At 60.0% G+C, this 41,748-nt stretch carries 36 protein-coding genes and 1 tRNA gene (1 of these 37 running past the window's edge); 30 read left to right on the top strand and 7 right to left on the bottom strand.

Annotation, left to right across the window (positions count from 1 at the left end; translation table 11 throughout):
- Positions 1–146: 146 nt before the first annotated feature.
- From OJ996_RS15445 to OJ996_RS15435, 3 genes are read left to right on the top strand one after another with little or no spacing between them, the layout of a single operon-like run.
- On the top strand, positions 147–1,301 hold the full coding sequence (locus OJ996_RS15445) for a three-Cys-motif partner protein TcmP (RefSeq protein WP_264514521.1): 1,155 nt from the start codon (positions 147–149) through the stop codon (positions 1,299–1,301).
- A gap of 48 nt (positions 1,302–1,349) precedes the next feature.
- Positions 1,350–2,084 carry a DUF5131 family protein gene (locus OJ996_RS15440; RefSeq protein WP_264514520.1) on the top strand — a complete coding sequence of 245 codons (735 nt, stop codon included), beginning with the start codon at positions 1,350–1,352 and terminating at the stop codon, positions 2,082–2,084.
- A 55-nt stretch (positions 2,085–2,139) separates the two neighbouring features.
- On the top strand, positions 2,140–3,198 hold the full coding sequence (locus tag OJ996_RS15435) for a hypothetical protein (RefSeq protein WP_264514519.1): 1,059 nt from the start codon (positions 2,140–2,142) through the stop codon (positions 3,196–3,198).
- 116 nt (positions 3,199–3,314) lie between these two features.
- Here OJ996_RS15435 and tkt read toward each other — a convergent pair whose 3' ends face one another.
- Entirely contained in the window at positions 3,315–5,288 is a 1,974-nt protein-coding gene (gene tkt / locus OJ996_RS15430; protein WP_264514518.1) for a transketolase, read from the bottom strand.
- Positions 5,289–5,482: 194 nt separating this feature from the next.
- On the opposite strand from tkt, the gene OJ996_RS15425 reads away from it, so the two are divergent.
- Positions 5,483–5,557 (top strand) — tRNA-Glu (locus OJ996_RS15425).
- Between the two features lie 60 nt (positions 5,558–5,617).
- On the opposite strand, the gene OJ996_RS15420 is transcribed toward OJ996_RS15425, so the two are convergent.
- On the bottom strand, positions 5,618–6,499 hold the full coding sequence (locus tag OJ996_RS15420) for a LysR family transcriptional regulator (protein ID WP_264514517.1): 882 nt from the start codon (positions 6,497–6,499) through the stop codon (positions 5,618–5,620).
- Positions 6,500–6,575: 76 nt separating this feature from the next.
- On the opposite strand from OJ996_RS15420, the gene OJ996_RS15415 reads away from it, so the two are divergent.
- Entirely contained in the window at positions 6,576–7,607 is a 1,032-nt protein-coding gene (locus tag OJ996_RS15415) for an NAD(P)/FAD-dependent oxidoreductase (RefSeq protein WP_264514516.1), read from the top strand.
- Between the two features lie 68 nt (positions 7,608–7,675).
- Here the strand turns inward: OJ996_RS15415 and OJ996_RS15410 are convergent, their stop codons facing one another.
- Positions 7,676–8,104, bottom strand: coding sequence for an RNA recognition motif domain-containing protein (locus OJ996_RS15410; protein WP_264514515.1), 429 nt, complete (start codon positions 8,102–8,104; stop codon positions 7,676–7,678).
- A 319-nt stretch (positions 8,105–8,423) separates the two neighbouring features.
- Here OJ996_RS15410 and OJ996_RS15405 point away from each other — a divergent pair, with 319 nt between their 5' ends.
- The 11 genes from OJ996_RS15405 (at position 8,424) to OJ996_RS15355 (ending at position 24,079) form a co-directional block, all read left to right on the top strand.
- A complete protein-coding gene (locus OJ996_RS15405) occupies positions 8,424–9,545 on the top strand; it encodes an acyl-CoA desaturase (protein ID WP_264514514.1) in 1,122 nt (373 codons plus the stop codon).
- Positions 9,546–9,811: 266 nt separating this feature from the next.
- Positions 9,812–11,182: a sigma-54-dependent transcriptional regulator gene (locus OJ996_RS15400; RefSeq protein ID WP_264514513.1), complete on the top strand. Its 1,371-nt coding sequence runs from the start codon at positions 9,812–9,814 to the stop codon at positions 11,180–11,182.
- Between the two features lie 18 nt (positions 11,183–11,200).
- The gene (locus OJ996_RS15395; protein ID WP_264514512.1) at positions 11,201–13,006 is read left to right on the top strand and encodes a sensor histidine kinase; all 1,806 of its coding nucleotides are present in this window, start codon (positions 11,201–11,203) and stop codon (positions 13,004–13,006) included.
- A complete protein-coding gene (locus OJ996_RS15390) occupies positions 12,990–13,601 on the top strand; it encodes a response regulator (RefSeq protein ID WP_264514511.1) in 612 nt (203 codons plus the stop codon). The genes OJ996_RS15395 and OJ996_RS15390 overlap by 17 nt, the downstream gene beginning before the upstream one ends.
- Before the next feature lie 465 nt (positions 13,602–14,066).
- A complete protein-coding gene (locus OJ996_RS15385) occupies positions 14,067–15,155 on the top strand; it encodes a ribonucleotide-diphosphate reductase subunit beta (protein ID WP_264514510.1) in 1,089 nt (362 codons plus the stop codon).
- A gap of 66 nt (positions 15,156–15,221) precedes the next feature.
- A complete protein-coding gene (locus OJ996_RS15380; protein WP_425605565.1) occupies positions 15,222–15,596 on the top strand; it encodes a four helix bundle protein in 375 nt (124 codons plus the stop codon).
- A gap of 99 nt (positions 15,597–15,695) precedes the next feature.
- The gene (locus tag OJ996_RS15375; RefSeq protein WP_264514508.1) at positions 15,696–18,980 is read left to right on the top strand and encodes a ribonucleoside-diphosphate reductase subunit alpha; all 3,285 of its coding nucleotides are present in this window, start codon (positions 15,696–15,698) and stop codon (positions 18,978–18,980) included.
- A gap of 170 nt (positions 18,981–19,150) precedes the next feature.
- Positions 19,151–20,200 carry a DNA cytosine methyltransferase gene (locus tag OJ996_RS15370; protein ID WP_319800694.1) on the top strand — a complete coding sequence of 350 codons (1,050 nt, stop codon included), beginning with the start codon at positions 19,151–19,153 and terminating at the stop codon, positions 20,198–20,200.
- Entirely contained in the window at positions 20,200–21,264 is a 1,065-nt protein-coding gene (locus OJ996_RS15365) for an HD domain-containing protein (protein WP_264514507.1), read from the top strand. The genes OJ996_RS15370 and OJ996_RS15365 overlap by 1 nt, the downstream gene beginning before the upstream one ends.
- 3 nt (positions 21,265–21,267) lie before the next feature.
- Entirely contained in the window at positions 21,268–23,016 is a 1,749-nt protein-coding gene (locus OJ996_RS15360; protein ID WP_425605564.1) for an ORC-CDC6 family AAA ATPase, read from the top strand.
- Positions 23,003–24,079: a hypothetical protein gene (locus OJ996_RS15355; protein WP_264514505.1), complete on the top strand. Its 1,077-nt coding sequence runs from the start codon at positions 23,003–23,005 to the stop codon at positions 24,077–24,079. Before OJ996_RS15360 ends, OJ996_RS15355 begins: the two co-directional genes overlap by 14 nt.
- A 45-nt stretch (positions 24,080–24,124) precedes the next feature.
- Here OJ996_RS15355 and OJ996_RS15350 read toward each other — a convergent pair whose 3' ends face one another.
- Positions 24,125–25,324, bottom strand: coding sequence for a hypothetical protein (locus OJ996_RS15350; RefSeq protein WP_264514504.1), 1,200 nt, complete (start codon positions 25,322–25,324; stop codon positions 24,125–24,127).
- 441 nt (positions 25,325–25,765) lie between these two features.
- Between OJ996_RS15350 and OJ996_RS15345 the strand changes: the two genes are divergently transcribed.
- The 11 genes from OJ996_RS15345 to OJ996_RS15295 all read left to right on the top strand — a co-directional run bounded on the left by OJ996_RS15345 (position 25,766) and on the right by OJ996_RS15295 (position 36,936).
- On the top strand, positions 25,766–27,121 hold the full coding sequence (locus tag OJ996_RS15345; protein ID WP_264514503.1) for an SGNH/GDSL hydrolase family protein: 1,356 nt from the start codon (positions 25,766–25,768) through the stop codon (positions 27,119–27,121).
- Between the two features lie 90 nt (positions 27,122–27,211).
- Positions 27,212–27,610 carry a hypothetical protein gene (locus OJ996_RS15340; protein ID WP_264514502.1) on the top strand — a complete coding sequence of 133 codons (399 nt, stop codon included), beginning with the start codon at positions 27,212–27,214 and terminating at the stop codon, positions 27,608–27,610.
- Between the two features lie 170 nt (positions 27,611–27,780).
- A complete protein-coding gene (locus OJ996_RS15335; protein WP_264514500.1) occupies positions 27,781–29,271 on the top strand; it encodes an RlpA-like double-psi beta-barrel domain-containing protein in 1,491 nt (496 codons plus the stop codon).
- A gap of 115 nt (positions 29,272–29,386) precedes the next feature.
- Positions 29,387–30,481: a serine hydrolase domain-containing protein gene (locus OJ996_RS15330; RefSeq protein WP_264514499.1), complete on the top strand. Its 1,095-nt coding sequence runs from the start codon at positions 29,387–29,389 to the stop codon at positions 30,479–30,481.
- Between the two features lie 50 nt (positions 30,482–30,531).
- A complete protein-coding gene (locus OJ996_RS15325) occupies positions 30,532–31,005 on the top strand; it encodes a hypothetical protein (protein ID WP_264514498.1) in 474 nt (157 codons plus the stop codon).
- A gap of 205 nt (positions 31,006–31,210) precedes the next feature.
- The gene (locus OJ996_RS15320; RefSeq protein WP_264514497.1) at positions 31,211–32,728 is read left to right on the top strand and encodes an aldehyde dehydrogenase family protein; all 1,518 of its coding nucleotides are present in this window, start codon (positions 31,211–31,213) and stop codon (positions 32,726–32,728) included.
- 220 nt (positions 32,729–32,948) lie between these two features.
- Positions 32,949–33,848 (top strand): phosphotransferase enzyme family protein, encoded by a 900-nt coding sequence (locus OJ996_RS15315; protein WP_264514496.1) that lies wholly within the window; start codon positions 32,949–32,951, stop codon positions 33,846–33,848.
- A 98-nt stretch (positions 33,849–33,946) separates the two neighbouring features.
- On the top strand, positions 33,947–34,705 hold the full coding sequence (locus tag OJ996_RS15310; protein WP_264514495.1) for a polyamine aminopropyltransferase: 759 nt from the start codon (positions 33,947–33,949) through the stop codon (positions 34,703–34,705).
- A 93-nt stretch (positions 34,706–34,798) separates the two neighbouring features.
- Positions 34,799–35,689 carry a hypothetical protein gene (locus OJ996_RS15305; RefSeq protein ID WP_264514494.1) on the top strand — a complete coding sequence of 297 codons (891 nt, stop codon included), beginning with the start codon at positions 34,799–34,801 and terminating at the stop codon, positions 35,687–35,689.
- Positions 35,690–35,719: 30 nt separating this feature from the next.
- Complete coding sequence (tssD, locus tag OJ996_RS15300) at positions 35,720–36,259, top strand: type VI secretion system tube protein TssD (RefSeq protein WP_264514493.1); 540 nt, start codon at positions 35,720–35,722, stop codon at positions 36,257–36,259.
- Positions 36,260–36,288: 29 nt separating this feature from the next.
- On the top strand, positions 36,289–36,936 hold the full coding sequence (locus tag OJ996_RS15295) for a tetratricopeptide repeat protein (protein WP_264514492.1): 648 nt from the start codon (positions 36,289–36,291) through the stop codon (positions 36,934–36,936).
- A gap of 349 nt (positions 36,937–37,285) precedes the next feature.
- On the opposite strand, the gene OJ996_RS15290 is transcribed toward OJ996_RS15295, so the two are convergent.
- Positions 37,286–38,398 (bottom strand): DEAD/DEAH box helicase, encoded by a 1,113-nt coding sequence (locus tag OJ996_RS15290; RefSeq protein ID WP_264514491.1) that lies wholly within the window; start codon positions 38,396–38,398, stop codon positions 37,286–37,288.
- A 187-nt stretch (positions 38,399–38,585) separates the two neighbouring features.
- On the opposite strand from OJ996_RS15290, the gene OJ996_RS15285 reads away from it, so the two are divergent.
- Both OJ996_RS15285 and OJ996_RS15280 read left to right on the top strand, forming a co-directional pair.
- On the top strand, positions 38,586–39,050 hold the full coding sequence (locus tag OJ996_RS15285) for a DUF5069 domain-containing protein (RefSeq protein WP_264514490.1): 465 nt from the start codon (positions 38,586–38,588) through the stop codon (positions 39,048–39,050).
- A gap of 44 nt (positions 39,051–39,094) precedes the next feature.
- Positions 39,095–39,367: a GNAT family N-acetyltransferase gene (locus tag OJ996_RS15280; protein ID WP_264514489.1), complete on the top strand. Its 273-nt coding sequence runs from the start codon at positions 39,095–39,097 to the stop codon at positions 39,365–39,367.
- Positions 39,368–39,382: 15 nt separating this feature from the next.
- On the opposite strand, the gene OJ996_RS15275 is transcribed toward OJ996_RS15280, so the two are convergent.
- Both OJ996_RS15275 and truA read right to left on the bottom strand, forming a co-directional pair.
- The gene (locus OJ996_RS15275) at positions 39,383–39,871 is read right to left on the bottom strand and encodes a hypothetical protein (RefSeq protein WP_264514488.1); all 489 of its coding nucleotides are present in this window, start codon (positions 39,869–39,871) and stop codon (positions 39,383–39,385) included.
- Positions 39,872–39,941: 70 nt separating this feature from the next.
- A complete protein-coding gene (gene truA, locus OJ996_RS15270; RefSeq protein WP_264514487.1) occupies positions 39,942–40,679 on the bottom strand; it encodes a tRNA pseudouridine(38-40) synthase TruA in 738 nt (245 codons plus the stop codon).
- 176 nt (positions 40,680–40,855) lie between these two features.
- Between truA and OJ996_RS15265 the strand changes: the two genes are divergently transcribed.
- Positions 40,856–41,748, top strand: partial view of a hypothetical protein gene (locus tag OJ996_RS15265; protein WP_264514485.1) — the 5' portion only. Its footprint extends 667 nt past the window's final position; only the first 893 of its 1,560 coding nucleotides appear in the window; the start codon lies at positions 40,856–40,858; the stop codon falls past the right edge of the window.

Raw genomic sequence — 41,748 nt, 5'->3', positions numbered from 1 at the left:
TCCAATCCCGTCGTTTGATCCGCGACCACGAGGTAAGGATCGAACATTCGGAAGCGCTGATCTATCTCTCCATGACCAAGCGCATGCTCGCAAGAATCGACGCCTGACCATTTTTCAGACAGCTTCTAAATGAATTCTACTCACCGATGGCTCAGAATAATTCCTTATTGTGGCAGGCCGCACCTCACACAATTGCAAAAATCGAGATTCTAAAAGGTTATCTGAATGCTTGGTTTCCCATTGTCGGATCGAAGTTCAAGAAGCTGGTGTATATTGATGGATTTGCGGGTCCCGGAAGCTACGAAAATCATCCCGAGGGCTCGCCTTTGGCCGCTCTCGATGTTTTCAATTCTTGGATCACGAAAAAGCCCGAGCGGATTGTTGTTGAGGACATCAGTTGTTTCTTTATCGAATCAGATCGCAATACCTTGGATTACTTGGCTGAGAAGCTGAGCCAGATGAGCTTAGCCAAGCGCATTCACCCCAAACCCTGCCACGGAGATTTTGAGACGGTTTTTGGCGAGTTGATACAGATGCCGAGTATTGCTGACAATGTGACCGGAGCATTGCCTCTTCTAATCTTCGCGGATCCCTTCGGGGGCACAGGAGTACCGTTCCATCTTTTTCAACGATGCCTAGAAAGCCAGGGAAGCGAGTTGCTACTGAATTTCGATGCTGACGGGATTGCGCGAATTCATTTTGGCAAGAATCCTGGCTGGGAGAAACAACTCAACGAAGTTTTCGGATGTGACGAATGGCAGACAGCTTTGGAGCCTCACAACGATTCGCTGGCACGCAAATCCGAGAAGGCCCTAGCTCTCTACAAGCAGAAGCTACTCGCTATCGACGGGGTCAAGTTCGTATGGAGCTTTGAGATGCGAGGTAAGACCGACCGGTTGAACTACTACTTGGTTTTCGCTTCAAGAAATCGGTTGGGAATGGAGAAAATGAAGGAAGCTATGCGCTCGATCGATGGTAGTGGGAACTACTGTTTTTCGGACGCCTACCGTGATCATCACATTCTTTTTAAGAACGACGACGCAGAGTTCTTCGCCAAGATCATGCATGAAAAGTATCTAGGTCAAAATGTAACCTACGCGGACCTAGACATTTACGCGCTTTGCGAAACTCCGTTCATCAATCCCAAAGGGATGCTGGATTGGCTAAGTCGGAGTCACTTGATTAGAGTGCAAGCCAAGCCGGGTTGTGCACCTCGAGCTCATTCCTTTCCAGAAGAGCAGATCGATTATGTCACATTCTTGAATCCGCCCAAGAGGGAGGTCCAACGCGAGCTGTTTTAGATGCCTCAGGAGGCTTGAAATTCAGCAAATACTGAATATTATTCTGCCATGGCTTCAAGCTCGATCGAGTGGACTGAACTCACGTGGAATCCCACAACCGGCTGCGACAAAATTTCGTCGGGCTGTAAGTTTTGCTATGCTGAGATCATGTCTCGAAGGCTCCAAGCGATGGGGGTGGAAAAATACCGGGACGGGTTCAAGATCCGCGAGCACGAAGCAGCCCTCGCCATTCCTTTTAGTTGGCGTAAGCCCGCGATGGTTTTCGTGAATTCAATGAGCGATCTTTTCCACAAGGATGTGAGCCTCGAATTCATTCAGCGGGTTTTTGGTGTGATGAACGCAAATCCTCATCTGGTTTTCCAAGTTCTGACCAAGCGTGCCGACCGGTTGGCGAAGGTTTGGAGCGATTTAACTTGGAGCCAAAACATTTGGATTGGTGTGAGCGTGGAGGACGAACGAGTCACTCACCGTATTGACGATTTGCGCGGCATTCCAGCTGCCGTTCGATTTCTCTCTTGCGAGCCGTTGATTGGGCCGCTTTCCCGATTGAATCTGGATGGAATCGATTGGGTGATTGTAGGCGGTGAAAGCGGAGCCCGACCACGACCGATGAAACCAGAATGGGCGACTGAGATCCGTGATCAGTGTGCGCGACATGATGTGGCATTCTTCTTCAAACAATGGGGCGGCCGAAATAAGAAGGCAGCTGGGCGGGAACTAGACGGTGCGCATCACAACTCATTCCCTACGCCTGACAAGAAGCGCGTTGCTTCGATCGTGTGACGCGAATGGTGTTAGAGCCTTGCTGAGCGCCGAGGCTCGACGATCATAATCACCAATGCATCCGCGCGACATAAGCGACCTGAATGCGTCGTTGCTCAGGCTGGCTGACCAGATTGCCAGAGAGATGGGGCTTCCCATTAAGCACGCAGTCAATCGGGCTGATTTTTCTGCTAGGCTATCGGAGCTCGTCAGAAGACAGACCGACAGTTCGATACGCCTTTATGGCTTTCGCGCGCAGCATATGTTTGCTTACGTTATCGCTGCATTAGGTGAGGTAGCTGTGATCACTGAAGAAGATCAAGGCATCTTCTTTGACAGCAGCGGACTCCTGACCCGACCCGATTTCAGAATTCAAACGAAGAAAGGATCACAGATACTTGTTGAGGTTAAGAATTTCAGGGCCTCGTCCATAGATGACTGTTTCGTGATAGGAGAAAAGTACTTGGAGCGACTTGCCAACTACTCTTCAACTGTGGGAATCCCCTTAAAAATCGCGGTTTACTGGGTTGGATGGAACTGTTGGACTTTGATCGACCCAAGTCGACTCTCGCTCGAGGGGAGAAAATTTCGATTGTCGATAATGGAGGCAATGAAGATCAACGAAATGGGGCTACTCGGCGACGTCCACGTTGGGACGGAGGTGCCATTAGTAATGCGATTGCACGCTGATCTAACAAAGCCGCGTTCTATTGACCTTCATGGTCTCGCCCCTTTTACCATAGGGCGCGTTACATTGCATGTAGGAGGCAAAGAGATTACCAATCAGCTAGAGATAAAGATCGCGGCGCTTCTGATCTTCTTTGGGAAATGGGGAGACGTAAAGACTCCGGTTGCCGTGAGCGGAGGTCTTGTGGATCACTTTGACTTTATCGTTCAGCCAGAGATTATTAGTGAGGGACAGGGTTTCGAACTTGTCGGCTCGATGAGCCAAATTGTGAGCAATCAGTATTTGTATTCTACCTCCGAAAAGGAAGGGGTAACATCACTGGCTCCCAAGAGTGACGTGAAAGAATTTGGAGTTCTAATACCCGATAGTTACCAAGGGCAAGTCCTCAAGCTCTGGCGGTTTCAGCAAATGCCTAACACCTTCGAGGGAGAAGAGTCGGAAAGTTGATTGAGCTCTGTTGGGCCGGACGATCCTTAGTCGCACTATTAACGCTTACCCCCACAAAAAGCGCGCTCCCCCTCTCAGAGAGCGCGCCTTTCAAAGTCTCAGTTAGACCGCCGGTCTTACAGCGCCTTGGCCGCGGCCACCACGTGCTCCTTGGTCATGCCCAGCTCCTTCATCACCGTGTTACCCGGTGCGCTAATGCCGAAGCGATCGATGCCGAGCACCTTGCCGTCGAGGCCGACGTACTTCCACCACAGGTCGGACACACCCGCCTCGATGGCGATGCGCTTCGTCACGGCCTTCGGCAGCACGCTCTCCTTGTAGTCGGCGCCTTGGCGATCGAAGCGCTCGAAGCAGGGCACGGAAACCACGCGCACGCCCTCGCCGAGTTCATCGGCTGCGGCGATCGCGTGTTGCAGTTCGGAGCCGCTGCCCATGAGGATCAGCTTCAGCTCGCCCTTTTCCTTCTTCGCGATGTAGGCGCCCTTCAGCACGCCTTCGCGGCGCTCTTCCACGGACAGCTCGTTCATCAGCGGCACCGCCTGGCGGGTCAGGCTCAGCAGCGTCGGGCCATCGGTGCGCAGCAGCGAGGCCACGAAGGCACCGGCGGTTTCTTCCGCGTCGGCGGGGCGGATCACGTCGAGATTCGGGATCACGCGCAGACCGCTCACGGTTTCCACCGGTTGGTGGGTCGGGCCGTCTTCACCCACACCCACGGAGTCGTGCGTGAAGATGTAGGTCACCGGCAGCTTCGACAGCGCGGCGAGGCGGATCGAGGGGCGCACGTAGTCGGCGAAGACCAGGAAGGTCGCCCCGCTCGCGCGGAACAGGCCGTCGTAGGCGATGCCGTTGCAGATGGCGCCCATTGCGTGCTCGCGGATGCCGAACCAGATGTTGCGGCCGCCCGGGTTGCTCGCGGAGAAGTCGCCGCCGTCCTTGATATAGTTCTTGGTGGAGCCGTAGAGGTCGGCGGAGCCGGTGATGAATTGCGGCACGGCCTTCGCCACTGCCTGCACCACCACACCGCCCGCACCGCGGGTCGCATCCTTGTAGTCCGCGGCGAAGGCCGGGATCTTGGCGGAAAGGTCGCTCGGCACACCGGCGCTCAGCTCGGCAGCCAGTTCCGGATTGGCAGCGGCCCAGGCATTGTAGGTCTCCTGCCAGGCATCGTAGGTCTTCTTCGACTCCGCCTTCACGCCGGCGAAGTGAGCATACACATCGGCGGAAACGTAGAAGTGCTCGTCGGCCGGGAGACCGAGGCCCGCGCGGGCTTCATCGATGAACTTCGCGCCGCCTTCGCCGTGCGCGGAAGCGGTGCCGGCCACCTGCGGGATGCCCTTGCCGATCAGCGTCTTCGCGATGATCACCTTCGGGCGGCCGTTCTTGTCGGCCTTGGCCTTGCTGATGGCGCCGGAGATCGCGGCGAAGTCGTGGCCGTCGATGGTCACGGCATCCCACTGCTGGGACTTGAAGTAGCCTTCGGCGTCTTCGCCTTGGGTCTTCTCGGCCATCGCATCCAGCGTCACATCGTTGGAGTCATAGATCAGCACCAGGTTATCGAGGCCCCCATGGCCGGCGAAGGCGATCGCCTCCTTGGCCACACCTTCTTGGAGGCAGCCGTCACCCAGCAGGGCGAAGACGTGTTGGTCGAAGATCACATGGTCCGCGGTGTTGAACTTCGCGGCGGCGCGCTTCGCGGAGAGGGCGTAGCCCACCGCGTTGCCTACGCCTTGGCCCAGCGGGCCGGTGGTGGCTTCCACGCCCACCGTCTCGAAGGACTCCGGGTGACCCGGGGTGTGGGAGCCGAGCTGGCGGAAGCGCTTCAGCTCGTCCAGCGGCAGCGCGTAGCCGGAGAGGTGCAGCCAGCTATAGAGGAACATCGAGCCGTGGCCGGCGGAGAGGATGAAGCGGTCGCGGTTGAGCCACTTCGGTGCGTCCGCATTGTAGCGCAGGCCACCGCCGCCGAAGAGAACCGCGCCGATTTCCGCGCAACCGAGCGGCAGGCCGAGGTGTCCGGAGTTGCAGGCGTGCACGGCGTCCATGGCAAGTCCACGGGCCTGGGTGGCGGCTTGGGAGAGAATGTCGGTATTCATTTGGCGTTCGGAATTGTCGGACCGGGCGGGCAGGGTAGGGGGCGGAAGCCCACTGACAAGCCGCAAGCGGGGCAGCATACTTGCACAGTACCGATGGTATGAATGCGACACGCGAATATTTGTTGCCGCTTTTTCCTTGCCAAGAGTCCCCCTCTGGCTAGTTTTCCGCCCGCCGCTCGCGGCAACGATAGCAAGACCCGTTCGTCTAACGGTTAGGACTCCAGATTTTCATTCTGGCAATAGGGGTTCGATTCCCCTACGGGTTGCCATCCTTTCAGAAGGCCACTTCTCACGAAGTGGCCTTCTTCTTTTCCCGGGGGCGGGAGCTTTCAGCTGCCGGGAATCAGGCTCCGCAGGCTTGCAATCGCGGGCATCTCGTCGCCCTTCCGCCAAGCGAGTGCCATCTCCAGCACCGGCGCTTCCCCGGCCAGCGGCACGAATTTCACTCCCTCCACACTGGTGCAGCGGCCGGTGGCCGCGGTGAAGTGGACACCCGCTCCGGAGGCGACCATTGCCATGCAGTTCTGCCCCTTCTTCTTGGTCAGCGTCTTGGGCCGGAAGCCTGCCTTCGCGCAGTGGTGCAGGATCTCGTGATACATCGCCGGGTTCTCCTCGCGGGTGTGGACGATGAATACGTCCCGCCTCAGGTCGGCGAGGGCCACCGGCTCGCGGAGATCGGCCATCGGGTGAGCGGCTGGGAGCGCCATCTGCATGCGGATGCGGGCGAAGGGGGCGAACTCCAATTCCGGCTGAGCCGCCGGTAGCAGGACGATCCCGGCATCGATCTTGGTCGCGGCGAGGGCATCGAGCTGGGCGTCCGAGTTCATCTCGTGAAGCTCGATCTCCATGTCCGCGTGAAGCTCGCGGAGCCGCGCCACCATGCGCGGGAACTCGGTGCAGTAAGCGGCTGCGGTGCAGCCGATCGGGAAGCGTCGCCGCCGCGCCTGTGATTCGCTTTTCATCCGGCGGGCCAGTCCGTCCGCTTGCTCCAGCAGGGCGAGCGCTTCCTTGTAAAAGCGGATCCCCGCGGTGGTCAGGTTGACCGAGCGCGTGCTTCTCTCGAAGAGCTTCGTCTCGAGGCTTTCCTCCAGGCCCGCGATCATCCGGCTCAGCGGCGGCTGGGACATGTGCAGCCGCTCTGCCGCCCGACGGAAGTTCAGCTCTTCCGCCGTGACGATGAAGGCGCGCAGGGAGCGGAGGTCGTCGATCATTGATGCTGATCTGGTATCAATATTCGTGCCGGAAGGGAAATTCAAAGTTTCACCGCTCCGGTCCATGCTGGGCCTCATGTCTTCCGATACTTCTGCCCCGGACTCTTCAAGATCGACCCGTCGCAAGATGCTCAAACAGGTGGTTTGCCTCACCGCCGCCTCTTCCATGGCTCCCTGCTCATTGGCGACAGAGCAGGATGGGGAGATCCAAGCCGATCTGGTTGTGATAGGCGGCGGTCCCGCGGGGATGCAGGCCGCGCTGGTAGCGGCCCGAGCCCGTCGCCAGGTGCTTCTGATCGATGGCGGTACGCCCCGGAACGCCGCCGCTCCCGCGCTCCACACCTTCGTGAGTCGGGATGGCATTCTTCCCGCGGACTTTCGCCGCTTGGGTCTGGCGGAGCTCCTTCGCTATCCGACCTTCCGTTTCGGCCGGGGCTTGGTGGAGGCGATCAAGGGCGAGGCCGGAGCCTTCCAGCTCAAGCTCTCCGGAGGGAAGAAGGTCCGCGCCCGCTATGTGATCCTGGCCTTGGGCTTGGTCGATACCTTGCCGGACATCCCGGGGCTCAAGGAGAACTGGGGCAAGGGCGTGCACCACTGCGTGTTCTGCGATGGTTACGAGCAGCGCGACCGGGCCTGGGGGCTTCTGGTGAAGGACCTTTCCGCCTTGGAGCATGCGCCTTTGTTCAGGGGGTGGACCGCGGATCTCACGGTCTTCACCCAGGGCCTGCCGGTTCCGGAAGCGGATCTGGCCAGGCTCGGTGAGCAGGGAGTTCGCGTCGAGAGCCGGCCTATTCGGGAGATTCGCGGCGGCTCCGGGGACCATCGGCTCGCCGGTCTGCTTCTGGAAGACGGCACGGAATTGCCGATCGAGACTTTCTGGGTGGCTCCTGATCAGCGTCAGCCCCCCCTAGTGGAGTCCTTGGGTTTGGATCTCCGGGAGGATGGAGCGGTCCAGCGCTCGGAAACCTGTGAAACCAGCAAGCCCGGCATCTTTGCCGCCGGGGACCTGAGCGCGGGGCGCATGCAGCAGGCGATTTTGGCGGCAGCGGATGGATCGCGGGCGGCTTTTTCCATCATCAGGGAGCTCATGGTTCGCTCCCGCGCCTGAGAAAGAAAAAGGGCGGATCTCTTCTGAGGATCCGCCCTTCTTTAAAGTTGGGAAACGACTGGTAGGTCTTACCAGCGGCCACCGCCGCCGCCACCACGGCGGTCATCGCTGTAGCCGCCACGGCCACCGCCGCCGCCACCACGGCGCTCGCCGTAGCCACCACCACCACCGCCGCCGCCACGGCGATCACCACCGTAGCCGCCGCCGCCACCACCACGACGATCACCGCCGCCACCGAAGGAGGGGCGCTCTTCGCGCGGGCGCGCTTCGTTCACGGTCAGGTTACGGCCACCGAAATCCTTGCCGTCCAAACCGCGGATTGCGGCTTCCATGGCTTCCTTGGTGCCCATGGTCACGAAGGCAAAGCCGCGCGGGCGGCCGGTTTCGCGATCCATCACAAGGCTCACTTCGCTCACGGGGCCGAATTGGCCGAAGGCTTCGCGCAGCTCATCTTCGCTGGCGGAGAAGGGGAGGTTCCCCACGTACATCTTGCTCATTGTTAATCAGTGGCCCGAACTATCCTACTGTCTCTTCTTCGACTGTTCCCGAGAACCGGGTTTCAAATCACCACTGAAATCAATCACCTGATGACCCTCCATGCCTTGAATTCGCCAGGGTGGCGAGCGCGAGCGAACCATGACTCGATTTCCACCGGGGGCAAGTCAGGAATTTTTGGAAATCGCCGAGGGCAATTCTGCGTGGTTCCACGCAAGCGGCCGCCAATCTTCAAAAGAATCCCCCGTCGGCCTTGCTGCGACGTTGACCTTCCCGGCAAAGCAGAGTATCCCTCCGCGCCCTTCGGGGCTATTCTTATACATGAATCCGAGAATCTCTTTCGAGCGGGTGGACTGGATCAATACCGGTTTCCTTTTCATCATCTCCCTGCTCGCCGTGATCGCGGCTCCGATCTACCTCTGGCAGAATGGCTTGAACGGATTCCTCGCGGGGATGTTCGCCTTTTACGCCATCTCGACCGGCATGAGCATCACGCTCGGCTATCACCGCCTCTTCTCCCACCTCTCCTTCAAGGCGAAATGGCCGGTGAAGCTCTACACCTTGGTCTTCGGTGCCTGCGCCTTTGAGAACTCCGCGCTGAACTGGGTCTCCGACCACCGCCGCCACCACAAGCACACCGATCACGACGACGATCCGTATGACATTTCGAAGGGCTTCTTCTGGGCCCACATCGGCTGGATCCTCTTCAAGCAGCTCCCCGAGCCGCCACTCGATAACGTGAACGACCTCCGCAAGGATAAGCTCGTCATGTGGCAACACCGCTGGGACAAGCTGATCGCCCTCCTCGTCGGCCTCGCTCTTCCCGCCGTTCTAGGTTACTACTTCGCCGGCGGCGCAAACGGAGCCCTCGGTGGCTTCCTGATCGCCGGCGTGCTCCGCGTTTTCTGCGTCCAGCAGTGCACCTTCTTCATCAACTCGCTCTGCCACACCATCGGTCGCCAGCCCTACTCCACCCGCTGCAGCGCGCGCGATAGTTTCGTGATGTCCCTCTTCACCTTTGGTGAGGGCTACCACAACTACCATCACGAGTTCCAACACGACTACCGCAACGGCGTGAAACCTTGGAACTTCGACCCCACCAAGTGGGCGATTTGGGCTCTTTCCAAGGTGGGCCTGGCCAGTGATCTCCGCCGCGTCCCGGACACCAAGGTCCTCCTCGCTGAAATGGCGGAGGCCCGCCGTCGTGCTGATCAGGAACTCGCCCGCCTGCATGCCGCTGGCGATCATCCTTGGCGCGACCGTGCCTTGGAGTCCATGAACTCCCTCATCGAGCGCTTGGCCAACAACTACCACGAGCTGGAGAAGGCCATGGCCGACCGCGTCGAACTCTCCCGCAAGGCTCTCCGCGATTGGAGCAAGGAAACCCGCGAGACTCTTCACCACCTCTCGCAGATCCGCCGTGGCCGCGAAGTCCCCGCCTGAGGATCTACCCTCTGATTTTCAAGCCGCCCCGGTCTCTGGCTGGGGCGGCTTTTTTGTGCCTCCACGGCATGGCGTCCGATTTCTCTCCCGAATTGAGATCAAATTGCAAATTGCAAGATGCAATGTTTAGGGTGTAGCGTTATGCACGATCCGACGCAGATTGCCACATCATGCATTTCGCCCGAACTGCCTAAGAGTCAGCTATTCAAGAACCCGCGTCGCTTCGGCATGCTGACTGTTAGGAGGGGATCGGTAACCCACCCGTCATGGACATCCTCATCGTTGACGACGAACAGTCGATCCGCCTCACCACCTCGCTCGCTCTGGAAGCCGAGGGTCACTACGTCGAAACTGCGGAAGACGGACCCTCTGCCTTGCGTAGACTGAAGGAGGATGATTTCCAGCTCGTCTTCCTTGATCTCCGTCTTGGGGATGAGGACGGCCTTAAAGTGCTGCAGGACATCCTCAAACAAAACCCGCGGCAGCTAGTCACCATCTTTACCGCGCATGCCTCCGTCTCCACGGCGGTGAAGGCCACCCAGCTCGGTGCCTTCGATTATCTGGAGAAGCCGTTCACCCCGGACCAACTCCGCGCTATTCTGGCGAAGGCGCATAAGGCGCTCCAGCAGCAGGTGGAGGTGGTCCGTTTGCAGGAGACCGTGCAAGAGCTCAAAAGCGAGGTGAAGCACAACTCGCCCCCGCTTCAGTTCAAGTCCGAGGACGAGCGGACCCAGATGGAGATCGAAACTCTCTTCCGGGCCGCCGCTTCTCCAGCCTCCGTTCTGATCCTTGGAGAGAGCGGCACCGGTAAAAGCGTGATTGCCAAAGAGGTCCACGACCGCAGCCATCTTCGCGACAAACCCTTCGTGACCGTGAGCTGCCCGAGCCTTTCGAAGGAGCTGTTGGAAAGCGTCCTCTTCGGTCACATGAAGGGCTCCTTCACCGGCGCGATCAAGGACACATGGGGTAAGGTACATGCGGCGGATGGCGGCACCCTCTTCTTGGACGAAATTGGCGAGCTCCCCATGGAGATCCAGCCGAAGTTGCTGCGGCTCCTTCAGGAACGAGAGTATGAGCGGCTGGGCGAGAACAAGGTCCGTCCCTGCAACGTCCGGATCATCGCAGCCACGAACCGGGATCTCGCAGCCAGCGTCGTTGCCCGCACTTTCCGCGAGGACCTCTTCTATCGCTTGAACGTGATTAGCGTGACCGTTCCTCCTCTCCGCGAGCGCCGTGCCGACTTGGTCCGCTTCGCTCACGATTATCTTAACTTCTTCAGCAGCCAGATGGGGCGCAAGATTGATGGCTTTTCGGAAAGCGGTCGCCAGGCCCTTCTCCGCCATGCATGGCCAGGCAACCTCCGCGAGCTCCGTAACGCCATCGAGCGCGCGGCGATCCTTGCCCGCGGGTCCAAGATCGAAGCCGAGGACCTGCCGATCCCGGTAGCTGCAGAGACTCCTGCCGCTGGCGGAGCTGCCGTGCCGGTGATCGGAGGCGAATATAGCATCGATCATATCGAGCAGACTCACCTTCGCGAAGTGCTGCGCTGGGCACCCACTCTGCAAGACGCCGCGGCGATCCTCGGCATCGACAAGGCCACCCTCTACCGCAAGCGCAAGCGCTTCGGCATGGATTGATCCTCCCCCGATTTTTTAATGTTACGCACCCGACTGTTCTACGGGCTTTTGACCCTGATCCTGCTCCTGTGGGGAGTCGGAGCGGCGGCGCTCGTACTGGTGCGGGATGCGAATCGGCGTTATCAGAACAGCTTGGAGAACAACTACCCGGCGATCAAGACCGCCCGGAGTTTTGGCGTCCTCACCTCGGCCATTGATGCCCACTATTTGCCGGCCTTAACCGGTGATCCACCCTACAAGCCGCCGGACAAGACGCTCTTCCAATTCAATCAGAGCGAACTCGTGGCGAAGCTCGAAAGCCTGCGTCGCAGCGATGACGATGTGTGGAACGAGGTTCTGGACAATCTCCAGCAATCCCTCACCACCTATTTCGAGGAATATGAGAGTTTCTTCCGTGGAGAGGTCGCCACGCGTGAGGATGCGGCGAAGCTTCTGACCTCGCTGAGCCGGCAATCGCAGGGCATCACCCAGCAGTCGGAGAACGTGTTCCTTCTCGCGGAAGAGCGTCTGAAGGCCGGCGTGGCTGTGGAGAACAAGTCCGCGAATAACACGCTCTTTGTAACGGTTCTCGTCATCGTCGGCACGGCCATTGCGGTTTTTATCTACCATCAGCTCGTACGCCACTTGGTGGACCCCGTCGAGGGACTGCGGCGTTCGATTGATGAGATCAGGAAAGGTAACTTCGAGCTGACCTTGCCGGAGCCCGGCACCGACAGCGAATTCCGCGCAGTTGCGACCGCCTTCAACGACATGGCGGCGGAGCTGCGCTTGCGTCGCGGCGAAACGGAGGAGCGGGTGATGCGCACCAACTTGGTGAACCGCGCGATCCTTGAAGCGATTCCTTCACCGGTCTTCGTACTAGGAGACGACGGTCGCATTCTTCAGCTCAATCCGGCCGCGGAGACTCTTACCGAGAGCTTGGGAGTGCCGAATCGTATCCCGGCGAAGATCCAGCGGATCCTCGAAGAGTCGGCGGATGCCGGCATGAATCACCTCCCGGAAGATCCTCGGGAGGCGCTTCTCTTCCGCGTGGGCGAACGCGAGCATTTCTATCTGCCGCGGATCTTCCGCTTCACGTCCGAGGACGGGATTCATTCCGGGCGTGCAGTCCTGCTGCACAATGTTACCCGCATCCGCTGGTTGGATGACATGAAGACCAACCTGCTTTCGACGGTGAGCCACGAGGTGAAGACTCCTCTCACGGGGATCCGGATGGTTCTTCACCTCCTCTTGGAGGAGCGCTCCGGTGTGCTTTCGCCAATTCAGAGGACGATGGTGTCTTCGGCGAACGACGATTGCGAGAGGCTGTTGGCCACGCTCAACACCCTGCTAGATCTTTCCCGAGCGGAGAGCGGGACGACGCATCTGGACCGCGTGCCGGTGGGGCTCCCGGGGGCGCTGCAGCGTTCGGAGCGACTCTTCGCCCCAAAGGCCGGCGAGAAGGGCATCTCGATCCAGGTCGAAACCCACAACGATTTGCCAGACGTCAGCGCCGACCCCTTGCGGTTGGACGAGGTACTGAACAACCTTGTATCTAACGCGATCAAGCACAGCCCGGCGGGGGGGATGGTGACGCTGCGGACCAGCCAGCCGGATGCGGATCATGTCCGCGTTTCGGTGATCGACGAGGGTCCTGGAGTGCCGGAGGAGGCGCAGAGCCGGATTTTCGAGCGGTTCTTCAGAGCACCGGGACAGGATTCGGACGGGGTGGGGCTGGGGCTATTCATTTGCCGGGAGATCATGCGGGCTCACGAGGGCCGGATCGGTCTGAGGGAGCGGAAGGACAACCAAACGGAATTCTATATCGATGTCCCAATTGCCTGACACCAAGGCGGCGGGGGCTGCCGTTCGATACCGGGTTCTGGTGGTGGATGATGAGCCGACGCTGCGGCTCGGGTTTTCGTATGCGCTTTCGGATCACGACACGGACACGGCGGCGGGGGGCGTGGAGGCTTTGTCGAAGCTGGAGAATGAGAGCTACGACCTGGTGATCCTGGATCTGCGGATGCCGGATATCGACGGGTTGCGGGTGATCGAGTCGTTGAGGCGGCATGGGAATTCCCTACCGGTGGTGTTGTGCAGTGCGGTGATCACGCCGTCGGCGGCGTTGAGGGCGATTACGGGGCAGGTGGTGGACTTTTTACTTAAGCCAGTGCATCCCAAGGAGTTGCGCGGGGTGGTGAAGCATGTGATGGCGCCGGGGGGGGACGGGTTTGCGCTGGCGATGGCGCAGGCGCGGGCGGGGCGGCATGACGAGGCGGTCCGGGCCTTGCAGGATTTGGGGGAGGAGAGCGAGCGGGTGCAGGCCTGGCTGGGGATTTTGCGGGCGATCCGGATGGGGAGCCTGGAGGGGGAGGCGGCGGCGTTCGGGCGGCTGGAGAAGGAGGGGCTGTCGGCCTTGGCCTTCCGGGCGGCTTGATGCAATTCCTTGTAAAATCAAGGGTTTGCGGGTGAGGTAGAGGGCGTTAAGCAATTGTTTTGTTAATTTTAATCCGCTCGGGGAGAGGGGATTGCGGGGATTTCTAACAGAACTCTGCTCTAACATTTTAGAATTCCGCGGGTGGGTCGGGGAGAGGTGATGAGGGGTGGCCGGGTCGGAAAACTTTTCGACACCTAGGGGGGCCGGAGGGAAATCGGCGGGCCTTTCATTGAGCCCACATTTTTCAGGCATTTAGGGGATGGGGCGAAATTGTCAAGTTTGCAGCGGGTGGAGGAGTACACCACCGGTAGTATTGTTAATAATTTGTGGATACCATATGAACGAAATGGACTTGAGGATTGGCCCCGTTTCCGCTCAGTATCTCTCCCGCTGTGCCCGCCGCGACCGGTTCGACCGGGAGGCGGCAAAACCATCCTGAAGCTTTCTCCCGTCGCCCACCTCTCCATGTCCGCCACCACCACGATTACCCTCGGAGCCCGCACATTCGTGCTCGATCGCGAGAAGGCCGAGCAGGCCTTCGCCGCCAAGAAAGTCATCAACGGTCGCGAGACCATGTTCTTCAACATCCTGCCGCTGAAGTACCAGTGGGCGTACGACCTGTACAAGACGATGAAGAACAACCACTGGGAGCCGGAGGACATCACGATGCAGAAGGATGTCGAGCAGTGGCGCTCGGACGAGATCAGCGACGTGGAGCGCTGGATCATCAAGATGGGGATCGGCTACTTCTCGGCAGCCGAAGGGATCGTGGGGGACAACGTGCTGCATGTGGTCCGCGAGGTGGTGACGGCACCCGAACTGAAGCTGGTGCTGGGCCGCCACGCACACGAGGAGAACATCCATGCGGACTCGCTGGTTTACATGCTTTCCTCGCTGGGGCTGAACCCGCACGAGTGCGAGGCGATGTTCGAGGATGTGCCCTCGATCACGGCGAAGAATCACTTTGTGGTGTCGAACTCCCGAGCGCTGCGCCGGGACATTGACCTGACGGTGACCGAGAACAAGCAGGCGCTGGCGAAGAACATCTTCATGTTCGGCCAGGTCATGGAGGGCACCCAGTTCTACGGTCTGTTCGGGATGATCCTGAGCCTCTACCGCCAGAACAAGTTCCCGGGCATCGGCGCCATGTTCCGCTACACGCTGCGCGACGAGTCCAACCACATCGAAGTGTTCCGCAACCTCCTCATGGACCTCGTCGATGAGAACCCCGACATCTGGACCGAGGACTTCCGCGAAGACCTCCGCGCCACGATGAAGGAGGGGATCACGCTGGAGAAGACCTTCATTCGCGACTGTTTGCCGGTGGCGGGGCTGGGCCTGAATTCCGCCGACTTCGAGGCGTACATCGATTACATCGCCGACCGCCGCCTCGCTTCTTGTGGTTTGGCTCCTCTCAACGAGAGCGTCACCAACCCGTTCCCTTGGCTTGCCGAGATGATGGACATCAAGAAGGAGACCAACTTCTTCGAAGGCCGAGTTACCGAGTATCAAAAGGCTTCGGCACTGAGCTCGGTTGACGATGACGAACTCTGATCCTTGGCCCGGGTTTGCTAGTTTTCAGTGTTCAGTTTTCAGGAAAGGCAAAAAGCAGAAGGCATTATGGCGGTTACCACATTTGAAGATTTGGAAGTCTGGAAGCGCAGCTGCCAGCTTGCGGTCGATGTGTGCGTGGCGTTGCATGATTCACGCGATTACGCGCTGAAGGATCAAATGCAGCGCTCGGCCATTTCAGTGCCCTCCAACATTGCCGAAGGAGCTGAACGCGACAGCGATGGAGACTTCATTCGTTTCCTCCGCATCAGCAAAGGCTCCTGTGGTGAACTCCGCACCCAACTCTATATCTCCGAGCGAGTCCGACAGAAGGTTGGGCAAGCTCCGCTCGCAGGCTCTCGTCCCATGATCCAGGAGACCAAAGAAATCTCCGCGATGCTCCAAGGGCTCATCCGCAGCATCGATTCCCGCCGCTCTTCCTGAAAACTGAATACTGCGAACTCGCAAACTTCAGTTCCCGTTTCCCACACACACTGTCCCAAGTTCCGCAAATCCTCCCTCACCCGCACACACTTCCTCGCCATGTATCGTGCCGTTAATCCTGACGAAGACTACCTGCTGAAGCAGGTCATCACCGACCGTTTCTCCCTTCCGGCTTCCGACCGCGCTTTTTCCTGGCGCGAGGTGCTGTCGCATGAGCGGCGCAAGCCGATCACCGATATCATCGTGACCCGTGGTGACACGGATACCCACTTCTCGCTGGAAGACGTCGCCGATGCGATCGGTGATTCGCTGGCGGACCTGCTGATTTCCCGCCAGGCGGACGAGAAGTCGATCTTCTCGGACGTGAACCGCAAGTTCGTGTCGGACGTGGCGCACGCGGTGGCGAACTCGCTGACGAAGTCGCTGGATGAGGGCGGCCGTTTGCGCCTGTCGGAGTCCGACCTATACTTGCTGATCGAAAAGGCACTGCTTGAGAACGAAGCGTATGACGTGGCGAAGTCGCTGGCCTTCCGTCGCTCGATGGAGAAGACCGGGACCGTCGACGTCCACGCCGGCCCGCATGCACTGCCGGTGCGCCTGATCCGCCGCAGCGGCAATGTCGTGCCGTGGTCGGAGACGAAGATCGAGATCGCGGTGCGCAAGGCCTTCCTGACGATCAAGGAGAACCCGGAAGCGGCGGTGGACATCGCGAAGGCGGTGACGGACCGGATCCGCCGCGGGGACCAGTCCTTCGTGCACATCGAGGACGTGCAGGACATGGTGCAGGAGGAGCTGATGCGCCAGGGCCGCTTCAAGGCGGCGGAGCACTACATCCTGTATCGTGCGCAGCGCGCGCGCCTGCGCCAGGAGCAGGAGGAGAAGGCGGAGGATCCGAACCAGGAATTCTTCGTCACCGTGACGCCGGATGATGGCAAGTCCATCATGTGGGACGGCAGCGAGCTGAAGAAGCGGATCGCGTATGCCTCGATCGGCCTCGACCTGTGCATCAGCGAGCTGGAGATCGAGCGTGAGCTGCGCCGCTCCGTGGGCACGGAGATCTCCGAGAAGGACCTCAAGAACACGATCATCCTGAATGCGAAGGCGCTGATCGAGAAGGACGCGGACTTCGCGAAATTCGCCGGCCGGATCCTGCTCTCCTACATCTACGAGGAAGTGCTGGACTGGAGCATCTCGCGCGACGGGATCGACAAGCTGAAGGCGGCGCACAAGGCGGCCTTCAAGAGCTACCTGAAGCACGGCGTGGCGATCAAACGCCTGAGCCCGGACCTGCTGGATGTCTATGACCTGGACAAGCTGGCGGAGGCCTTCGACCCGACGGCGGACCTGGACTTCGACTACCTCGGGATCCAGACGATGTACGACCGCTATTTGGTGGTCGACAAGACGGGCAACAAGCCGCGCCGGATCGAGACGCCACAGTTCTTCTGGATGCGCGTGGCGATGGGCCTGTTCAAGCGCGAGGAGAAGGACCGCGAGAGCTGGGTGATCCGCCTCTACAATCTCTACAAGGGACGGCGCTTCTGCTCCTCCACGCCGACGCTCTTCAACTCCGGCACGCTGCACAGCCAGCTTTCCTCCTGCTACCTGTACAAGGTGGATGACTCGATCGAGAGCATCATGATCCGCGGGATCGCGGAGAACGCCTTCCTCTCGAAGTGGGCGGGCGGCCTGGGCGGTTCGTGGACGGCGGTGCGCGGCACCGGCGGCTACATCCAAGGCACGAACGGCGAATCGCAGGGGATCATCCCCTTCCTGAAGCTGCACAACGACCAGCTGGTGGCGGTGAACCAGGGCGGCAAGCGCCGCGGTTCCGGCTGCGCCTATCTGGAGACCTGGCACAACGACATCGAGGACTTCCTGGAGCTGCGCAAGAACACGGGCGACGAGCGCCGCCGCTGCCACGACATGAACACCGCGAACTGGATTCCGGACCTGTTCATGAAGCGGATGGAAGACCGCGCGCAGTGGACCCTATTCCGCTCGAACGAAGTGCCGGACCTGCACGACCTGTATGGAAAGGCCTTCGAGCAACGCTACACGGAGTACGAGGCGATGGCGGCGGAAGGGAAGATCTGGTCCCGCCAATTCCCGGCGATCGAGCTGTGGAAGGGGATGCTGAAGATGCTGTTCGAGACGGGGCACCCGTGGATCACCTTCAAGGATCCCTGCAACGTGCGCTCCCCGCAGGACCATGCCGGCGTGATCCACTCCAGCAACCTGTGCACGGAGATCACGCTGAACACCTCCGACGAGGAGACGGCGGTGTGCAACCTGGGCTCGGTGATCCTGGACACGCACATCACCCGCGACGGCGCGCTGGACCACGAGATGCTGAAGGAGACCATCACGGTGGCGATCCGGGCGCTGGACAACGTGATCGACATCAACTTCTACCCGACGACGGCGGCGAAGACGGCGAACATGCGCCACCGGCCGATCGGCCTGGGCGTGATGGGCCTACAGAACGCGCTCTACAAGCGCGGGCTGGCCTTCGCCTCGGATGCGGCGGTGGAGTTCAATGACGAGTTCATGGAGGCGATCGCCTACTATGCCTATAGTGCCTCGAGCGACCTGGCGGCGGAAGTGGGGACCTACTCCAGCTACCAGGGCTCCAAGTGGTCGCGCGGGATCCTGCCGCAGGACACGGTGGACCTGCTGGAAGACGAGCGCGGCCGGAAGATCGACGTGCCGCGCGGCGGCAAGATGGACTGGTCCGTGGTGCGCGAGAAGATCGCGAAGCACGGGATGCGGAACTCGAACGTGCTGGCGATCGCGCCGACGGCGACGATTTCCAACATCATGGGCACCACGCCGTGCATCGAGCCGAACTACAAGAACCTGTATGTGAAGAGCAACCTGGGCGGCGAGTTCATCATCCTGAACTCCGAGCTGGTGCGCGACCTGAAGAAGGCCGGGCTGTGGAACCAGGAGATGGTGGACGAGCTGAAGTACTTCAAGGGCGAGCTAGAGGACATCGAGTCGATCCCGACGGCGATCAAGAACAAGCACAAGACGGTGTTCAGCATCGGCCACGAGTACATCGTGGATGCGGCGGCACGGCGCCAGAAGTGGATCGACCAGAGCCAGAGCGTGAACCTGTTCCTGGCGACGCCGGACATGAAGACGCTGAGCCACATGTATCGCCGGGCCTGGGACAAGGGTCTGAAGACGACCTACTACCTGCGCACGCTGCAGGCGAACGACAGCGAGTCCTTCACCGGCAAGGTGACCAAGGAGATCCGCGGCCTGATGGCACGGGACGGCGGCGTGAGCCCCGAGAAACCAACCTACAGCGCCGAGGAGAAGATGGCCTGCTCGATCGACGCCATGATGAATGGCGGGACGTGCGAGGCGTGTCAGTGAGCTAAGCTGGAGCGGCGAACGGAGGCTCGCCGCTCCTCAAGATTCCGTGCGACAAACAAGCCGTCTGCCGTCCGTATTCAGCGGCACCAAATTTCAAGCCGTGTGATGAAAGAATGTGACTTGCGCTGTTCGGTGGAAAAGTTAGTTCTCTACCGCAAAATGCAGCAAGCGTGAGAGTCATAGATTTATTCTCCGGTGCGGGTGGACTCTCACTTGGCGCTCAACAAGCTGGCTGCAAGTTGGTTGCCGCCGTGGAAAGTGACAAGTGGGCGGCTACGACCTACGAGTCAAACTTCCCTGATGTTGACGTTCACAATTCTGACATCCGAAATATAGACGCCAAGAAATTTGCCCGTCAAAAAATAGATCTTGTAATAGGCGGGCCGCCTTGTCGCGCATTTTCCACCTCCAATCAAAGAAATCGAGGTTCCAAACACCCAGACTCTTTGCTCTTTAAAGAATACTTTAGATTCGTAGAGCTTATTCGCCCTCTCGGCCTTATTTTAGAGAACGTACCGGGAATCCTGCAGACTGAAAATGGCAGTTTTTACAAACAAATCGAGATAGCATTTCGGGAGCTGGGATACCACCCTTCTACTTTGATTGTAGATGCCAGCGACTATGGTGTTCCCCAAAGACGTAGACGGATGTTCATGATCGGAACGAAAGTTCCTGTGAACCTAACTCCTCCAAAACCACATGCTCAAAGAGTGAGTGTTTGGGAAGCGATCTCAGATCTTCCAAAGCTGGAAAATGGTGCACAGCATGCTGAGCTTGCTTATCGGCGAGACGCAGCAAGTAGTTACGCAAAGAAATTAAGAGGTAAGCGGAAAAAATGCGCTGGACACTTGGTTACGCGTAATAAATCTGACTTAGTGAATCGATTTAAATGGGTTCCTCAAGGAGGTAATTGGGAAAGCATTCCCGATAGTCTTTGGCCGGCTGAATCTCGAGCAAAAGAGCGACACACGGGTCTCTATCATCGCCTTAAAGCCGGCGTGCCGTCGATAGTAGTGGGAAACTACAGAAAAAATGTTCTGCTTCACCCCACCCAAAATAGAGGGTTGTCGGTAAGAGAAGCTGCTCGCCTCCAATCTTTTCCTGACTGGTTTGAATTTTCTGGTAGTATTGGATTTCAACAGCAGCAAGTCGCAAATGCTGTCCCTCCTGCTTTAGCTAAAGAGGTAATCTCTCATATTTACAAGTTGTTGCTGCCATGATGCATTTGGAAGAGATTCTTCGAAAAGGTAAAGACGCAGACTTCCCCACACGAGGAGGAAAGCAGGAGTATATTAATCGTTATGAAAGTATCACGAGGATTCTTGCCCCTATACAAACAAACGCTACGGCTGGCGCGCTACTTGCAGAGGTCCGAAAAAAATTCGACCAGAAGGATGCAATAAATCCTGAGGAGCTGATTTACTTGAATGATCACGGTCCAGACCATATAGCTTGCGTAATTAGCAGATGTTCTGATATCCTTAAGTCGCACAAGTGTAATATTGGTGCATATGAGGCTTATATTCTTCTTGTTGCGATTAATCTACATGATATCGGGAACATTGGAGGGCGAAAAGACCACGAAAAGCGAGTTTTCGATCAAATCGATTCTTTAGGAGCTGCAATGGGTTCTGATTCGGCCGAAAAGAAACTGATCGGTCGGATAGCTGCTGTTCATGGTGGAACAGTTGCAGGAACCAAAGATAAAGACACTTTGCGTCAGATCCTCGTCGAGGATCATATTTTGGGTAAAACCGTTTATCCTAGATTTCTTGCGGCTCTTCTCCGGTTTGCTGATGAGTTAGCTGATGATACTACTCGAGCGGCGCGATACGGGATGATAAGTGGTATTCTTCCGGAAGAGTCTAGGATTTATCATCGTTATAGCGAAAGTCTTACTTCGGTGACTGTCCGCAAAGAATGCGTCCGCTTGCGATTCGAGATTGATTCAGAGACAGCAAGCGGTAAGTTTAAAAGTTCTACGGGGGAAAGCTACCTGATAGATGAAATATATTCGCGGCTCTTAAAGATGCACCGAGAGCGAGTCTATTGCATGCGTCATATGAGGATAAGGTTGGAGATCCCCAAGATTGAATTTAGAATAGTTGTGGATCACCCATCGGATCCTCTGTCTCACGCTTTTCAGATTGATGATGTTCTTGAGGAGGTGGGATTCCCAGACGCTCCGGGTAAAGGAATTCACGGCGTCTGCAGATCGTTGGGGGTAAAGAATGGAAAAGAAATACATGATATAATTGACGAAATTAAATCTGCCAACGCCTAGCTTATGAACCCTTTCTATGTAAGAAGTCCAGAGGGCCTCTCGGCTCAAGATGCGTGCAGCTTATTCGTGGACTCTTTCTCAGACTATCCGATGCTGTTGGACCCATCGCATATGTTCATGGTGGGGCCACGGGGAACCGGGAAAAGTATGATGTTTCGGTTCATGCTCCCTGACTGTCAGAAGATTGCTAAGAACTGCACTTTGCAAGAGCTTCAATTTTTCTCCATATACATTCCATTCAAAAGGCAAAATTTTAATCTAGCAGAACTAGGGCGCTTGGATAACGCGCATGCTAGCGTCCTGATTAATGAGCATCTTCTAACCTCGCATGTCGCCCGGCGATTTTTCGAGCAAGTTTCCGGATCCCTGTCCGAAAGTATCGTTTCGGAGGCTAATATCATTCAGAATTTGAGTAAATGTCTAAGTTTGGTTGGTGGAGTAAGTCTTGATCCCGTAGAAAGTATTTCAAGGCATCTGGACGCTCTGCGTGAAAGGTGGATAGCTTTGTTCGATGAGGCGGTTTCCTATCTCCAATCGATCGCATTTTGTGGTCCTCTACCTTATACGGGTAAATTAATTAGTTATCTCGAGCATTTGCTTCCTACTATATCGCTAATCTCTGAGCTTCTGCGTGAGGGGGGAATACCAGTTTTTCTGCTGCTAGACGATGCTCATAACTTATCGCATACTCAGACACAGGTTCTTAATGGATGGGTTGCATCTCGAACGACCAACTTTGTATCCATTAAAATATCGAGTCAGCCAAACTACAAGACATATTATACTGTTACGGGGGATCGAATAGAAACTCCCCACGATTATACTGAGACGAGGACGGCCGAATTATACACTACGAAATTCAAGGGAAGGTATTTTTCGAGAATAGTAGGTATAATCGAACGAAGGCTTCATAAAGCGGGGCTTGAAACTGACCCAGGACGTTTCTTTCCGCCAGATTTAGAACAAGAATCAGAGATCGAGCGAAGAGCCGAAGAATTGCGAGAGCTCAACCGTGAGGGAAAAGGAAGGGGGGCTAGACCTTCCGATGACGCTAGCCGATACTCCAGACCTGACTTTATCAGAGATCTAGCTGGGTCCCGAAAATCTAGTTCAAAATACTCATACGCGGGATTCGAGCAGTTGGTACACGTCTCGTCTGGTATTACTCGCCATTTTTTGGACTGCGCATCAAAGATGTATGATCGTGTTTTAGCGCAAGAGGGAGAGAATATTTTTTCGATTCCACCAAGCGTCCAAGATGAGGTCGTTCGGGAGGAGGCCGATGAACTCCGCTTCCGCTTTTTCGGCAGAGAGATGGATGATGAAGACGGACATTCTTTGCCGGAGGTAGACGCGCAGAAGGTTTGCAACCTAATAGATGCTTTGGGGGGCCTATTTAGGTTGATCCTCCTGTCTGATCGGAGTGAACGCAGAGTATACTCCATCGCGTTTAGTGATGAGCCTTCGGCGAACTTGCGCACCGCCCTCAAAAGGGCCGTTTCGTTAGGGTTTCTCCACGAGAGCTCCATTGGCAAAAAGGGGAGTCGAACCGGTGGTAGAACAAAGCTCTACGTCCTCACGCGAAGATTGGCCCCTCATTGGACGCTTGATCCGACCGGTTTTGCAGGGTATCTCTTCTTGAGTGCTAGGAAGCTTGAGCCAGCTCTCACCGATCCTGACGGATTTCTTAGGAAATTCGATCTAGATAAACTCGGTGGTGATGGTTCCGTTGAGCAACTTGAACTCTTTTGAAATGAAAGATTTAGGCCACCACGAATTGCTGGGGGAGCTTGATCCTGACCGAACGCTCTTCTTTTGTTGCGCGAGCTTCGAAGAACGAAGTACCAAGCTGCCAATCGCTTTGGCAGACCACCCCTGGACTCAGGTATCGGTGTTCTTTAATTCGGATGTCGACGGTGGTGATGCAAATTCAGCGAAGATCTTGGAGGCGATGGGAGGCTGCGCATCTGTGCAGAAAACCTCAGTTGGTTCACCTTTGGAAACTGCCGATAGATTTTATGATGTTATTGAGGAGGCAGAAGTGGTTGGATCGAAGTTGGTCGTCGACTTCTCAACTTTCACTCATGAGCATCTGTTAATACTGGTGAAGTGCCTTGAGACAGCAGGTGTGAATCTAGAGGAAATTGTTTGGATCTATTGCAGGGTCGAGGAGTATTCCGTGGGAGAGAGAGCGGAACATAAATGGCTTAGTAGAGGGGTCTTCGATATTCGCTCAGTTTTGGGTTATTCGGGGCGCATTTCTCCAGAACTACCCACAGCGCTTCTATTGCTTGTAGGCTTTGAAGCGGAGCGTGCATGCGGCGTAGTGGACTGCTTGGAGCCGCATTTTCTGTTGCTCGGAAAAGGGACCAGCGCCAATTCGGAGTCGGAAGAGATGCACTTGGTGAACAGACATTTTCACAAGCTGATCAGGGACAGCGTAAGAACTATGCCTAACGATCGAATTCGAGACTTTGAATTTCCTTGCAATGATCCTGCAACAGTTGCTCGCATGGTAACTCGCTTCGCCGAGATGATCAATGGTGTTGGTAATTTGGTGGTCGTTCCTATGAACACGAAGATATCGACGCTTGGGATTGCATGGGCCTTCTGTAATTTTCCAGTATTCCAAGTTGTTTACGCCCAAGCTTATATATACAATTATAAGAGCTACTCCAAACCTTCTGATAGATGCTATTTGATGCGGGGGCTATTCGCTGGTGCTGATTCAGCTCCCACGTCAATCAGACCATCATTTGAAACACAGAGGAGTCGATCTGAAACCGATTTAGAAAAGGTTTTTGCATTGGCTTAATCAACGATTCTGGACGGTACGGATTTGTCTCAGGAATCGATAGCTTCAGTTTGAGGGTTGCTCGACCTCAAGCCGGAGAAAGCTAGACGCCTGTCCTACCGGAGTGCTGGAGCGGACGGTGACGGTTTCGGTTTGGTCGGCGTTCGGTTCGACGGTGGTGACCATGCCGTTGCCGCTCCAATTGGCGAGGGTGCTGCTCTGTTGGGGGAGGTAGGTGATGTCGCCGGGCTTGCCGCCGAGGCGGGGGCGGGTGAAGGAGAAGGAGGGGTAGCTCTGGCCGGCCACCTCCGTCACCGTGGGGCGGATGGGGGCGGAGGAGTCGGTGCCGAGGGGATCGCGGCCGAGGGCGTATTCCATGAGGTTGCTGAGGCCATTGCCATTCGAGTCGATGGCGGGGGAGGCGGTATCGACCTGGTAGAGCTGGGCCCAGCGGGTGTAGGTGGCGGTGCTGGGTTGGGCGTAATTGAAGCCGGTCTGGGAGCTGATGGTGGCATCCGTGACGGGGGTGCCGCCGGGGGCATGGACATCGAAGGGGATGTGGAGGTTCCGGAAGCCATTCCAGCCATTGCAGCGGAGATCCATGCGGATCTTGGCATTGGTATCGAAGGGGACGTAGCCGGAGGTGTGGAGGGCGAGGGTGAAATCGAAGGGTTGGCCGAAGCGGAAGAGGAGGGAGTGGTGGCGGGGTTGGCCGCGGAAGTTGCCGCCGGTGGTCTCCATGTAGGCGCCGGGGAAGACGGTGATCCTTTCCTGGTAGGATTCGCCGGTATCGGGATCGGGGAGGTTGTCGGCGCCATCGACATGGGCGCTCCAGCGGTAGGCGATGGAGGCATTGTATTCGCGGCCGTGCGGGGGGAGGGAGCCGGTGCTGAGGTGGCCATCGAAGTAGAGGGTGAACTCGGCGCGGCCGACGGTGCCGGGGGGGACGGTGGGGGAGGAGATGGTGACCTGCTCAAACCAGTAGGCGGAGCCGCCGACGTGGCCGTTCTGGAAGCGGCCGTTGTTCGGGCTGGTGGCGCTGCCGCCGGCGGCGAGAGATCCGGGGCTGGCATTGCCGTAGGACTTCCAGCCTTCGCCAGCGGCGGATTGGGCGGCGGAGCCGGCGGAGGATTTGGTGTAGGTGGAGAAGTTGTTGGTGCCATCGGGCCAGCTGAAGACGCGGGCGAGGCCGGCGAGTTCACCAGCGGGGGCGAGGGTGGGGAGGAGGGCGGCGAGGAGGAGGGGGAGGGAGGCGGGTGATTTCATGGGGAGTGCGGGTGTGACACTCCCTACATCGCGGGTGGGCGGGTGGCGTGACGGGGGTGGGGGGATTTTTTAGGGGATGAGGATTTGGACCGGGATGGATGGGATGGATGAGATGAAGAGGTTTTGATTGTGGATGGTGTGGAACGAAACGCGGAGACGCAGGGGTCGCGGAGAGATCGCGGGGGTTTTGGAGGGGGAGAGGTAGGCACCACGAATCTGGCGAATGGGACGAATCTTGGTTGGGGTTTTGGTTTTAACCGCGAATGGGCGCGAATGGACGCGAATGGGGAAGGATTTGGAACGGGATGGATGGGATGAGGAGGGGAGAACCACAGAATACACGGAAGTTGGGAAGGGGTGGGAGGGCGGACGTTCGGGGTGTGGCATTGGCGCAAGGTTCGGGGGTGTGGGAGCGTTGAGGGGAGTTCGATGATGCATTCCTTGAAAGCTTGGACGTTTGCTTTTGGCCTCTCGCTGGCCGGGATTTCCGCGGGGGCGGAGGAGGTGGCTTATGTGCCGCGGGCTCCGTTGGCGAAACTGGATCTGAGCGATGGGGATGCGATCGTGTTCCTGGGGGACAGCATTACGCATCAGTGCTTGTACACGCAGTATGTGGAGGACTACCTGTATACACGGTTCCCGAAGATGAGGCTGCGGCTGCACAATGCGGGGGTGGGCGGTTCGCGGGCCTGGGATGCGCTGCTGCGCTTCGACCGGGATGTGGCGGCCTACAAGCCGAAGTATGTGACGGTGCTGCTGGGGATGAACGACGGGAAATATGCGGAGTATCTGGACGACGTTTTCACGAGCTACAGCGCGGAGATGAACCGGCTGCTGGAGAAGATCGAGGGCTGCGGGGCGACGGCGATCCTGATGACGCCGACGATGTATGACGCGCGGGCGAAGCGGATGCAGCCGCCGGGGGGCTTCATGGGGCCGAAGGCGGTGACCTTCTACAATTCGACGCTGGCCTACTACGGGGCGTGGCTGCGGGATACGGCGTGCGAGCGGGGCCTGGGATTCGTGGACATGTGGGGGCCGCTGAACGAGACGACGCTGCGCGAGCGGCGGAGGGATCCGGCATTCACGATGATCAAGGATTCGGTGCACCCGGATGCGCCGGGGCAGGTGGTGATGGCGGCGGCGATGATCGAGGATCTGGGGTTCCCGCGGGTGGTGTCGGAGATGAGGTTCAGCCGGCAGGGGGAGGAGTGGTCCTCGAGTGCGGTATCGGCGGAGATCCGCGGGGTGGAGGGGACGGCGGAGCGGCTGGCGTTCACGTGCTTGGAGGAGGCCTTGCCGTGGGTGTTGCCGGAGGAGGCCGAGGCCGGGGTGCGCTTGACGGAGCTGGGGGAGAAGTTCGGCCGGCAGAGCTTGAGGGTGTCGGGCTTGGCGGCGGGGACGTATGTTTTGTCGATCGACGGGGTGGAGGTGGCGCGTGCGAGCGGGGAGGAATTTCAGGCCGGGCTGGCGCTGCATGCTCTGGCGAAGGCTCCGCAGTATCAGCAGGCGGCGCAGGTGGCGGCGCTGAACAAGCGGCGGAACGAGGGTCCGGTGAAGGCGCTGCGCAACGAGTGGGTGAATTTCCAGATGTGGAAGTTCCTGGAGGCGCAGGTGGCGAAGAATCCGGCGGATGAGGCGGAGAAGCAGCGTCTGGCGGAGGCGGAGAAGAAGATGCCGGGGATGGAAGACCGGGTGAAGGCGGCGGAGGCGGAGGCGCGGGCGATGGAGGACGAGATTTTCAAGATCAACCCGCCGCGGGAGCATCGCTATGAGGTGAAACGGGCGGAGGGGTGAGGTGGCCCGGCCGCGGGTATTCGGAGCCGTGGCAGCCGTTGCATCGTTTCGCTTGGCAAGGGTCGGGCGGGTGGTCTAAGCCCGCGCCCGATGTTTTCGCACGACCCGATTGAATGGCCGGAAGAGGTGGAGGAGCTTGTCGATCGCCTGGAGGGCGAGGCGGGGAAGCGGAAGTTGAGCCGCGAGGAGCGGGCGGTGATGGACGTTTACGAGACGGTGCCGGTGCTGGAGAGCGAGGAGGGTCTGCACGGGTTTTGGCAGAGCGGGGTGAATCACCAGCGGGTGATCGCGTCGTTCGAGATGGTGGGGGCGCTGGGGATGGTGGATCCGTTGAAGGCGAGCCAGTGGTGCGAGACGCGGTCGGAGGACCGGAATGATTACAGCGAGACGGAGGAGGAGTATCTGGCGGGGATCGAGGAGGAGCTCTTCGAGGGAATGGACGAGCTGGTGGATGCGTTGCAGGGGTTCGTGGAGGAGGAGCTGGGGTGAGGGGGCCGTGGGGGGGGAGCAGGTGACCGCGGAGGCGCAGAGGTCGCGGAGGGGCGCGGAGGTTTTTTCTGGGGATGGGGTGAGGGAGAGGAACGAGCCGGGGAGGGTTGGATTAGGACGGATTGTTGGGTTTTGTGGGGGCTGTTCCGGTGTGTTATCCTGCGGGTCTTATGTCCCGGAACCTTATGATGGGAGTTTGGGGGGTGCTGGTGGTGATGATGGGAGGGATTGGTGTGATTTTGGGGCAGAAGTTGGAGATCGGGAGGACGGCGGTTTTGGGTGGGACTCTGCCGGCTTCGACAACCTGGCAGGTGGAGCAGCAGCAGGCGGGCGGGAGTTGGTCGGGGACGGGGGTGCTGGTGGCGGGTAGGGGGAGCGCGGTGAGCGTGCGGATGGAGGGCCGGGATGGCGGATCGGCTTATCGGTTCCGGCAGGTGGGTGGGGCGGGGACCGTGGTGGTGCCGACGCGGAGCAGCGGTTGGCACGTGAAGGGAAGGGTGGCACCGGTGGGGAGCGGGGTCGGTTGGCGGCCGGGGCAGGTGCTGCTCGAGCGATCGGGGAATTTGGCGGCTTGGGAGGTGGAGGGGCTGGTCTACGGACGGCTGGACGGGGAATTCGTGCGGGGGCTGCGGGGGCCTTTGGCGGCGGCGGGGGAGTGCTACGAGCTGGCGGGTCCGTATGGGCGGACGACGGTGATGATCACGGATTTGTCGCCGGATCCGCCTGCGGGGACGGTGGAGGTGGGGCGGAGTTTTTATGACCTGGGGCCGGTGCCCTTTGCGGTGCTGAGCGGTGGGGAGCCGCCGGGAGGATTGACGGCGGGGGTGCGGCTGGTGCCGGCGCCGGTGACGGGGAACGTGAAGTTCCAGGTGCTGGGGGGATCGAACATCTACTACATGGCGCTGCGCTTCTATAACTACCGGGCGGGGGTGGCTAAGGTGGAGCTGAAGAACAGCGGGAGTGCGACGTGGTGGGAGCTGCCGCGGGCGAGCTTCAACGCGTTCATCTATCAGCCGACGGGGAGCATGCCGCCGGTGACGTATCCGGTGGAGCTGCGGGTGACGAGCCGGTTCGGGGAGCTGGTGAGCTTCGGGCCAGTGGGGTCGCTGCCGGACGGGCAGCGGGTGACGGGTGCAGGACAGTTCGTGCAATTCCCGGAGAGCGAGCTGGCGCCGGTGCCGGAGTATCGGCTGCGGCCGGTGTATGTGGACCGGTTCTCGAGCGTGCCGGGAGAGTTCTGGTCGGCGGGAGGTTACGGGGGAGCGACGGTGACGGAGCGGGATACGGTGGTGAAATACGCGGGGGAGGCGAGTGTGAGATTCGCGGGCGTGGGCGGGTCGGGATTCGGCGGGGTGAGTTTTTCGCTGTATCCGGGATTCAAGCGGCCGGATGAGGGAGTGCTACGGCTGGCGGTACGAGCGGGGAGTGCGGTGTCGGCGGGCGGGGTGGGGATGACGATCAACGGACGGAACGGTGCGGGGACCGCGGTGAGTTCGCCGGCGGTGTTGCTGCCGGGGCTGGGGACGGGCTGGCAGGTGATCGAGGTGCCGCTGGTGGCGAGCGGGGCGCCGGAGGTAATCTGGGGGCTGAGTTTGTTCGGGATGTCGGGGGCGGTGTTGCCGACGCTGTGGTGGGACGAGGTGGAGTTTACGAGTTACTAGTTAGAGGATTCTTGCCGGGGCTGATCGGGCCGCGGGTGGCGGTGCCGTGAGGGCTGCCGTGGCTGGCGGGGTGTCGGTTTGACAGGGGGGCGGGGGAGGAGAGGATGCGGGGATGATGAAAAAGCTTCGGGCGGTGGGGATGCTGGCTTTGACGATGGGAGCGGCGGGGGCGGGGCCCTTGCCGCGGAGCACGCCGGAGTCGCAGGGGGTGGCGAGCGGAGCGGTGCGGGAATTCGTGGAGAGCTTGGACGGGGTGCCGGCGGTGCACAGCGTGATGGTGCTGCGTCACGGCAAGGTGATCGCGGAGGCATGGTGGCAGCCGGAGGCGGCGGAGAAGGCGCACATCCTGAATTCGGTGAGCAAAAGCTTCTGCTCGACGGCGGTGGGTCTTGCAATGGCGGAGGGGAAGCTGAGCGTGGAGGACAAGGTGCTGAAGTTCTTCCCGGAGGATGCGCCCGCGGAGCCGAGCGAGAATCTGAAGGCGATGAGGGTGAAGGATCTGCTGACGATGAGCAGCGGCCATGATCCGGAGCCGAAGGCGGCAGGCGGCGAAGGGCCGACGGTGAAGCAATTCCTGGCGGCGCCGGTGGTGCATGCACCGGGGACGCATTTCCAATACAACACGATGGGCACCTATGTGCTGTCCGCGATCGTGACGAAGGTGACGGGAGAGAAGGTCGTGGATTACCTAGGGCCGCGTTTGTTCGCGCCGCTGGGGATCGAGGGGGCGAAGTGGGACGAGAGCAAGGAAGGCTACTCGCTGGGCGGCTACGGGCTGTATCTGAAGACGGAGGATGTGGCGAAGCTGGGTCAGCTGTATCTGCAGAAGGGGAAGTGGGAGGGCAAGCAACTGCTGGCGGAAAGCTGGGTGGCGGAGGCGACGAAGAAGCAGGTGGCGAATGATCCGGGATCGCACACGCAGATGGGTGGCGATTGGAAGCAAGGCTACGGGTATCAGTTCTGGAGGTGCCAGCACGGGGCGTATCGGGGAGATGGTGCGGGCGGGCAATTCTGCGTGGTGCTGCCGCATCAGGATGCAGTGGTGGCGATGACAGCGGGCGGGGCGAACATGCAGGCGCAGCTGGATGTGATTTGGGCGAAGCTCTTGCCGGCGTTCAAGGGAGGAGCCTTGCCGGAAGATGCGGTGGCTCAGGCGGCGCTGAAGGAGCTGGCGGGGAAGCTGACGGTGAAGAATCCCGCGGGCAAATGAGGACGCGGGGTGTGTCTTGAAGGACCGCCGATGCGCGCTAGGCTTCGCGGATGCCGCACCGATTTCGCACCAAGGACGGGACCGTTTACGGGCCGGGAGGGAAGACGCCGTTTCCGGTGAGGCTGGTGGACGGCAGCGAGACGATCGTGATCTGGGGCGGCTGTGCGCAGAATGAAAAGCTGGGCTGGTGGCTGAAGAAGCCGGAGCACGAGATCGGGGAGTCGGCGCAGGAAGTGTCGGCGATCGCGATCGAGGCGGAGGATACGAAGGAATTCATCTGGGGTGATGCGCCGGAAGGGGTGCATTTGATCTGGGTAGTGGAGCCGCCGACGGTTTCGAAGGCGGGCCACACCTACCGGCTGGCGAAGATGGTGACGGTGGAGGCGACACCGGAGCAGCTGGCGTATTTCCGCGATACGAGGTTTGCCCTGCTGGGGACGCTGGATGAGGCGGGGAAGGTGCGGGCGGTTCCGGCGCTGAAGCCGCCGCCGGCCGCCGCTCCGGCGCAGGGGGAGCTTTTTTGAACGGGAGGATGGTGAATCGTTTGCCGCGAAGAGGCGCAGAACGGCGCAAAAGTTTGAGGCGGTTGGCAGAGGGTGTTTGAAGCCGGGCGGGGTGGAATTAGGCGCAGATTCCGGTGGAGTTTGGCGGGATCGGCGGTAGGGCGTGTGTGATGGGGATCCTCCCGTTTTCCACCCGCATGATGACGAACACCAACCTACCAAGACCATGTCACACAAACTCAAGGACGCGCCGGTCAGCCGGGTGTCGAAGAAGACCCGTGATTTCATCGCGAAGCCGAAGAAGCTGCTGATCGGCGGCGATTGGCTGAAGGCCGCGAACGGCAAGAACTTCGAAACTTACGATCCCGCGACGGGGGATGTGCTGGCCAAGGCGGCGGAGGGGGAAGCGGAGGACATCAACCTGGCGGTGGCGGCAGCGCGCCGGGCATTTGATCAGGGGCCGTGGCGGAAGATGACGACATCGGAGCGCGGCAGAATCATCTGGAAGCTGGGTGATCTGATCCTGGAGAACTTGGAGGAGCTGGCGGAACTGGAGTCGCTGGACAACGGGAAGCCACTGGCGGTGGCGAGGGCGGCGGATGTGCCGCTGGCCGCGGACCTCTTCCACTACATGGCGGGGTGGGCAACGAAAGTGGAGGGGCAGACAATTCCGATCAGCGTGCCGTATGCGGCGGGAGCGCAGTTCCATGCCTACACGCTGCGCGAGCCGATCGGCGTGGTGGGGCAGGTGATCCCGTGGAATTTCCCGCTGCTGATGGCGGCATGGAAGCTGGGGCCAGCATTGGCGACGGGAAACACGATCGTGCTCAAGCCGGCGGAGCAGACGCCGCTCTCGGCGATCCGCCTGGCGGAGCTGGCGCTGGAAGCAGGTTTGCCGGAAGGCGTGTTGAACGTGGTGACCGGCTACGGGGAAACAGCGGGTGCAGCTTTGGCGGCGCATGAGGGTGTGGACAAGATCGCGTTCACGGGTTCGACCGAGGTCGGGAAGATCATCGTGAAGGCGGCGGCGGGGAACCTGAAGAAGGTCACGCTGGAGCTGGGCGGGAAATCGCCGACGATCGTGTTCAAGGATGTGACCGACGTGGATGCGGCGATCCAAGGTGCGGCGAACGCGATCTTCTTCAACCACGGGCAGTGCTGCTGTGCGGGCTCGCGGTTGTATGTGCACAAGGACATCTACGACCGCGTGGTGGAGGGGGTGGCCGAGCGCGCGAGCAAGATCAAGCTGGGTGCCGGAGTGGATCCGGACACCGAGATGGGTCCGCTGGTATCGGAAGAGCAGCTGAATCGGGTCACCGGCTACCTGGAGTCCGGACAGAAGGAAGGGGCAAAGGCGATGGCCGGTGGCAAGCGTGTGGGAGATCGCGGCTACTTCGTGGCGCCGACCGTGTTCACGAACGCGAATTCTGAGATGCGGATCGTGAAGGAGGAGATCTTCGGGCCGGTGGTGGTGGCGGAGCCCTTCGACGACGTGGAGAAGGTGGTGCAGCAGGCGAACAACAGCACCTATGGTTTGGCGGCCAGCGTGTGGACGCGGGACATCAGCAAAGCGCACCGGACGGCGGCGTTGCTGCGAGCCGGCACGGTGTGGGTGAACTGCCACAACATCTTCGATGCTTCCATGCCCTTCGGCGGCTACAAGCAATCGGGCTGGGGCCGTGAGATGGGACGCGAGGCGCTGGAGCTCTACACCGAGACGAAGGCGGTGTGCGTGGCGCTGTGACCGGATGATGTGGATGCGGCGACGGCAAGGTGCCGTCGTCTTGCTCCGGTTCTTTGTCGGATTTGCGGTGAGTTCGTTAAGCAGCCGTTCAACCGCAGATTAACAGGATGCACGCAGATGAAGAAGATTGGGACCGGGATGGATTGGATGAATAGGATGGGAGTGATTGGCTGGGGCTGATGGGGCCCGTTCTTCTTATGGGGTTGATTCAGGGGCGGGAATGGCATCGGTTCGCGGGGTGAGGACGGATGTTGATGCAGCAACGCGCGCCGCCATTGAGACCGCGATGGCGCATGGGATCGTGCCGGACCGCTGCGAGGTTTTGCAGAACGGGAGCACGCTGGTGCTGCGTCTAACAGAAAGTCTGGTGGCGCGGGTGGTGCAGGATCTGGACGGGCCGCGGCAGGGGATGGAGTGGTTCGCGCGGGAGAATGCGGTGGCGCAACACCTGGCGGCGAAAGGCGCGCCGGTGATCCCGATGCATGCGGAGATGCCGCCGGGTCCGCACGAGCACTCGGGATATCCGATCAATTTCTGGCAGTATGTGCAGCGGGTGGAAGCGGAGCCGGATGCGGCAGAGGCAGGCAGGGCGATGTTCAGCTGCCACGAGGTGCTGCGGAGTTTCCCCGGGAAGCTCACGCATCTGGAACTCTTGAACGAGACTTCCGGTGTCTTGGATTCGGTGGAGCAGCGGAAGCTGTTTCCGAGTGATACGGTTGCCCTGCTGCGGGAACGGCTGCGTTCGTCTTCGGCAGCGCTGGAGCATTTCCCGCATCAGCCGCTGCATGGCGATGCGCACATGGGGAACCTGATGAACACGACGATCGGTCTGCTATGGACGGACTGGGAGGATACCTTCAGCGGGCCGGTCGAGTGGGATCTGGCCTCGGTGATCTGGAATGCGCGGGTGCTGGAGGAGGACCATGAAAGCGCCGATGCGGTGCTCGCCGCCTATCGGGACGCAGGCGGCAGCCTCGATGAGGAGGCGATGAAGCATGCGATGATCGCCCGCGCCGTGGTGATGACCGCGTGGTATCCGATCCTCTACCCGGATCTCAGCGAGGAGCGGCGCGAGAGGCTGAAGCGCCGCTTGGAGTGGCTGGAGACCGGGGGTGTCTAGGTAGCAGCGATCTGAGGCGCTGCGCGGGAGTTTCAAGAAAAGAGGCTGCCGCCCGATTTGGTTCTGCCGGTGGACGCTTGCGCCGACTAAGTTACCGCGTGCCTGCGACACCCCGCTTTGAAGAGCTCGACTACCGGAAGACCGACATCGGTGATCTGATCCTGCGCAAGCGGACGATCCTTTCGCTCGATAACCTCGAGGTCCACGAGATCATCCTGGGCGATGCTTATCTGATGACGAGCCTGTTCACGGAGGTGGAGCAGGCGTTGTCACGGCTGGGGCTGGCTTCGACCGAAGAGGCATTCCCCGGTGCGGGCGCGCGACTTGACGTGGTGGTGGGCGGCTTGGGGCTGGGATATACGGCGCGAGCGGCGCTGGAACATGAGAGCGTGGCGTCGCTTATCGTGGTGGACTATCTGCTGCCGGTGATCGAGTGGCATGAGCAAGGTCTGGTGCCGCTCGGTGCGGGACTGACCGCGGATGAGCGCTGCCGATTCGTGCACGGGGATTTCTTCGGGCTCGCGGTGGCCAAGCAGGGGGAGGCCTCCTTCGATCCCGATGCGCGGGATCGCCGCTATCATGCCGTGCTATTGGATATCGATCATTCCCCATCGAATCTCCTGAGCGAGAGCAACCGGTTCTTCTATTCCACGGAGGGCTTGAGTCGTCTGGCGGAGAAGCTTCACCCGGGCGGGATCTTCGCGTTGTGGTCGGACGACGCGCCGGACGAGGGCTTCATGGAATCGCTGCGGGCGGTTTTCGAAACCTGCGAGTCGCACATCGTGAGCTTCTACAATCCGCTCCGGGAGAATGAATCGGCCAGCACGGTGTATGTGGCGCGACGCGCGATTGGTTAGAAACTAACAGGTGATACCGTGCATCATGCCCGGATGCTTCAATCGCCTTGATTCCGCGGCGTCTTACAGATAACGGGATGGCTCTCTCCCGTCATGAAGCTGCCACCCCGCTCTTCATTGTTCCTGCTTCTCCTGAGCTGCGTCTCACCGCTGCATGCCGGTGAGCGCTTCATCGTGAACGGGTATGCGAAGCAGGTAAGCGGTGGTGTGGTGGTGGGATTGAACCCGGTTTCGGATCCGGTGCTGGCCTTGGCGTCTCCGCCGCTGGACCGTTATTTCGTGCCGCCGGGTCGGGTGCGCTGGGAGGTGGAACTCACGGGAGGTATGAATGCGGCGGGCGTGCCGCTCGCGAGGGCCTTGGGCACAGCGCCCGCAGACTATGCTTGGCCAGCGGGGGATGAAATGTCCCCGGCGCGGTTTGCCGGTGCGAGCAACGCGATGAATCCCTTCGAGAACACGGCCGATCCGCTGGGAGTGACACCAGGCGGACCGCCGGACTACGATCAAGACGGGGTGCCGGATGAGGTGGACGCCTTCCCCGGGGATCCGGCGGAGAGTGTCGATAGCGATGGCGACGGGATCGGCAACCATGCCGATCCGGACGACGACAACGACAGCATGCCGGATGTGTGGGAGCTGCAATATGGATTGAATCCCTTGCTTGCCGATGGGGATCGCGATGCGGACTTCGACGGGTTCACCAACTTCCAGGAGTACGAGGCGGACACGAATCCACGCAATGGCAGTTCCCTGCTGAAGGTGAACATCAGCAAGCCCACGCCCGGGAGCGTGCGGCTAACATGGATGGGCAGGCCGGGCCGCAGCTACTCGATCTGGAGACTGCCGACGCTTTCGCTCACGCCCGAGCCCGCGATCCTGAATCTTCGCGCAGGTAGCAGCTCTGCGATGATGTCCCAAGATTTCCCGCTGAGCGGCGGCAAGTGTTTCTACTTTCTGAAAGCCGAGATTGCTCCCGCTCCCTGACTCCCACACCAACCTGTTATCCCTTCCTTCATGAAGCGCCTCTTCTCTCTCCTGATCGGCACCTGCTTGCTGGTGTCGGCGTCCATCTTTGCTGCCGAGCCGATCCACGTCACCATCAGCGGACCCAATGGAAACATCGCGGGCGAGCTGGCGGACGGCTCGATCGAAGGGCTGGCCTATCAGCACGAGATCGTTACCCCGCGAGATCCGGCCTCCGGTTTGGCAACCGGTCGGCGCCAGCACAAGCCGCTGACCTTGGTGAAGCCGATCGACCGTGCGACTCCTCATCTTTACGAGGCACTCGCGAAGAACCGGAAGATCGACGATGTGATCCTCAAGTTCTATCGCAAGGATCCCAAGACGGGAGCGATGACCCACTACTACACGATTCAACTGGTGGACGCGTTCGTCACCAGCGTCCGCGGTTGGAAGCCGAACACGCGGGACCTTTCGGCGGATCGTGCCGGAGATCTGGAAGAGGTTTCGTTCTACTACAGGGAGATCCGTTGGACGACCGAAGGAGAAGGTGGAACGACGACTGAAGACACCTGGTCGCAGGATAGCGCCTGAGCTCGACGGCTTCAATTTCGTGCGGCTGTATGAAGGCGTGCTTTGTCTACTGCTTGCTGGCGACGGGCGCGGTCTTGCAGGCTCAGACGAAGACGCCGGAAGCGCCCAAGAACTGGACGATCGATCCGAAGAAAGCGGAGAAGATCGCGGAGTGGTCGAAGGCGAATACCGCCTACAAGGAGGGCTTGGAAGCCTTCGCCCGAGGGGAGGGCGAGGAGGCGACGGACAAGTTCACGGACGCACTGGGCCTGATCAACCGCTTCACCGATGCGCGCTTCGCGCGGGGTAGGGTGCGATATGAAATGGCTTTCCATGAGGCGGCGGTGGAGGACCTTTCGCAGGCGATCGCGGAGCGGCCCGACATGGTGGACGCCTACTACTATCGGGCGCTGGCGCTGTGGAATCTGAAGAAGCATGCCGAAGCGCTGGCGGACTTCGATGTGGTGGTGGTGAAGCAGCCGCGGAATGCCGGGTATCGCGAGAAGAGGGCGAGCTTGCTGCAGGCGATGAAGCAGTATCCGGCAGCGCTGGAGGATCTGGATATGGTGGTGGCGCTGCGACCGCTGAATCCAGCGGCGCTGGAGCAGCGGGCGCGTCTGCTGGAGACGATGGGGGAGAAAGCGCTGGCGGATGAGGATTGGAGGTGCGCGGGGCGTTTGAGGGAGGATGGACACTGAGTCCCGCGGCTGCGATAGGTGTGGATGGAACGCGAGAACGGCTTCGTCCGCCTTCAGGCCAATGCCGTTAAGGACTGGGGAGACCCGGTTTACTACGGATTATACGGATTCAAGGGATTGGACGGATTCAAAGACAGGATCAGAAGGATTTCAAACGGGCATCTCTTCTCGTGAACCCAACACAGCTTCATCCGTGTAATCCGTTAAATCCGTACAATCCGTGGTCGATCTGCAGGAGCCTCGATGCGGGCTCCGATTCAAGAACGAGTCCTTAAGGGCATTGCCCTGAAGGCGGGACTACTTACCCTTGATGGCGGGCAGTTCGGGAGGGTCCCGGCTATGGCAGTGCCTAGATCTCGGTGAAGTGGACGCCGAGTTCGCGGCCGATGCGCTCGATCTTGGCGCGTTCGCGCGGTTCGATGAGGGTGACGGAGACGCCCTTCTTGCCTGCGCGGGCGGTGCGGCCGCTACGATGAGTGTAGTACTCGAGCTGCTCCGGCGGCTGGTGATGGATGACGAAGGCGAGATTGTCGACATCGATGCCGCGCGCGACGACATCGGTGGCGACGAGGATGCGGAAGCGGCCTTTCTTGAAGGAGCGCATGACCTTGTCGCGCTCGGGCTGGGTGAGGTCGCCCTGAAGGACATCCACGGGGATGCCTTCCTTTGCGAGCAGCTTGCCGAGAGTGATGGCACCCGCCTTGGTGCGGCAGAAGATGAGTCCGCGCTCCTCGCCACGGCGGCGCAGGAAGCCGGCGATGAACTCCATCTTCTCATCGCGTGCGCAGACGGTGAAGCGGTGGTCGATATCGCGATTGACCACATGGCTGCGATCGATCGTGAGCGTGTGAGGCTTGCCTGACATGCAGTCCTTGATGAGGAGCTGGATGGCATCCGGGAAGGTGGCGGAGAAGAGCCAGGTGCTGCGGCGTTGCTTGGTTTCGGTGATGATGCGGGTGAGCTCCTTCTTGAAGCCCATGCTAAGCATCTCATCCGCCTCATCGAGCACGAGGTGCTTTACCCCGGCGATGCTGAGGGCCTTTTGGTGGAGCAATTCGATCAAGCGTCCCGGCGTGGCGACGACGATATGGGTGGGCCGCTGGAGAGCGGCGATCTGGCGGTCCATCTTGTCGCCGCCGCTCACCACCTCCACGAAGATTTTGGAGGCATGATACTTGGTGTAGCGGAAGAGTTGCTTGCCGATCTGCTTGGCGAGCTCGCGCGTGGGGGCGATCACGAGACCTTGGATCTCCTTGAGTTTGGGATCGATCTTGGTGAGCAGGGGCAGGCCGAAGGCGGCGGTCTTGCCGGTGCCGGTCTGGGCCTGGGCGACGAGGTCGCCACCATTCGAGAGCAGGAAGGGGATGGCTTTCTCCTGCACCTCGGTAGGGGTGACGATGCCGAGTTCGTCGAGGCCCTGAATCAGGTCCGCGGGAATGCCGAGTTCTTGGAAGGTGCTCACGTGCGGTGAGTCTGCGGGGCGGGGGGCCGGGTGGCCAGCGGCGAATGGCCCGATGCAATCAGGCGGGTGCAGAAGACATGCCGCGGAATCCGGCCCGGGCCGGGTGGGCGGGCGTGAAACCCTTGCGGTGTCTTGATCAAGGAGCCGCGCCCGCCTTGGCATATCGCTTGCGAAAAACCCCGTCGCTATGAGTGCGACAAAGGTTCATGAAAACGTGAAGGCCCAGGCACCTGATCTGGGCAAGGAGTTTCCCCGCGGTCCGCGCCAGAAGCTCGGAGGCTACGTGCTGGCAGCCCGAGCCTTGGACAAGTGCCGGGCGGAGCTGGCCAAGACCCAGGGGGAATATCACTACGCTTGTCCGATGGACCGCATGTTCCTGGACTTTGCGGGGATCGATCCGAAGGACTTCAAGAAGGCGGTAGCAGAGGGAAGAAATGACGAGGAGATGGATCGCTGGATCCGCGAGCACGCGAAGAACGGGTCGAAGGAAGAAGTGATCCGCTGGAGCAACGAGCTACGCGACAAGCGGATCAGCGACTTGGATATCGAGCTGCAGGTGTACTTGGAGGAATACATCGAGGAGAACGTGCCGGAGGGCCGGGTCGTGTATCACTGGTTCGACGTCTACGATCTGGAAGAGGGTAGGCTCTGAAGGAGCCGCCTTGCGCTGCGGACCTGCGAGGTGATGCTGCCGCCATGAATCCGGTGACCGACAATGTGGCCCGCCAGCGCTTCGAGCTGGTGGAAGAGGGGAAGGTGGCCTTTTCAGACTATCGCCAGCATGGCGATGTTCTCATCCTCCCTCATGTGGAGGCGGATCCGGCGCTACGGGGGCGGGGGACAGCGGGTCGCTTGATGGAAGGCACGATGCAGATCGTGCGGGAGCGGGGACTCAAGGTGCAGCCAGTGTGCGGGTATGCCGTGGCATGGCTGCAGCGGCATCCGGAATATGCGGATGCGGTGGAGTGAGAGAGCGTGCTGTGATCAGCTTGCGGGGGTCAGATCGGGCTTCGGACGTTTGAGCGCGCGGAAGCCGGTCCACAGGAAGACGATCAGGACGATTCCTTGGGCGATGCCGAAGGGTGGTTCGCTTTGGGTGGGGGCAAGGGCTTTGAGCGGAGGGATCTTCTGGAACATCTGAACGACGAGAACAAAGACATTCAGATACTGGGCGAAGAGGGCGCTGATGATATAGGTTTTCTTCCAGTCTCCTGCCAGTTGCTTGGAGCGGAGCGCATGGATGGCCAGCGCGAGGACGATCAGGGAGATCACCCCGAAGGCCAGTGCGGGGGTGAAGCCTTTGATGGGGAAGAGGAAGCCGGTGGCGCTGGTGGCGACCGTCATGGCGAGGAAGAAGGCGGTCCAAGGATGCCGGGCTTCACCGCGGACCATGGCGGCCATCACGACGAAGCCGGATGCAATGGCCAGCAGGCTGATGATCACATGGACGATGGTGAGGATGTGGAGGGCCATGATTTGGGATTGGGAATCCCTCCGGAGTTGGGACAAGGAAATCTGTCCGCCCTCCGAGCCTTGGCGCTCCCTAGTAGTTCACCTTCCACAGGGTGAGGCCATGCGCGGGGGCATTCACGCCTGCGGCGCGGCGGTCGCGGGTTTTGAAGATCCCTTCGATGGCTCCGGGCGGGAACTTGCCTTCGCCGACTTGGACGAGGGTGCCGGCGATGCCGCGGCACATCTTGTAGAGAAAGCCGCTGGCCTCGAAGATGAGGGTGATTTCGCTGCCGCGCTTGCGGACTTCACAGCGGTCCAAGGTGCGGACGGGGTCGCCGAGTTCGCCCGGCCGGTTGGCGGTGAAGGCGCTGAAGTCGTGGCGACCGGTGAAGAGGGCCGCGGCCTGACGCATGGCGGGGAGATCGAGCTTCCGCGGGACATGCCAGGCCTGGGTGCGGAGGAGGGGATTCATCGCGGGATGATTCCAGATGCGGTAGCGGTACTGCTTCGAGACCGCGCCGAAGCGGGCATGGAAGTCCGCGGGCGCCCGGCCGGCGCGCATCACGCGGATGTCCTCCGGGAGCAGGGAGTTGATGGCGAGGGAGAGGTGATGGAGTGGCATGCGCAACTCCGCAGCCTCGAAGTGGGCGACGAGCCCGAGGGCGTGCACCCCGGCATCCGTGCGGCTGGAGCCGGTGAGTTTCGGGCTCTCCGGGAAGAGCCGGGCCAGAGCTTGCTCGACCTGATCCTGCACGCCGCGCCCGGATCGCTGCGATTGCCAGCCCTGATAGGCGCTGCCGTCGTAGGCTAGGGTCAGCTTGAACTTCATCGGGCGGCGGGAGCTTCCCAAGCGGGCTGCAAGCGGGCAACACCGGAAGTTTCTGCGGGGCTGCGCAATGAGTTTAGAGTTTGCTGCAAAATGGGGGCGAAATTGTTACGGATAACTAAACTTTTCTCTAACTGGGATGGCTTGACTGGCTTGTCTTTTAAAAATATCAGGATTTCATGACATTCAGATCAGCCGCGGTCGCCGTGGCCCTCCTCCTGCCGATGGGATTTTTGCTCCCGGGTTGTGATCGTGCCCGTTCCTCTTCCGCCACGAATGCCTCGCCGGAGGTCCGTCCGCCGGCACCGGGTGCTCCGGCGAGCGGGACATCCGCCAGCCTGCCCGCCGCGGTGAGCGAGGGGTCGCCGCATTTCCAGCATCTGATGGGCAAGGTGGATGTGGGTGGAAAGGTGCTGCATTTCGAGGATCATCAAGGCACCCGCGAGTGGGTGGTGAATGCGGTGAAGTCGGTCCTAGACGGAGTGCCGGAGGCAAAGGCCTTGGGGCCGCTCAATGCGGAGGAGATCGTCGACTCGATCGGAATTGCGGATGCGGCGGCCTCCGCACGGAGCCTGCGCAAAGATGGCGACTCATGGCTGGCTCGGCGCTACAGCTATTTTCCGGAGGGTCGGAAGGGCTTCTCGAACCTGATGGGGAAGGAAGCTTTCGAGTTCCGGAGCCCCTCGTTCATCCCGGCGGCGACGGATCTGGTGGTGGAGACGCGGATCGACGGGACGACGTTGCCGGGGCTGATCCAGCGGATCGCGGGGGCCTGCGGGCAGCAGGCGGCGGCCTCGAAATTCCTGAGCGAGCCCTTGCCGATCGGGGCGAACCTGGAGGCGCTGCTGTCGATGACGGACCTGCACCTGATGCTGGGTGTGGACATCTCGTCCTGGCAGGCGACGCCGCTTTCGCCGCAGCCGGTGGATTTCTTCGTGCAGATCACGGGAGGCAAGGATCTGCTCCCGCTGCTGCTGCCGATGCTTGAGCAGGGGATGGGCAAGCCGAAGCCGATCGCCGGGCGTCAGGGTTGGGAGATGCCCGTGCCGCCGCTGCAACAGCCGCGCGCGGT

Origin of the sequence: Luteolibacter rhizosphaerae (assembly GCF_025950095.1) — a bacterium.
GTDB lineage: Bacteria > Verrucomicrobiota > Verrucomicrobiia > Verrucomicrobiales > Akkermansiaceae > Haloferula > Haloferula rhizosphaerae.
Note: the sequence above shows the minus strand (reverse complement) of the source record. Positions and strands in the feature narration are given on the sequence as shown.

Coding starts and splice junctions, on each gene's coding strand:
- OJ996_RS15445 (WP_264514521.1), top strand. CDS start 147: ATGGCTCAGAATAATTCCTTATTGTGGCAGGCCGCACCTCACACAATT.
- OJ996_RS15440 (WP_264514520.1), top strand. CDS start 1,350: ATGGCTTCAAGCTCGATCGAGTGGACTGAACTCACGTGGAATCCCACA.
- OJ996_RS15435 (WP_264514519.1), top strand. CDS start 2,140: ATGCATCCGCGCGACATAAGCGACCTGAATGCGTCGTTGCTCAGGCTG.
- tkt (WP_264514518.1), bottom strand. CDS start 5,288: ATGAATACCGACATTCTCTCCCAAGCCGCCACCCAGGCCCGTGGACTT.
- OJ996_RS15420 (WP_264514517.1), bottom strand. CDS start 6,499: ATGATCGACGACCTCCGCTCCCTGCGCGCCTTCATCGTCACGGCGGAA.
- OJ996_RS15415 (WP_264514516.1), top strand. CDS start 6,576: ATGTCTTCCGATACTTCTGCCCCGGACTCTTCAAGATCGACCCGTCGC.
- OJ996_RS15410 (WP_264514515.1), bottom strand. CDS start 8,104: ATGAGCAAGATGTACGTGGGGAACCTCCCCTTCTCCGCCAGCGAAGAT.
- OJ996_RS15405 (WP_264514514.1), top strand. CDS start 8,424: ATGAATCCGAGAATCTCTTTCGAGCGGGTGGACTGGATCAATACCGGT.
- OJ996_RS15400 (WP_264514513.1), top strand. CDS start 9,812: ATGGACATCCTCATCGTTGACGACGAACAGTCGATCCGCCTCACCACC.
- OJ996_RS15395 (WP_264514512.1), top strand. CDS start 11,201: ATGTTACGCACCCGACTGTTCTACGGGCTTTTGACCCTGATCCTGCTC.
- OJ996_RS15390 (WP_264514511.1), top strand. CDS start 12,990: ATGTCCCAATTGCCTGACACCAAGGCGGCGGGGGCTGCCGTTCGATAC.
- OJ996_RS15385 (WP_264514510.1), top strand. CDS start 14,067: ATGTCCGCCACCACCACGATTACCCTCGGAGCCCGCACATTCGTGCTC.
- OJ996_RS15380 (WP_425605565.1), top strand. CDS start 15,222: ATGGCGGTTACCACATTTGAAGATTTGGAAGTCTGGAAGCGCAGCTGC.
- OJ996_RS15375 (WP_264514508.1), top strand. CDS start 15,696: ATGTATCGTGCCGTTAATCCTGACGAAGACTACCTGCTGAAGCAGGTC.
- OJ996_RS15365 (WP_264514507.1), top strand. CDS start 20,200: ATGCATTTGGAAGAGATTCTTCGAAAAGGTAAAGACGCAGACTTCCCC.
- OJ996_RS15360 (WP_425605564.1), top strand. CDS start 21,268: ATGAACCCTTTCTATGTAAGAAGTCCAGAGGGCCTCTCGGCTCAAGAT.
- OJ996_RS15350 (WP_264514504.1), bottom strand. CDS start 25,324: ATGAAATCACCCGCCTCCCTCCCCCTCCTCCTCGCCGCCCTCCTCCCC.
- OJ996_RS15340 (WP_264514502.1), top strand. CDS start 27,212: ATGTTTTCGCACGACCCGATTGAATGGCCGGAAGAGGTGGAGGAGCTT.
- OJ996_RS15335 (WP_264514500.1), top strand. CDS start 27,781: ATGTCCCGGAACCTTATGATGGGAGTTTGGGGGGTGCTGGTGGTGATG.
- OJ996_RS15330 (WP_264514499.1), top strand. CDS start 29,387: ATGAAAAAGCTTCGGGCGGTGGGGATGCTGGCTTTGACGATGGGAGCG.
- OJ996_RS15325 (WP_264514498.1), top strand. CDS start 30,532: ATGCCGCACCGATTTCGCACCAAGGACGGGACCGTTTACGGGCCGGGA.
- OJ996_RS15320 (WP_264514497.1), top strand. CDS start 31,211: ATGTCACACAAACTCAAGGACGCGCCGGTCAGCCGGGTGTCGAAGAAG.
- OJ996_RS15315 (WP_264514496.1), top strand. CDS start 32,949: ATGGCATCGGTTCGCGGGGTGAGGACGGATGTTGATGCAGCAACGCGC.
- OJ996_RS15305 (WP_264514494.1), top strand. CDS start 34,799: ATGAAGCTGCCACCCCGCTCTTCATTGTTCCTGCTTCTCCTGAGCTGC.
- tssD (WP_264514493.1), top strand. CDS start 35,720: ATGAAGCGCCTCTTCTCTCTCCTGATCGGCACCTGCTTGCTGGTGTCG.
- OJ996_RS15295 (WP_264514492.1), top strand. CDS start 36,289: ATGAAGGCGTGCTTTGTCTACTGCTTGCTGGCGACGGGCGCGGTCTTG.
- OJ996_RS15285 (WP_264514490.1), top strand. CDS start 38,586: ATGAGTGCGACAAAGGTTCATGAAAACGTGAAGGCCCAGGCACCTGAT.
- OJ996_RS15280 (WP_264514489.1), top strand. CDS start 39,095: ATGAATCCGGTGACCGACAATGTGGCCCGCCAGCGCTTCGAGCTGGTG.
- OJ996_RS15275 (WP_264514488.1), bottom strand. CDS start 39,871: ATGGCCCTCCACATCCTCACCATCGTCCATGTGATCATCAGCCTGCTG.
- truA (WP_264514487.1), bottom strand. CDS start 40,679: ATGAAGTTCAAGCTGACCCTAGCCTACGACGGCAGCGCCTATCAGGGC.